Genomic DNA, 56522 nt, shown 5'->3' on the forward strand with positions numbered 1-56522 from the left:
CCCGCACGGGCGGTCGGGACGCGGGGCAGGGTCGTGGTCGCGGCGGTCATCGTTCGTCTCCCTCGTGCGGGGCCGCGGAGTCAGCGGCGTGGTCGTAGGTCCGGCCGGTCACGGCGACGAACACGTCCTCGAGCGTCCGCGTGACGGTCCGGACGTCGTCGGGCACGATCTCCTGCTCGGCGAGCGCGAGCACGACGGCGAGCAGCACCCGGCGCGTCCCGGTCACCTCGATCTCACGGCCGTCCACCTCCACGTGCTCGACGTCGGCCAGCCCGGCGAGCGTGTGGAGCGCGAGGTCGTGGTCGGCCGGGGGCACCCGCAGGCGGACGGTGCGCGCCGTGTCGACGGAGTCGATGAGCTCCGCGGGCGTGCCCTGCGCGACGACCCGGCCGCCGTCGATGATGACGAGCCGGTCGCACAGGCGCTCCGCCTCCTCCATGAAGTGCGTGACGAGCAGGATCGTCACGCCGCGGTCGCGCACGCGCTCGACGAGCTCCCAGGTCGCCCGGCGGGCGGCCGGGTCGAGGCCGGTCGTCAGCTCGTCGAGGACCGCGACGCGCGGGTCGCCGACGAGCGCCAGCGCGATCGACAGGCGCTGCTTCTGCCCGCCTGAGAGCTTGCCGAACGCGACGCGCCGGTGCTCGGCGAGGTCGAGGAGGTCGAGCAGCTCCTCGACGTCCGACGGGGCCTCGTAGAAGGACGCGAAGAGGCGCAGCGCCTCCTCGACCGTGATCTTCTCGTGGAGCGCGGCCTCCTGGAGCTGGACGCCGACGGCGTCGCGCACCGCGGCCGGGTCGGCCTGCGGGTCGACCCCGAGGACGCGGATCGCACCACCGTCCGCCTCGCGCAGCCCGGCGAGGCACTCGACCGTCGTGGTCTTGCCGGCACCGTTCGGGCCGAGGATGCCGAAGATCTCGCCCGGCGCCACGGTGAAGCTCACGTCCTCGACGGCGACCTTGCGGGCGTCGGAGCCACGGGGCCCCGGGTAGGTCTTGCGCAGGTTCCGGACCTCGACGACCGGCGGCGTCCCGGCCTGCGCGTCGGCGGTCGGGGCGGGCGACGCGACGGTCGCGCCGCCGGTGGGCGGTGGAGCGGTGCTCATGCTGGCCTCCTGGAGGGTGTGCGCCACCCACGGACGGCGCGGCGCGCCGCCCGGGAGGGCTTCGGTGTGTGGTGCTGCGGGCCGGTCAGGCGCTCGCGCTGGCGGCGAACTCGACCGGTTGGATCGCGACGCCCCGCAGGACGAGGCGGAGGAGCAGGGCGGCGAGCACGACCCCGAGGGTCCCGCCGAGGACGGCGAGCGCGACGGGGGTGCCGTCGAGACCGACGACGCGCGCGAGCGCGTGGCCGAAGAACCCGGAGCGCAGGAAGATCTCGCTGACCACCACGGGCACGAGCGACGCGAGCACGAGGAGCACCCCGCGCAGGAACCCGAACCCGTAGAAGCCGGCGGCGATGACCATCCCGGCCAGGTAGTACACGACGCAGAAGAGCCCCTCGACGAGGATCGCCAGGCCCACCTGCGAGCCGTCGACGTAGAGCTGCGCGAGCTCCGGCTCGGTCGGCCAGCCCGAGCGGCGGAACAGCGCCCACTCGCCCCACTTCACGAGCGCCGCCGCGACGCCGAACGTCATGCCCGACACGGCCGCGCCGATCCACAGCCCGTGCGTGTACGAGCGGCGCGTGCCGCCCGACGCGACGTGCACGGCGATCGTCATGAGGGGCAGGATGATGCCCATCACGAAGAGGAAGAACTTCGCCGAGCCGGCGACTCCTCCGACCGCCTCGATGCTCACGTCGTCGTTGCGCTCCATGATCCAGAGCACGAGCGCACCGACGGCGAGCGCGATGGCCCAGAACCAGACCCCGACGTACCAGGTGCCGACGATGAAGTACCAGGCGACCGCGTTGACGCCGCGCCGGTGGGCGGCGGACTCGAGGGCGCGGCGCTCGGCGCCGCGGTGGGTCGTGGCGGTCATCGCTCGGTCTCCGTCCCAGCCTCGGAACCCGAGCGCCCGTTGCGCGTCAGGTGGACGAACAGGTCCTGCACGGGCACGGCGCCGACCTCGAGCCCAGCCTCCACCGCGGCGGCGCGCTCGTCGTGGGCGAACGTGCCGAAGAGTGTCACCTGCGCCGTGCCGCCGAGCCGTTGCCGGGCGAGCACCTCGCGACCGGCCGCGTGCCGCTCGACCACCTCGGTCGGGCCGGTGAGGCTCACGCCCCGGGCCCGGACGTCGTCGGCGTTCTCGGCGAGCAGGACACGCCCCCGGTCGATGATCACGACGTCCTCGAAGAGCCGCTCCACCTCGGTGATGAGGTGGCTCGACAGCAGGACCGTGCGTGGGTGCTCGGCGTAGTCGGCGACGAGCGCGTCGTAGAACGCGTAGCGGCTCGGGGCGTCCATGCCGAGATAGACCTCGTCGAAGATCGTCAGGGGCGCGCGCGAGGCGAGGCCGACGACCGCGCCGAGCGCGGACCGCTTGCCGCGCGACATCTCGGTCGGCTTCTTGCGGACGTCGACCTCGAGCTCGTCGAGCAGGCGAGCGGCGAGGTCGGCGTCCCAGTGCGGGCGCAGGTCCGCGTAGTACTCGAGCGTGTCGCGGGCCTTGTCGGTCTCCCACACGTCGCCGCTCTCACGGACGAGCTGCGTGTGCATGGTCGCCCACACGTTCTCGAACGGGTCCTCGAGCTCGTCCGGCCGGCCCACGCGCACCGTCCCGGCCGTGGGCCGGCGGAAGGCCGCGAGCAGGGCGGCGAGCGTCGTCTTCCCGGCGCCGTTCCGCCCGAGGAGGCCGGTGATGACGCCGGGGCGGACCGTGAGCGTCGCGCCGTCCAGCGCGGGGACGTCGTCGCTGCTGCGCGGGTAGCGCACGACGACGTCGCGCACCTCGGCGGCGAAGGGTTCCGGGGCCGTGGACGCGGTCCGGGCGGACGGGCTCTGGTCGGCGGTGGTGCGGCGGGCGGGCCGGGCGGTCACGGGTCTCACCTCGGGGTGGGGTCGGTGGTCGGGCCGGTGCGAGGGTCACCGGACGCGCCGGCGGGCCGCGGCCGGCCGAGGACGTAGTCCACGATCTCGGCCGTCGGGATGTCGAGGAGGTCCGCCTGCGCGAGCGCGGGCGCGAGGACCTCGTCGAAGAAGCGGGCGCGGTGGTCGGCGAGGAGCTGCTCGCGCGCCCCCGGGGCGACGAACATGCCGAGCCCGCGCCGCTTGTAGAGGACGCCCTCGTCGACCAGGCCGGCGAACGCCTTGGCGGCCGTCGCCGGGTTGATGCGGAACGTCGTCGCGAACTGCGTCGTCGACATGACCTGCTCCTCCTCCGCGAGCTCGCCCGCGAGCACCTGCGCCCGGATCATCTGCGCGATCTGGAGGTAGATGGGCTCCGGTCCGTCGAACATGGGCCCCATCCTCTCCCGCCTCGCGTGTTCTGTGGTTCATTACTCCACTAATGAACCACAGATGCCGTGGAAGGCGCAAGCCCTTGCTCGCGGCCGTGCCCGGCGCGGCACCGTAGATCTCGGGCAGGGACCGGGGCCCCGACGCACAATCCTGGAGAGGAGGCCGACCGGGAGGGATGCCGTGGACGACTGCGAGTACGCCGGAACCGCCCCGTTCGCCGAGCCGCTCAGCACCGTGACGAGCCTGGCCTTCGTCGTCGCGGGCGTGGCGATCCTCGTCGGGGCGCGGCAGGCAGCCCGGCGGCCCGACGGCACCAGCCCCGTCGCGCCCCGCGTGACGATGGGCGTCCTGGCAGTCCTCGTCGGGTTCGGGTCGGTCGTCCAGCACGGCCCCGCACCGTCGTGGAACCCGGTCGCCCACGACCCGCCGCTCTTCGGCGCTCTGGCGCTGGTCACGGCCGACGCGGTCTCCGACCTGACCGGCCGCCGCCTGCGCACCTGGTGGTGGCTCGCGCCGACCCTGGTCGACGTCGCGATCGCCGCGACAACGCCCCAGGCGTCGACCTACTACCAGTGGGCCGTCTCCGTCACCGCCGTGGGGACGAGCGCCCTGCGCGCGTGGTACCGCCCCGCCGTCCGTCGGCGCCTCGTCGTCACCATCGCGCTCCTCGCCGCAGGCGGCGCCGTCAGCACCTTCACCCGGACGGGCTGGCCGTGCGACACGGCCGGGTGGTTCGGCGTCGAGCCGCAGGGTCACGCGATCTGGCACGTGCTCGCCGCCACGGCGATGTGGGCCATCGCACCGACGCTCGGACGACGCCCGGCGACCTGACGGCGCTTTGGATCCTGCCGGACGCCGGACGCCGGACGCCCGACGACGCGCACCGTCGTGCGCAGGTGGTGGTCGATCGCCCTCGGACCCTGTCGGTCACGACGCAGTGGTGGGACCCTGGAGAGATCTGGCGTCCGCGGCGGGTCACGCCCTCCGGCCGCCGGCGGTCACGAAGGAGTGAGACGACGATGGTCACCATTCGGCGCGGGTTCTCCAGCTTCTCGGCGGACGACCTGGACGCGGCGCGCGATTTCTACGGGGGAACCCTCGGGCTCCCCGTCACGGCACTCGACGACGGGGGCGGTCTGGTGCTGCACCTCGGCGGCGGTTCGGACGTGTTCGTGTACCCGAAGGAGGACCATCGGCCGGCCGCCTTCACGGTCATGCACCTCACCGTCGACGACGTGGACCAGGTCGTCGACGAGCTCACCGCGAAGGGCGTGACGTTCGAGCGCTACGAGGGGTTCGACCAGGACGAGAAGGGCATCGTGCGCGGCTTCATGGAGGGTGGCGACGGCGCCTGGTTCACCGACCCGGCCGGCAACATCGTCGGCCTCGCCGACGGCGAGAACATGGCACGCCTGGTCGAGGGTTGAGCACGGCCGGTCCACGCGCGGCCCCGCCGCCGCGACCGGTTCCTGGAACGACGGAGAGCCCTGGTCCAGGACCAGGGCTCTCGTCACGACGCCAGAGCTCTCCCTCGGCGGGCCGCCGTACTACTGCGCGAGGGCCGGGGCGAACGCGGCGCGGACGGCGTCGAGGTCCTGCGCGACGAGCTCGGCGAGCTGCACCGCGTTGAGCGCTGCGCCCTTGCGGAGGTTGTCGTTCGACACGAACAGCACGAGCCCGCGTCCGCCGGGGACGGACTGGTCGGTGCGGACGCGGCCGACGAACGACGGGTCCTTGCCGGCCGCCTCGAGCGGGTTCGGGACGTCCGCGAGCACGACGCCCGGCGCGGCGGCGAGGATCTCGCGCGCGCGGTCCGGCGTGATCGCCGTGCCGAACTCCGCGTGGATCGCGAGCGAGTGGCCGGTGAACACCGGGACGCGCACGCACGTGCCCGCGACGGCGAGCTCCGGCAGGCCGAGGATCTTGCGCGACTCGTTGCGCAGCTTCTTCTCCTCGTCCGTCTCCTCCTGCCCGTCGTCGACGATCGACCCGGCGAGCGGGACGACGTTGAACGCGACGTTGCGCGGGAAGACCGCGGGCTCCGGGAGGGCGACCGCGCCGCCGTCGTGCACGAGCCCGACGAGCCCGGCACCCGTGCCCTCGGCCGCCGCGCCCGCGACGGCCTGGGCGCGCAGCTCCTCCGCGCCGGCGAGACCGGCGCCGGACACGGCCTGGTACGTCGCGACGATCAGGCGTTCCAGCCCTGCCTCGTCCGCGAGCGGCTTGAGCACCGGCATCGCGGCCATGGTCGTGCAGTTCGGGTTGGCGATGATGCCCTTGCGCGCCTCGCGCAGCGCGGCGGGGTTGACCTCGGACACGACGAGCGGGACGTCGGGGTCCATGCGCCACGCGGACGAGTTGTCGATCACGACGGCGCCCGCCTCGGCGAAGCGCTCGGCCTGCGCCTTGGAGGTCGCGCCGCCCGCGGAGAACAGGGCGACGTCGATCCCGCGCAGGTCGTCGGTCGAGGTCGCGGCGACGTCCTCCACGACGACGTCGGTCCCGCGCCACGGGAGCGTCGACCCGGCGGAGCGCGCCGACGCGAAGTAGCGGATGCTCGCGACGGGGAGGTCGCGCTCGTCGAGGAGGCGGCGCATGACGGCGCCCACCTGGCCGGTCGCGCCGACGACGGCGACGTTGAGGCCCTGACGGTTCTCGGTGCTCATGGTTCCTCGTCCTCTCAGCGGCCGGTGCCGGCGTAGACGACGGCCTCGCCGTCGGCAGCGTCGAGCTCGAACGCGGTGTGCACGGCGCGCACCGCGTCGTCGAGCGAGTCCTCGCGGGTCACGACGGAGATGCGGATCTCCGAGGTGGAGATCATCTCGATGTTGATGCCCGCGTCGCGCAGGGCACCGAAGAGCTTCGCGGAGACGCCCGGGTGCGACTTCATGCCCGCCCCGACGAGCGAGAGCTTGCCGATCTGGTCGTCGAACTGCAGCGAGTCGAACCCGATCTCGCCCTGGAGCGCGGACAGCGCCGACATCGCGGCCGGGCCGTCGCCCTCGGGCAGCGAGAACGAGATGTCGGTCAGGCCCGTCCGGGCGGCGGACACGTTCTGCACGATCATGTCGATGTTCACGCCCGATCCCGCGACGACCTCGAAGATGCGTGCGGCCGTCCCGGGCACGTCGGGCACCCCGACGACGGTGATCTTGGCCTCGCTGCGGTCGTGCGCGACGCCGGAGATGATCGGGTCTTCCATGACGGTCTCCTCGGGAAGGTCTGCAGAGCTGGGGGCGGCGTCGGCGGGGCGAGGCGCGGAGTGGGCGTCCGCGCTGACGAACGTGCCCTCCTTGCCGCTGAACGACGAGCGGACGTGGATCGGCACGCTGTACCGGCGGCCGTACTCGACGCAGCGCAGCGCGAGGACCTTGGCCCCGCTCGCCGCCATCTCGAGCATCTCCTCGTACGTGATGCGGTCGATCTTGCGCGCGCTCGGCACGATGCGCGGGTCGGCCGTGAAGATGCCGTCCACGTCCGTGTAGATCTCGCACACGTCGGCGTCGAGGCCCGCCGCGAGCGCGACGGCCGTCGTGTCCGACCCGCCGCGGCCCAGCGTCGTCACGTCGTTCGTCGACTGCGTGACGCCCTGGAAGCCCGCGACGATCGCGACCTGGCCCCGCTCGATCGTCTCCCGGATGCGGTGCGGGACGACGTCGACGATGCGCGCCTTGCCGTGCACGGCGTCGGTGATGACGCCGGCCTGCTGGCCCGTGAACGACTTCGCCTTGACGCCCAGGCTGTTGATCGCCATCGCGAGCAGCGACATGGAGATGCGCTCGCCCGCGGTGAGGAGGATGTCCATCTCGCGCTGCGGCGGGAGGGGGGTGACCTGCTGCGCGAGGTCGATGAGCTCGTCCGTCGTGTCGCCCATCGCCGAGACCACGACGACGACGTCGTGACCGGCCCGCTTGGTCTGCGCGATGCGCTTGGCCACGCGCTTGATGCTCTCGGCGTCCGAGACCGACGAACCGCCGTACTTCTGCACGACAAGTGCCACGTGCTGCTCCATCTGTCGCCGGCCTCCGTCTCTCTCAACGGCCCGCCGGGTGCTTGTGGGTCGATCGATGATACGCACGCGTCCCGCGGTCCGGCCAAGCCCGTCCCGCCATGCGGGCCCGGGTGGCGCGGCGTCAGCCCGCGCGGTGGCTCCGGTCGAGGGGCGCGGTCGCGCGCCGGATCGCCGGCACGGGGAGCACGACCGGCCTGGGGGTCGCGTCCGTCGAGGGCGCACCGCGCCCGGCGTCTCGCGTCGGGCCCGCGACGACGACGTAGGCGAGGCCGACGACGAGGGCGCCGCCGACGAGGTTGCCGAGGCCGACCCAGGTGAGGTTGCGGGCGAAGTCGGCCCACGTCGTCGGGCCGAGGTCGCCGAGGAGGCCGAGCGAGAAGGTCGTCATGTTGGCGACCACGTGCTCGAACCCGGAGGCGATGAACGCGAGGATCGCCCAGAACAGGACGATCGCCTTGCCCGCCTCGGAGCGCAGCCGGCCGCACGCCCAGATCGCGGCGCACACGAGAAGGTTGCACAGGACGCCGCGGAAGAAGAGCTCGCCGCCGGTCTCGTGGGCCTTCGCGCGCAGCATGGACGCGACCATCTCCCCCGCGGCCGCGTTGGAGTGCAGGACTCCGGCCTTCGTCACCGCGAACGCGAAGAGCATCGAGCCGGCGAGGTTGCCGACGAGGCACAGGCCGAGGGTGAGGACGGCGTCGCGCACCCGGACGGCGCGCGTCGCGACGCCCTGGGCGAGGATCATCATGGCGGACGTCGCGAGCTCGGCACCGGCGAACACGACGAGGGTCAGCGCCGCGGCGAACACGCCCCCGGCGACCAGCCGCTCCCCCGGCGACCCCGCCGCGAGGAAGGGCCCGGCCGTCGCGACCATGAGCACGACGCCGACGCCGATGTACGCGCCCGCGAGCATCGCGGCGACGAGGTAGCGCGCCGGGCGTCTCGCCGAGCCGACCTTCTTCCGGGCCGCCTCCGACTGGGTGGTCAACGCCTGGGCGAGGGTCTGCACGACCTCGATCCTCGCCGCCGCCCGGGACGTGGGGCCAGGGCCCGTGGTCGCAACCCGCCGGGACCGAAGGACCGAGGCGACAGGACCTGGCGCCGAAGGAGCGCCGAGCCCCGGGCGTCAGGCGGTCGCCGCCTCCACGGGCCGTGCGTCCGCGGCCCTGACGTCAGCGTCGGCGTCGACCGAACCCGTGCCGCCGCCCTCCTCGGAGACCACCGGGAGCGCCCCGAGCGGGGACGGGCGAGGGTCGAGCACCGCGGCGACGATCGCCTCGATCGCGAACTGGCTCGCCTCGCCGAGGTCCACCTGCGTGGGGTCGAGGAGCCACTGGACCTGGAGCCCGTCCATGACGGCGAGGATCGACGCCGACGCGTGCCGGACGCTCGCGGGGACGGCGACGCCCCGCTCCGCGCACAACGCCTCGAACGCCTCGACGGCCTCGCTCCGCAGCGTGCGGTACCGGCCCTCGAAGAAGGCGCGCGCGGGGTGGTCGTCGGTCACGGACTCCGCGGAGAGCACGGCGTACGTCTGCACGATCCCGGCACGCTGCGCGTTGAGGAACGCCGTGCGGACCAGGTGGCGGAACATGTCGATGCCGCCCGGGATGTGCTGCCCGTCGAGGCCGGCGACGTCGCTCTCGTCGCGGTAGCGCAGCACCTCGAGGAGGAGGTGGTCCTTGGACCCGAAGTGGTGCAGGATCCCGGCGTGGGTCATGTCGACCTGTTCCGCGATCTCCGCCAGGGGGCCGTTGTGGTAGCCCTTGCTCCCGAAGGTCGCCATGGCGGCCTTGAGGATCTCCTCGCGGCGCCGGAGGGTCTCCTCCCGCACGCGGGGGCGCCGCCTGCTCGTGGTCATCGCCTCGTCACTTCCTCGTCGTGGTGCCCGGTGCGCCACCGTCGGCGCCGACGTCGGCGTTCCGTGCACCGAGCACGTCCTCGGTCCGTCGCCGTCCGGGGGTGATCCTACGCACGCGACGACACCTCCGAGCCACACTCCCGCCGAAGGTCACGGTGAGATATCGATCTGACCTGCGGAAACGCAGATTCTTGCCAACTTACTGACTGCACGGTAAGTTCTCCGCTCGACAGACGACTCGACGACGAGGAGCACGTTCGTGACATCGCAGTCCCTCGCGGGAGAGCGCGACCCCGCGGAGCTCGACACCCTGCGCACCCGTGCGCAGGGGCTGACCCTCCGCGAGAAGGTCCGCCTCCTCACCGGCCAGTCCATGTGGCGCCTGCACGCCCAGGACGAGCTCGGGCTGCGCCCCGTCGTCATGTCCGACGGCCCCGTCGGGGTCCGCGGCACGAGCGAGGTCGAGGGCGAGACCTCGATCCTCTTCCCGTCCCCCAGCGCGATCGGCGCGACGTGGGACCGGGCCGCCGCGCACGAGACCGGTCAGGCGTTCGCCCGCGAGGCGCGCACGCACGGCGTCGACGTCGTCCTCGCCCCCCAGGTCAACATCCAGCGCACGCCCGTCGGTGGCCGGCACTTCGAGTGCTACTCCGAGGACCCGTACCTCACGGCCCAGATCGGCACGGGCGTCGTGCGCGGCCTGCAGGACCAGGGCGTCGCGGCGTGCGTCAAGCACTACGTCGCCAACGACTCCGAGACCCAGCGCACGTCGTACGTGTCGCACGTCGACCCCCGCGTGCTGCGCGAGGTCTACCTGGCCCCGTTCGAGGACGCGGTCGCGGCGGGCGCGTGGTCCGTCATGGCGGCGTACAACCAGGTGGACGACGGCGTGGAGTCCGGCCCCATGACCGGGCACCGGCACCTGCTCACCGACGTCCTCAAGGACGAGCTCGGGTTCGACGGCGCCGTGGTCTCGGACTGGGTCGCGACGCACACGACCGAGCTCTCCGCGAACGGCGGGCTCGACGTCGTCATGCCCGGACCCGGCGGCCCGTGGGAGGACGCCCTCGTCCGCGCGGTCGAGGACGGCCGCGTCCCCGAGAGCGAGATCGACGACAAGGTCGCACGCATCCTCCTGCTCGCGCGCCGCGTCGGCGCGCTCGACGAGCCCGCCCGACCGGTCACGCACGACGGCGACCTGCGCGCCCTGGTGCGCCGCACCGCCGCCGCGGGCACCGTCGTCCTCCGCTCCGACGCCGAGAACCCCGTCTGGGACCGGCCCGCGCCGCGGTCGATCGCGCTCGTCGGCCCCAACGCGGTGCGCCCGCACGTGCTCGGCGGCGGCAGCTCGACCGTCAACCCCGCGCACGTCGTCACCCCCGCCGAGGGCCTGGCCGCGCGCTGGCCCGACGCCTCGCTCACGGTGGCCCGCGGCGGCGACGCGCGCCGGTTCGCCCCCCGCCTGGACGTGGAGGGACGCAGCGCCGACGGCGCCGCCGTCGCGGTGACCTGGCTCGACACCGAGGGCGCGACGCTCCGCAAGTCCGTCCTGCCCCGCTGGGACGGGTTCCTGCGCGACCTTCCCGCCGAGGTCGACACCGTCGTGCTCGACGTCGACGTCCTCCTCGACGAGCCCGGCGACCACGTGCTCGAGGTCGGCACGGTCCCGGGCCACACGATCGAGATCGACGGCGTCGTCGTCGCGAAGGACGACCGCCGCTCCGGCGTCGAGGTCATCCTCGACTCGTCGATCAACAACCCGGCGGGCGTCCCCGCGACCGTGCACGTCGACGCGCCGCGGCGCGTGCGGGTCAGTGCCGCGCTCCTCGTCACGCGCGCCCAGGGCTACGGCAACCTCGTCCGCGCGGAGCTGCGCCACCGCGTCCCCGCGCCGAGCGCCGAGCAGGAGATCGCCGACGCGGTCGAGGCCGCCCGCGCGGCCGACCTGACCATCGTCGTCGTCGGGACGAACGAGGAGGTCGAGTCCGAGGGCTGGGACCGGACGTCGCTCGCGCTGCCCGGCCGCCAGGACGAGCTCGTCGAGCGCGTCCTCGACGCCGACCCGGACGCGGTCGTCGTCGTGAACGCGGGCGCGCCCGTGCTGCTCCCCTGGCTCGACCGCGCGCGCACGGTGCTGTGGGTCTGGTTCCCCGGCCAGGAGGCCGGGCACTCGATCGCGGACGTGCTCGCGGGCGACGTCGAGGCGGCCGGCCGCCTCCCCTGGACCCTCCCGGCCACCGAGGCCGACGTCCCCGTCCCGCACGCGGTCCCCGACCAGGGGGTCGTCGAGTACGCCGACGGCGTCCACGTCGGCTACCGCGCGTGGGAGCGCTCGGGCGCCGTCCCCGCCGCACCCTTCGGGCACGGGCTGGGCTGGACGACGTGGTCGTACGACGCGTCGTCCGACCCGGTCCGCACGCCCGACGGCGACGCGACCCTCACGGTCCGCGTCACCAACACCGGGTCCCGCGACGGCCGCGAGGTCGTCCAGGTCTACGTCGAACCCCCGGTCGCGCCCGCGTCGGCCCCGGTCGCCGAGCGCGACCGCCCGGTCCGCTGGCTCGGCGGGTTCGCCGTCGTCGACGTCGCCGTGGGGGCCACCGCCGACGTCACCGTGACCGTCCCCCGCCGTCAGCTCGAGGTGTGGGACACCGACAGCGGACGCTGGCACCTCCCGGCCGGGACCTACCGGCTCCGGGTGGGGCGTTCCGTCCACGACCTCCGCCTGGACACCGCGGTCCGGGTGCAGGGCAGCACCACCGAACAGGAGTAGCCCGGACCGCGGTCCACGCGGGGCGACCCAGCGCCCCACGCCACCTTCCGTTTCACCCGTACGCTCCACCGCCCCGGCACCGCGCCGGGGACGATGTTCCCTCGAAGGAGAGAGATTCATGAGGTTGAAGGCCTCCGCGATCGCCCTCGGCATCGCGACAGCACTCGTGCTGACCGGCTGCTCGTCGACGGGCGGCAACAACGACGACGAGACGACCGGCTCCGGCGCGGGCGCCGCCCTCACCATCGCCAAGCCGGACGGCGCGATCGCGACCGAGTCGAACAACCCGTGGATCGGCGACTCGTCCGCGCTCAAGCTCGGCTACGTGAACGCCATCTACGAGCCCGTCGGCATCGTCAACGTCGTCAACCCGTCGGACGAGGTGCGTCCGTGGCTCGCGTCCGAGATCGTGTGGTCCGAGGACTACACGTCGGTGACGCTCACGACCCGCGAGGGCGTGAAGTGGAGCGACGGCACGGACCTCACGGCCGACGACATCGCGTACTCGTACCAGATCCTCGTCGACACGCCCGAGCTCAACACCGCGGCGCTCGACATCAAGGACGTCGCCGTGGACGGCGACACGGTCACCGTCACCTTCGGCACGCCGATGTTCGCCAAGCAGGACAAGGTGCTGCACCGGTTCGTCGTCCCGAAGCACGTGTGGGAGGGCGTCGCCGACCCGACGACGGAGACGAACCCGGACCCCGTCGGCACCGGCCCGTACACGCTGACGAGCTTCAGCACGGAGAGCGTCCAGCTCGACGCGCGCGACGACTACTGGGGCGGCGAGCTCGCGGTCCCGACGCTGTACTACGTCTCCTACAACGACAACAGCGCCCTGACGACCGCGCTCGCCAACGGCGACGCGGACTGGGCCCAGGCGTTCCTCCCGAACGTGCAGTCGGCGTTCGTCGACAAGGACCCGGAGCACAACGTGTACTGGGCCCCCGCCGGCCTCGGCATCGACGCGATGTTCGTCAACACGACCAAGAAGCCGTTCGACGACGTCGCGTTCCGCCAGGCCGTCAACATGGTCATCGACCGTGAGCAGCACCAGCAGATCGCCCGCGAGGGCGGCGTCCCGCTGCTCACCTCCGTCACGGGTCTGCCGACCCCGGCCGGCGACCCGTTCATCTCGGACGAGTTCGCGGGCGAGGAGTACGCGGTCGACGTCGACGGCGCCAAGAAGGTCCTTACCGACGCCGGGTACACGTTCGAGGGCGACGCCCTGGTCGACCCCGACGGCGAGCCCGTCACCTTCCAGCTCAGCGTCCCGCAGGGCTGGAACGACTACGTCACCGGCATCAGCCTCATCGCGGAGTCGGTCAAGGCGATCGGCGTCGAGGCCACGGTCGACACGCCGGACTCGGACTCGTGGTGGGCCGCCAAGGGCACGGGCGACTTCGACGCGATCCTGCACTGGACCGAGACCGGCGCGACGCCGTACGACATCTACAGCGACACGATGGACGCCCGCTGGCTCAAGCCGGTCGGTGAGGCAGCGGACTACAACTTCGGCCGCTTCGACAGCCCGGAGGCCACGGCCGCCCTCGACGCGTACCTCGCGGCGACGACGGACGAGGACCGTGCGACGGCCATCGCCGAGGCGCAGAAGATCTTCGTGGACCAGGTCCCGGTCATGCCGATCGGCACGCGTCCGTTCATCACGGAGTTCAACACGCGCAACTACGTCGGCTGGCCGAGCGACGAGGACCCGTACATCAACGCGGACCCGACGCAGCCGACCGCGGTGCTCATCCTCACCCAGCTCAAGCCCGCCGAGTGAGGCAGCCGGCTCGCGCGTCGGAACGGCGCGCGAGCCGGGTGCGGACGGGTGCGTCGGGAAGGTCCCCACACCTTCCCGGCGCACCCACCGCGGTGCGACGGTATGACCCGCACCCGAGAGCACGACGCACCGCGAACCCCCCAGCACAGAAACAGGTAGGACGAGTGAACACCGAACCCCTGCTGACCGTCTCGCGCTTCAGCGTGGTCTACGACGTCGACCCGCCCGTCGAGGCCGTCAGCGACGTCTCCCTCACGCTGCACCGCGGGGAGATCCTCGGCCTCGCCGGAGAGTCCGGCTGCGGCAAGACGTCGCTCGCGTACGGCATCCAGCGGCTGCTCAAGCCGCCGGCCGTGATCCCCTCGGGCTCGGCGATCTTCCACGACGAGTCGGGCGAGGACGTCGACCTCAACGCGCTCGACGACGACGCGATGCGCCGGTTCCGGTGGGACAAGGCGTCGATGGTGTTCCAGGGGGCGATGAACGCGCTCAACCCGGTCGCCAACGTCGGCAAGCAGCTCGGCGACGTGTTCGAGACGCACCGCCCTCGCATGAGCAAGGCCGAGCGGACCGAGGAGAGCGCCCAGCTCCTCGACCTCGTCGGCGTCGGACGCGACCGGCTGCGCTCCTACCCGCACGAGCTCTCCGGCGGCATGCGCCAGCGCGTCATGATCGCCATGGCCCTGGCGCTCAAGCCCCAGCTCATGATCATGGACGAGCCGACGACGGCGCTCGACGTCCTCGTGCAGCGCGAGATCCTCCAGCAGATCTCCGACCTGCGGAAGCAGTTCGGCTTCTCGGTCATCTTCATCACGCACGACCTCCCGCTGCTCCTCGAGATCTCCGACCGGATCGCGGTCATGCGCCAGGGCCGGATCGTCGAGCTCGACACCGCGTCGAACATCTACCACCACGCCCAGCACGAGTACACGCGCAAGCTCCTCGGCTCGTTCCCGAGCCTCACCGGGGAGCGGGGCGGGTTCGTGCGCGGCCGTTCGGAGCCCGCGGCCACGGCCGCGAGCACGGCCGCGAACAGCGCAGGAGGCCAGGCCTGATGACCACCCTCGAGTTCTCGCACGTCAGCAAGAAGTACAAGGTCCGCGGGTCCGGAGACCTGCTCGCGCTCGACGACGTCAGCTTCACCCTCACCTCCGGGCGCACCATCGCGCTCGTCGGCCAGAGCGGCAGCGGCAAGTCGACGATCGCGAAGATCCTCACGCAGCTCGAGCGCGCCACGTCCGGCGAGATCCTGCTCGACGGCGCCCCCATCCCCCGGCGGGGACGGGCGCTGCGCCGCTACCGGCAGCAGATCCGCATGGTCTTCCAGGACCCGTTCGCGTCGCTCAACCCGTACCACACGATCCGCCACCACCTCGAGCGCCCGCTGCGCCTCGACCACGTGGTCCCGAAGGACGAGGTCGACGCCGAGGTCCACCGCCTCCTCGACCGCGTCCACCTGGACGGCGGGGTCGTGGAGCGCCGCCCGCACGAGCTGTCCGGCGGCCAGCGCCAGCGCGTCGCGATCGCGCGCGCCCTCGCGTCGCGCCCGTCGCTGCTCATCGCCGACGAGCCGGTCTCGATGCTCGACGTGTCGATCCGCCTCGGCGTCCTCAACCTCCTCGCCGAGCTCCAGCGCGAGGCGAACCTCGGGGTCCTCTACATCACGCACGACCTGGCGACCGCGCGCCACTTCAGCGACGAGATCATGGTCCTGCACCACGGCGAGGTCGTGGAGCACGGGCCGGCCGACGACGTGATCCTCGAGCCCCAGCACCCCTACACCCGCGCGCTACGCGATGCCTCGCCCAACCCGGAGGTCCACTTCTCCGGCACCGGCCCCGCATCGTCGAGGAGCTGATCCCGTTGCGATTCTTCGCCCGACGCACCGCCTTCTACCTGTTCACCGCCTGGGCGGCGATCACGATCAACTTCTTCCTGCCCCGCATGATGAAGGGCGACCCGGTCTCCGCGTACCTCGCGAAGAACCAGGGGAAGATCAGCCCCGAGGCCGCCGAGTCGCTGCGCACCCTCTTCGGGCTCGACGACGGCCGGTCGCTCTTCCAGCAGTACATCGACTACTGGGGCCTCATGCTCAGCGGCGACCTCGGTCGCTCGTTCTCCAAGGGGCTCGCCCCCGTGGGCGACGTGATCGCCGCCGCCCTGCCGTGGACGCTCGGGCTCGTCGGCATCGCGACGATCCTCAGCTTCTTCCTCGGCAGCGGCCTCGGCGCGATCATCGGCTGGCGCCGCGGGAGCAAGGCCGACGCGATCGTGCCCATCTCGACGTTCTTCTCGACCGTCCCGTACTTCTGGATGGGCCTCATCGCCATCGCGGTCTTCTCGAGCATGCTCGGCTGGTTCCCGGCGTCCCACGCGTACAGCAAGGGCGCGTCGCCGGAGTGGTCGTGGGAGTTCGTCTGGGACGTGATCCAGCACGGCACGCTGCCCGCCCTGACCATCGTCGTCGCGTCGCTGGGCGGCTGGGTGCTCGGCATGCGGAACATGATGATCACCGTCCTCGACGAGGACTACGTGACGGTGGCCCAGGCCAAGGGCCTCCCGCCCCGCAAGGTGCTCACGCGCTACGCGTCGCGCAACGCGGTGCTGCCGCAGCTGTCGAGCTTCGCCCTGTCCCTCGGCTTCATCGTGGGGGGCACGCTCGTCATGGAGCTCGTCTTCTCCTACCCCGGGGTGGGCAAGCTGCTGCTCGACGCCACCAACGCGAAGGACTACCCGCTGATGCAGGGACTCTTCCTCGTCATCACGCTCTCGGTCCTCGTCGCGAACATCCTGGCGGACGTCGCCTACGCCGCCCTCGACCCGCGCACGCGTCAGACGGAGGCCTGAGCCATGACGTCCACCACCACGACCGCGACGAGCGAGGCCACCGCGCCCGCGACCCCGCCGGCCGCCCCGGGCGGCTCCTCCGGACGCGGCCTCGCGAGCCGTGCCGGGGCGTCTTTCGCGATGTTCCGCAACGGCAAGTCGCTCACCGGCCTGATCATCCTCGGCGTGTTCACGCTCGTCGCGATCTTCGGCGACCTCCTCGCGCCGTACGGCCCGCTCGAGAAGGACTTCACCGCGCTCAAGCAGCCGCCGTCCGCGCAGCACCTGCTCGGCACGACGCACATGGGCGAGGACGTCCTCAGCCAGATCATCTACGGCACGCGGGGCGTGCTGGTCGTCGGCTTCGTCTCCGGCATCATCGCGACGCTCGTCGCGGTGATCATCGGGGTGACCGCCGGGTACATCGCGGGCTGGCGCAGCGAGTCGCTCTCGGCGCTCACGAACGTGTTCCTCGTGCTCCCGGGCCTGCCGCTCATGATCATCGTGGCGTCCCAGCAGGAGAACCCGAGCCTCCTGCTCGTCTCCACGGTCCTCGCGATCACGGGCTGGGCCTGGGGTGCGCGCGTCCTGCGGGCGCAGACCCTGTCGCTCCGGAACCGGGACTTCATCCAGGCGGCGCGGGCGAACGGCGAGCCGATCCACCGGATCATCGCCGTCGAGATGCTGCCGAACCTCACCGCGATCATCGCGTCGAGCTTCGTCGGCACCGTGACCGCCGCGGTCCTCGGCCTGACCACGCTCGCCTTCATCGGGGTCATCCCCATCACGAACCTCAACTGGGGCACGATCCTCTTCTGGGCCCAGCAGAACGGCGCCTTCCCCGACTACTGGTGGTGGTACGTCCCCGCCGGCCTGTGCATCGCGCTGCTCGGCATGGCCCTGTCGCTCATCAACTTCGGCATCGACGAGTACGTGAACCCGCGCCTCCGGTCGGCCGGCGAACGGGCGCGCGCCATGCGCAAGAAGGGCTACAAGGTCTCGAGCGGCATCACGACCGTCGCCGACCGCCCCGACCTGCTCGAGGGCAGCGTCACCCCGCCCCCGCCCGACTCCCCGCACGTCGCCCTGCCGGGCGCACCGGTGCACGGCGACGACATCGGTGCGGTGACGGAGGCCGACCAGGCGACCGGCGGACCGGACGTGATCCCGGTCGGCCGGCCGGAGCGCTCCGCCTAGCGGTCGCCGCACGGACAGGTGAGGGGCCGCACCACGGCCCCTCACCGGCAGACGGTCCCGGCACGGGACGCCGTCCGCGCCACGCCCCTGGCTCGGACGGCGCGCCTCCACCGTGCCGGGACCGTTCGCGTTCCCCGGGTCAGCGCATCTTGCGCCGGTAGATCGCGACGGCCCACGCGTACGCGACCACGAGGATCCCGACGAGCCACGCGAGCGCGACCCAGATGTCGGAGCCGACGGGCTGCCCGCCGAACAGCGCGCGCAGCGTGTCGACGATCGCCGTGACCGGCTGGTTCTCCGCGAACCACGCGACCGGGGCCGGCATGGTGTCCGTGGGGACGAACGCGGAGCTGATGAACGGCAGGAAGATCAGCGGGTAGCTGAACGCCGACGCGCCGTCGACCGTCTTGGCCGAGAGACCGGCGACCACCGCGAGCCACGTCAGGGCGAGCGTGAACAGGACGAGGATGCCCAGCACGGCGAGCCACGCGCCCACCGACGCCCCGGTGCGGAACCCCATGAGGAGCGCGACACCGACGACGATCGTCACCGAGACGAGGTTCGCGACGAGCGAGGTGAGCACGTGCGCCCACAGGACGCTGGACCGTGCGACGGGCATCGACTGGAAGCGCTCGAAGATGCCGCCCTGGAGGTCGAGGAACAGCCGGTACGACGTGTACGCGACGCCCGAGGCGACGGTGATGAGCAGGATGCCGGGCAGCATGTAGTCGATGTACGACCCGGCGCCGGTGTCGATCGCGCCACCGAGGACGTAGACGAACAGCAGCATGAGCGCGATCGGGGTGACGGCGGTCGTGATGATCGTGTCCGGGCTGCGCAGGATGTGGCGCAGCGAGCGGCCGGTCAGGACACGGGTGTCGGCCAGGACGTGCGTGGTCATCGGAGCTCCTCTCCCGCGGGCTGGGTGCCCTCGGCGGTCGTCGGGGTCGTGGGGTCCTCGCCGGTCTCGCCGGTCTCGCCGGTCTCGCCGACGAGGGTGAGGAACACGTCCTCCAGGGACGGCTGCTTCTCGACGTACTCGACCTGCGCGGGCGGCAGGAGCGCCTTGAGCTCGGCCAGGGTGCCGTTCTGGATGATGGTGCCGCGGTGCAGGACCGCGATCCGGTCGGCGAGCTGCTCGGCCTCGTCGAGGTACTGGGTGGTGAGCAGGACGGTCGTGCCGCCCTGCGCGAGCTGGCGCACAGTGGCCCAGACCTCGATGCGGGCCTGGGGGTCCAGGCCGGTCGTGGGCTCGTCGAGGAAGATGACCGGCGGGTCGCCGATCAGGCTCATCGCGATGTCGAGGCGACGGCGCATGCCGCCGGAGTAGGTCCCCGCCCGACGCGAGCCCGCGTCGGTCAGGGAGAAGCGGGCGAGCAGGTCGTCCGCGACCTGGCCGGGGTCCTTCAGGTGGCGCAGGCGGGCGACGAGCACGAGGTTCTCCCGGCCCGTCAGGACCTCGTCGACCGCGGCGAACTGCCCGGTCAGGGAGATCGACTCCCGGACCTGCCCCGGCTGGTCGACGACGTCGTGCCCGTGGACGCTCGCGGTCCCCGCGTCGGGCGCGAGCAGCGTCGACAGGATCCGCACGAGCGTGGTCTTGCCCGCCCCGTTGGACCCCAGCAGCGCGAAGATGCTCCCGGGGGTCACCTCCAGGTCGACCCCGCGCAGCACGCGCAGGTCGCCGAACGACTTCTCGATGCCTCGGACCCGCACCGCGGGCTCGAGGGACTGGTCAACAGACATCTGAGGATCTCCGATTCCTGAGCGTTTCTCGGGTCGTGCGGTTCACGGCCGACGGACGACGACGTCGCCGTAGCCGGTGCTGGCGTGGATCTCCGCCGTGGACTCGTCCTCGACGGGTCCCTCGGTCGGGGTCAGGTGGTTGCGGACGCTCCCGTGCTCCGAGCTCGCGTCGAGGAAGACCGCCGTCCCCTCGGGCACGCCCACCTCGATCGAGCCGTAGGAGGTGGTGAGGTCGACGCTGCCGGACTCCAGGGTGTTGACCCGGATCCCGGCGTGGGCGGACCGGGCGGTGAGCGTCCCGGTGACGAGTCCCACGGCGATGTCGGCGTGCGCGCCGTGCACCTGGAGGGTGCCCGTGACGACGCCGACCGTCGTGGTGCCGTTGGTCGCCTTGACCGTGCCGTCGCCGGCGACCTCGTCGATGCGGACCGACCCGGCGCTGACCCTGACGTTCACGGAGCCGCTCACGCGCCGTGCCGCGACCGAGCCTGCGGAGGCCTTGACGTCGAGGCGGTCGACGTCCTCCAGGCGCGCGTCGCCGGCGGAGAGCGTCATGTCCACGGTGCCGAGCGAGCCCTCGGTGTACAACGAGCCGGTCTTGCCGCTCAGGTCGGAGCCGGTGGGCAGCTCGACCGTGATGTCGGCGGTGCCCGAGGCGAACGGGAGCACGAACTGCTTCCACGAGCCGGGGTAGGTGATGGTCACCGTGCTGCCGTCGCTGTCGACGCGGATCTCCTCCGCGGCGCGCACGCTGCCGGACTTCGCGGGGTCCGTCGGCAGGACCGTCACGACGACGTCGTCGCGGTCGCCGGCGACCACGTGCAGGTTGGCGAAGGGGACGTCCACGACGACCGGGACGGGCTGGGGTGCGGGGAAAGTGGGCATGACGGAGCTCCAACGGTGGTGTCGGTGTGGTGTCAGCGGGTGGTCGGAGGGGCGGGCGAGCGGACCGGAGAGGTCAGCGCACCCAGCCGGTGACGCGGGCGGAGCCGCGCTGCTGCGGACGGGCCTGCGCGGCCGGGCGCCCGGTGGACTGCTCGAGCGCCGCGGCGACCGCGCGCACGAGCCAGGTGTTGACGGAGACGCCGTCGCGGGCGGCGGCGGTCTCGGCCTGCGTCTTGAGGTGGTCGGGCAGGCGCAGGGTCGTGCGGGTCGTGGCGCCGGACTCGACGTCGGCAAGCACGGCGGCGGGCGGCGCGGCGGGCGTCGCCGCGGACGCCGGAGCGACGCCGTACGCCGGCTCACCGGGAGCCGCGGGCGGAGCCGCGAGGGCCGGGGCGGCGACGACGAACTCCGGGGCGCCTCCCCGCAGTCGCACGTCGACCGACCCGGGCGCGAGCTCGGCGGAGATCTCGCCCGCCGCGTCCGAGAGCGCGTCGAGGAGGACGAGCCGCACGGCCGCGTCGAGCGGCGCGGTCAGCCGCTCGGCGAGGCGACGACCGTCGTCCCCGGCGGCGTCCGCGGCGGCGGCGAGGCGGTTCTGGAGGTCGTCGACATACGGGGTGAGGTCCATGACGCCATCATGGCACCACACATGGTGTCACTGCAACCCTTAACGACAACATTTTGACACCACCTGACACCAGGCCGTGATCGACGGCCCCGGAGGGCGCGGTCAGGCGGTCAGGTCGGCGACGACGTCGTACCCGAGCTTGAGGATGAGCGCCCCGACCACGACGACGAACACGACCCGGACGAACGCGCTGCCCTTCGCGACCGCCATGCGCGCCCCGACGTAGGCACCGAGCAGGTTCGCCGCACCCATGAGCAGGCCGAGGCCCCACAGCACCGCGCCGTACGGGACGAAGAAGATCAGCGCCCCCGCGTTCGTCGCGAAGTTCGCGATCTTCGCGAGCGCCGACGCGGGCAGGAACGCGTACCCGAGGATGCTCACGAGCGCGATGACGAAGAACGTGCCCGTGCCCGGGCCCAGCAGGCCGTCGTACGTGCCGATGACGAGACCGATCCCGGCCGCGGCCCAGCGGTGCCCGTTGCCCTCCCAGCGCAGGTTCGTCGTGTGCCCCAGCTTCGGCTTCGCGATGGTGTACGCGGCGACCCCGACGAGCACCACGAGGATGATCGGCTTGAACAGCTCCGCCGGGATGCGCGACGCGAGGGCAGCACCGCCGATGGCGCCGACCAGCGCGGCGAGCGCCATCGGGCCCGCCGTCCGCAGGTCGGGTCCGACCCGCCGGTAGTACGTCGCGGCGCTCACCGAGGTGCCCATGATGCTCGCGAGCTTGTTCGTCGCGAGCGCCTGGACCGGGCTGATGCCGGGCACGAGGAGCAGCGCGGGGAGCTGGACCAGGCCGCCGCCGCCGACGACGGCGTCGATCCACCCCGCCGTCAGGGCGGCGAGGACGAGCAGGAGGACGGTCAGGCCGTCGATCTCGAGCCCGCCGGAGACCGGGAGGGAGAAGGCGGGCAGCACCCCCTAGTGGTACCACGCCGCACCCTTCCCAGGGGTCCCGGGCCTGCCTACGCTGCTGTGATGACCGAGAACCCTGAGGTCGAGCCGACCGGTTCCGTCGTGCGCGAGGACGACGGCCGGTGGATCGTGCTCCGCCGGACCTTCGCCGCACCCGTCGCCGACGTCTGGGCGAGCCTCACCGAGCCGGCGGGGCTCGCGCCCTGGATCGGCACGTGGGACGGGGACCCGACCACGGGGAGCGTCCGCTTCGTCATGACCGCCGAGGGCGCGACGGAGGGCGACGAGTGCCGGGTCCTGCGCTGCGACCCACCGCACCAGCTCGTGGTCGAGACCGCCGTCGGCGAGACGTCGTGGCACCTGGAGATCGACCTGGCCGACGACGGCGGCACCACCGCCCTCGTGTTCCGCCAGGCGCTGGGCCCGGACGAGGACGCCGGGTCGATCGGACCGGGCTGGGAGTACTACCTCGACCGCTTGGCCGCCGCGCGGGCCGGGCGCGACCCGGCGACGGTGGTGTGGGACAGCTACTACCCTGCCCTCGCGGCGCACTACGGGTCGACCGACGCACCGGCCTGATCACGGCGCACGGCCGCGGCGCGCCTCAGGACTGGAGGGCGTCGTACTCCGCCTCGGCCGCGACGTCGTCCTCGACGTCGAGACGCAGGTGCGCGAGCGCGAGCTGGAGCACGCGCAGCGCGCTCGCGGCGCGCTCCCCCCAGAGCGAGACGTAGGAGAACTGCCACCACCACAGGCCCTCGAGCTCGCGGCCGCCGTCGTAGTGCTGGAGGCCCTTCGCGAGGCACTCGGCGACGCACGCGAGGTCGCCCGACAGGGACGCGGCCCCGACCTCGGCGCCCACGAGCGGGTCCGTGATCTCGGCGTAGTCGTCGAACCCGTCGAAGAGCTGGGAGAGCGCGGTCCGCAGCGGGTCCACGTCGGTGTCGCGGCCGGCGTCGGGCTCGAAGCGCTCGACCGGGACGACGTCGCCCATCGCCCCGAGCCGTGCGCCCGCGGCGAGCGCGTCGGACAGCGCGAGCAGCAGGAGGGGCAGCACGGCCCCGGGTGCGGCCCCCGACGCGACCTGCGTCGCCGTCGTGAGGAACGCGCGCGCCTGCGCGGCCATGCCCTCGGCGATCTCCCGCAGGTCGGGGTCGTTCTCGATCTCCCCCATGCTCGTCACCTCTCGTCAGCCGCCGACGAGACGTCGGCCCTCGAACGCCCGGCCGAGCGTCACCTCGTCCGCGTACTCCAAGTCTCCCCCGACCGGCAGCCCGGACGCGAGGCGGGTCACGCGCAGGCCCATCGGGCCCAGCATGCGCGCGAGGTACGTGGCCGTGGCCTCGCCCTCGACGTTGGGGTCGGTCGCGAGGATCACCTCGGTGACCTGCCCGTCGGCGAGCCGGGCCATGAGCTCGGCGATCCGCAGGTCGCCCGGACCGACGTTCTCGATCGGGTTGATGGCGCCGCCGAGCACGTGGTACCGCCCGCGGAACTCGCGCGTGCGCTCGATCGCGACGACGTCCTTGGGCTCCTCCACGACGCAGATCACCTCGGGCGACCGGCGCGGGTCCGCGCAGATGCGGCACTGCTCGGACTCCGCGACGTTGCCGCACGTCTCGCAGAAGCGCACGCGCGCCTTCACCTCGGTGAGCGCGTCGGCGAGCCGGCGCACGTCCGCGGCGTCGGCGGCGAGCAAGTGGAACGCGATGCGCTGCGCACTCTTGGGCCCGACGCCGGGGAGTCGGCCGAGCTCGTCGATCAGGTCCTGGACAGCGCCTTCGTACACGCCCCCCAGCCTACGGGGCGCGGCCCACACGCCGGGCCCGGCCCGCCGCCGTCGTGGCCGGGCCGGGCCCGTGCTCAGGCCGGGGTCACTCCGGGAACTCGGGCGCCACGGTCTGCACGGTCCCGTCCGTGTACGTCACCTCGTACGTGATCGCAGGCTCCGGGCCGCCCCGTCCGCTGGGGCCGCCGACCGTCGCCGGGTCGAAGATCTCGCCCGGCCACCAGGCGACGAAGACGCCGTCCGCGAGAGTGCTCTCGACCGCCGTGCCGTCGGCGAGCCGGAGCGTCACCGCCACGACGTCGGCCCCGGCCCGCCCGTTCGTCATCGACAGCACGGGCCGCTCACGGCTCCAGGGATACGGCCTGCCGCCCGACTGTGACATGGACCCCTCCGTGACGCCGCGGGAAGACGGGACGAGGTCGCCCGCGCTCGCGGTCCCGCCGGACACGTCCTCTGCCTCGTCCGCGCCCGGCGGCAGGTACGCGACGCACGACGACTCCAGGGTCTGCGCGCGTGCGTCGTCGTCGTAGAGGTACATCACCGCCGCCCAGGAGCCGCGGCGTTCCGCGAGCACCACGTCGTCGACCGTCACGCTCCGCTCGGGGCTGATGCGCGCACGGCACGCCTCGTCCAGGACTGTCAGGTCCTGCGCGGAGAGCGGGACGGGCTCGGGGGTCCACGACGCGAGGGCGTGCGGCGCCGGGCCGGCGAACGGGAGCGCGAACGCCGCCGCGGCCACCGCGGCGACGCCCGCCGGGACGCCGACGCGGCGCACGGTGCGGCGCCGTGCCTGCGCGGCCAGGTGCCCGACGGCGCGGTCGCCCGTCGCGCCCGGCTCCTCACCGGCGAGGATGCGGTCGAGGCCCTGCGCCGCGCGCGCGGCCTCGGCGGCGGAGAGGTCGGACGCGGGGGCGCGGTCGAGCCCCCGGAGGGTGGTCAGGTCGTCGTGGGTCATCGGAGCACCTCCTGGGCGGGGACGTCGAGGGATCGAGCGAGCGGGACGGCAGGTCGGCATCCAGGACCGTCCGCGTCCGGCCCCTCGTCCGGGGACAGCAGACGCCGGAGCGCCGCACGTGCGCGGTGCAGGCGCAGCCGGTACGCGACCGCGGAGATGCCGAGGACGCGCCCCGCGTCCGCGGACGTCAGGTCGTCCCAGAGCAGCAGCGACAGCACCTCCTGGTGGTCGGGCGCGAGCCGGTGCCACGCCGTGGCGAGCTCGGACCGCGCCGCCGTCCGCTCGTCCGGGGACGGGAGCAACGGCTCGGGCTGCGCGGCGAGCCGGACACCGAGCGCACCGCGTCGCGTGCTCGCGCGCCGGTCGTTGAGGAGGCAGCCGCGCGCGACCCCGAACAGCCAGGCCCGCTGCGCGTCACGGGCCGGGGGCAGGTCGCGCATCCGCCGCCACGCGACGACGAACGCCTCGTGCACGACGTCCTCGGCGCGGTCCTCGTCGGTGCGCCGGCGCACGAACCGCAGCACGTCGGCGTACGTGTCCTGGTAGAGGTCGCGGAACCGCTCGGCCCGGTCTGCCACGGGAGGTGGGCTCATGCCCTCTTCGTGTCCGGCACCCGGCACCCTGTTTCGGGTGGCGTCAGACCTGGTCCTGGATCTCCTCGATGATCTTGCCGTCGAGCAGGCTCACGACGAGCGCCGTCCCGACGAGGCCCGTCGAGACGATGTCGGGATCGTCCGCGGAGGGGAGGTCGTCCATCGGGTCGATCGTCGACGACGCGTCCCGTCGGGCAGGCGCCTCGGCCGGCCGGGAGACGCGGGCCGTCGTGGCCGCCGCGATCGCCGCGCGCGCCGCGGAGACCCCGCGCAACGGGGTTCCCGACGCGTCCACCGTCGCGACGGGAGCCCCCCCACGGGCAGAAGGCTCCTGACGTGACGGGGTCGCGGGCGTCGCCGGGGCGGGGCGGGTGGACGCGGCCGGTGCCGGGGAGACCGGTGCCGGCGCTGCGGACGTCGTGCGCGCGGGCGTGCTCTCGAGGACGGGCTCCGGCTCGGGGCCGTCGTCGAGGTCGGCCGGCGGCTCGGCGGGCGCCCCCGCGAGCCACGCCTCGTCCGCCGCGTCGATGCGAGGCGCGGGTGCGGGCGCGGCTGCCGAGGCTCCGGCGAGCCAGGCCTCGTCCGCGTCGTCGACGACCGGCACGTCGCCGCCGTCGCCCGCGGGGGCCTCGGTCGCGACGGGTCGCTCCTGCAACGCGACGGCGCCGCGCGGTGCGACCGCTCCCGCCGCGAGCGCGGTCGGGGCCGTGCCCGCGCCCGACGCCACGACACGGCCGGGTGCGCTGACCGACGCCAGGGGAACGTCCTGGCCGCTCTCCCCCGGGCCCGGCTCGGGACGCGACCCGCCCGGGCCAGGAGCCACGGGAGCCGGGGCGGAGGACCCCGGTGCCGGGTCCGCGGGCCCCTGGGCCGGGGCCCGACCGCCACCGCCCGGACCGCCCTCGTCGAGGCGCGGCTCGACCCGCACCTGGAGCCCGAGCGTCTGATAGACGACGTCCTGGACCGCGCTCGTGTGCCGCGCGGAGGAGAAGGTCCGTGCGAGTCCCGGCGACGGGAACGCGAGATAGAGGACGTCCGGGCCCAGCTCCGCCACCTGCGCGTTCGCGCTGACGAGGGACCACGTCACGGGGTTGGCGCGCAAGTTCTCGAGGACCTCCGGCCAGCGCCGCCGCAGCTCCTCGGTCGTGAGCGCCGGGCTCGCGTCGCCGGACGGAGCGCTCGCCGCAGCCTGTGCCGGGCGGTCTGCCGCGGGCTGGGCGGCAGGCGGCGCCTCCTCGCGCGTCGGCGACACCGCGTCGTCCTCCGCCACCGGGCCTGCCTGCGCGACGGTCTGCTCGTCCTGGCCGACCTCCTGGGCCGGGCCGTCCTGCCGGGCCGGGCCGTCCTGCGCGGCGGGTTCGGCCTGCGCGGCGGGTTCGGCCTGCTGGACCGTGGCTGTCGCGGGTGCGGTCGGCACGGGCGCGACAGGCACCGCGGAGTCCTCGCGCGCGGGCTCGGTGACGCTCGACGGGACAGCGCCCTCGCCCGGTGCGGGCGGGGTGGACCGGTTGGGCCGCAGCGCGGCACGGACGGCGGCTGCGCCGGTGAGGCCGGACGCCGGTGCGTCCGCTGCAGGAGCCTGCCCCGCGCCGTCGGGCACGGGCACACCCGGGGCGGGCGCCGTCCCCGACGCCGGTGCGACGGCGGCCGGCGCGACGGCGACCGTGCCCAACCCGCCACGCTCGAGCCGGTCGAGGCGCGCCGCGAACCCGGCCGCTCCGTCGTCGGCGCCGGGCAGGAGCAGGCGTGCCATGAGGAGCTCGAGGTGCAACCGCGGCGAGGTCGCACCCGTCATCTCCGTCAGGGCCGCGTTGACGAGGTCGGCCGCGCGCGAGAGCTCGGCCACGCCGAGGTTCTGCGCCTGGGCGCGCATGCGCGCGAGCTGGTCGGCGGGCTGGTCGCGCAGCACGGCCTGCGCCTCGTCGCCGGAGACGGCGATGACGATGAGGTCGCGCAGGCGCTCGAGCACGTCCTCGACGAAGCGCCGCGGCTCGTGCCCCGTCGCGATGACGTGGTCCACGACCCGGAAGATGCTCGCGCCGTCGCGCGCGGCGAGCGCGTCCACGACGTCGTCGAGCAGCGTCGCGTGCGTGAAGCCCAGGAGCGCGACGGCGCGCTCGTACTCCACGGCGCCGTCCTCCGCGCCCGCGATGAGCTGGTCCATGACCGAGAGCGAGTCGCGTACCGAGCCGCCCCCGGCGCGCGTGACGAGCGGCACGACCCCGCTGCCGATGGTGACGCGCTCGGCGGCGCACAGCTCCTCGAGGTACGGGCCGAGGACGTCCGGCGGCACGAGGCGGAACGGGTAGTGGTGCGTGCGCGAGCGGATGGTGCCGATGACCTTGTCCGGCTCCGTCGTCGCGAAGACGAACTTCACGTGCTCCGGCGGCTCCTCGACGAGCTTGAGCAGGGCGTTGAAGCCCTGCGGCGTCACCATGTGCGCCTCGTCGAGGATGAAGATCTTGTACCGGTCGCGCGCCGGGGCGAACGCGGCGCGCTCGCGCAGCTCGCGCGCGTCGTCGACGCCGTTGTGCGACGCCGCGTCGATCTCGACGACGTCGAGGCTGCCCGGACCCCCGCGCGCGAGCTCGACGCACGACGGGCACTGCCCGCACGGGGTGTCGAGCGGCGTCTCCGGGGTGTTGCGCTCGCAGTTGAGCGTGCGCGCGAGGATGCGCGCGCTCGTCGTCTTGCCGCACCCGCGCGGGCCGGAGAACAGGTAGGCGTGGTTCACCCGGCCGCTGCGCAGCGCCTGCATGAGCGGCGCGGTCACGTGGTCCTGACCGATCACCTCGGCGAAGGTCTCGGGCCGGTAGCGGCGGTACAGGGCGGTGCTCACCCCCGTCACTCTAGACGCCGGGACCCACAGGCACGAGGCCGCTCCGCCGTCGTCCACGCCGAGCGCCACGAGATCGACCCGTACGTCCGAGATCGACCCTCAGGAGGTCGATCTGGGGACGCACGGGCCGATCTCGGGGGTGGGTCAGCGGTGCAGCGCCTTGCGGGCCAGCCAGTTGCCCAGGAGCTGCGCGACCTGCACGATCCCGATGATGACGAGCACCGTCACGACCACGACGCCCCAGTTGTAGCGCTGGTAGCCGTAGACGATCGCGAAGTTCCCGAGACCGCCGCCGCCGATGATCCCCGCGATCGCCGACATGTCCAGCACGGCGATGAAGAGGAACGTGTACCCGAGGATGAGCGGCGCGAGCGCCTCCGGGACGAGCACCGTCGTGATGATGCGCCACGACGACGCGCCCATGGCCCGCGCCGCCTCGATGACGCCCGGGTCGATGCCCACGAGGTTCTGCTCGACGATGCGGCTCGTGCCGAACGCCGTCATGACCGACAGCGGGAAGATGAACGCCTCGGTGCCCAGCGTCGTCCCGACCACCTGGAGCGTCACCGGCCCCAGCAGCGTGACGAAGATGATGAACGGGATGGGCCGGACGATGTTGACGAGCACGTTGAGCACGCCGAACACCCAGCGGTTGTCGAGCAGGTTGCCGCGCCGCGTCACGTAGAGCGCGATGCCGAGCGCGAGGCCCGCGAGCCCGCCCGTGAGCAGCGCGACCGACACCATCTGGAGGGTCTGGCCGAAGGACTCGACGAGGATCGGCCACAGCCGCGACCAGTCGCTGTTCATCACTGGCCTCCGAGGTTGCCGTGGCGGAAGAGGGTCTCGCGCGCGGTCCCGTACGGGTCGCCCGGGTCGCCGCCGGCGTCGTCGGGCGCGTCCGCGCCGCCCGGGTCGGCGTCGAGCCGCGCGACGCGCGGGTCGTCGAGCGGCTGGGCCGCGGTCCCCAGGTCCACGACGTCGGCGCGCTCGGCGAGCGCGACGAGGAACGGCGCGATGCGGTCCTCGGGAGCGTCGAGCTCGACGGTGAGCGACCCGAACGGTCGCTCCCCCACCTCGGAGATGCCGCCGTAGACGACGGACCCGTCGACGTCGTGCTCCCGCAGCAGGCGGAACAGGTCGGAGCCGGTGTGCGCGCCCTCCCGCACGCCCACCGTGACGAGCCGACCGGGGTGCCGCTCGCGCAGCCGGGCGAGGGTGTCGCGCGACGGGCGGTCGTGCAGCGCCGTCCCGACGAACCGCTGGGCGGCGTCCGCGCCGGGCGCGGAGAAGACGTCGTACACGTCGCCCGTCTCGACGACCTTGCCGTGCTCCATCACCGCGACGCGGTGGCACGTCGAGCGCACGACCTCCATCTCGTGCGTGATGACGACGATCGTGATGCCGAGCTCGGCGTTGACGCGCCGCAGGAGCGCGAGCACCTCGCGCGTCGTCTCCGGGTCGAGCGCGGAGGTCGCCTCGTCGGCGAGGAGGATCGTGGGCTGCGCGGCGAGCGCGCGGGCGATGCCCACGCGCTGCTTCTGCCCGCCCGAGAGCTGGCGCGGGTACGCCTTCGCCTTGTCCGCGAGGCCGACGAACGCGAGCAGCTCCGCGACGCGCGCGGCGCGCTTCTCGCGCGGCCAGCCCGCCACCTTGAGCGGGTAGGCGACGTTCCCCGCGACGGTGCGCGACGACAGCAGGTTGAACTGCTGGAAGACCATGCCGATGCGCGAGCGCACCTCGCGCACGCGGCGCTCGGGCAGCCCGGTGATCACCTGGCCGTCCACGACGACCTCGCCGCTCGTCACGGTCTCGAGCGCGTTGACGAGCCGCACGAGCGTCGACTTGCCGGCGCCCGAGTAGCCGATGACGCCGAAGATCTCGCCGCGGCGGATGCTCAGCGAGACGTCGTCGACGGCGTGCACGGCGCCGTCGCCCTCGCCGAACGTCTTGCTCACGTGGCGCAGCTCGATCGCGGGCTGCTCGTCACCGCCCTCGTCGCGGGGGACGTCGGTCACGTCGGGTTCCTCTCGTCGGAGGCCGGGCCTCCGGGCCGGGGCCGCCTGGGATCACCAGGCATGTCGTCAGGGCCGCCTGTCGGGGTGTGCCGCTCGCCTGCCATCGTCCTCCCCCGGGCACGACGGCGCGCGAGGGCGGGCGCGACGTGCGCCCGCCCTCGCGCGTGCGGGGTCAGGAGTTGCGGATGTCGTCCTCGATGCCGGCAAGGATCTCCTGGAGCTCGGCGGGCGAGTTCTCCTTGATGACGGCGGTGCCGCCCGAGGCCTTCTTCTCGGCCTCGACGACCTCCGGCGAGTGGGAGATCTCGGCGAGCTTGAGCAGCGTCTCGTCGTCCTTGTCCTCGGCCCGCGCGACCCACACGTTGATGTAGGGCTTGGCGGCGTCGGAGTCGGGGTCGTCCTGGAAGAGCGCGTCCTCGGGCTTGAGACCCGCGTCCTCGACGAAGTCGTTGTTGATGATCGACGCGTCGACCGACTGGAGCTGGATCGGGGTCTGCGCGGCGTCGACCGGCGTGACCGTCACCTTGGAGCTGGGCAGCACGTCGGCCTCGGTGGAGATGGAGCTCCCGCCGTCCTCGAGCTCGACCAGGCCGGCCTCCTGGAGCACGAGGAGCGCACGGGCGAGGTTGGTCGGGTCGTTCGGCACGGCGACCTGACCGCCGGCCGGGATCTCCTCGAGCGACGCGTGCTTCGACGAGTACAGGCCGAGCGGGTAGACGGCGGTCGCGCCGATCGGCTGGAGGTCGTCGCCCGCGTCGACGTTGTAGCCCGCGAGGAACTGGAGGTGCTGGAACTGGTTGACGTCGAGCTCGCCCTGGGAAAGCGCCGGGTTCGCCTGCGTGTAGTCCTGGAGGTCGACGAGCTCGATCTCGATGCCCTCGGCCTCGGCCTGCTCCTGGAACACCGCCCACTTGTCGTCGGACGCGCCGACGACGCCGACGCGGATCGGGTCCGCCGCGTCACCGCTCGCGGCGCCGCCCGCGGTGTCGTCGCCGCCGCCGCAGGCGGTGAGGGTGAGGGCGGCCGTCGCGGCGATCGCGGTCCAGGTCAGACGCTTGCGGGTGGTCGAGAACGACATGGGGGTTCCTTCCGGTGGTGGCGGCGACGGTCACGGGTGGCGACCGGCGGGCCGGGTGCAGGGACGGCCCTGCGAGGGGTGGGGTTCGGGGTGCTTCCGGCGGGCCATCAGCCACGCGGCGAGCGGGGGGCGGCGTCGTCAGGACGACGCGGCGGGTGCGGCGCAGGTCTCCCTGCGGGTCACGACGGCGTCAGCCGCACATTCGCCCGGTGCGCACGCCACGACAGCACGACGCGCCGACGCAGGACGCTGCGCGCGGGGTCGTGGTGACGACGTGGTTCCGGGTCATGCCGACATCATGTGCACGGCGGCCCCCCGCGCGCCAATCACCCGGCCGATTCGTCCACGATGCGGACGGTGAAATGATCGCATGCCGGGAATCACGTGCCTCGAATCATGACAGAACGGTCGTCGAGCGCCATCGTCGAGGCCGCCGGGCGCTTGTGCGGAGAGATCTACGCCACACCGCGCTCGCGGCGGGCGACGGCGGCGAACTCGGGCGCGCCGCCGGCGGGTGGCTCGACCCGCAACGGCGGCATGCTGCGCACGACCAGCCAGAGCGGCACGATCGCGATGCACAGCGCGGGGATCAGCCGCGCGTCGTTGACCACCACGGCGGCCATGAACAGTGCGAGCCAGCCACTACGACCCACGACGATCACCGTCCCGAGCACCGCCGCCGAGACGGCGACCGCGGCGGGGACGCGCGGGACGAGCGACGACGCCGCGAACCCGACCGCGACGCCGACGAACACCGCCGGGAAGATGCGCCCGCCACGGAACCCCGCTCCCGCCGCGACGAGCAGCGCCGCGAGCTTGACCAGGGCCAGGACGAGGATCGCCGTCCAGGTCATGTCCGCAGCGTCGGCGGACAGCTCCTTCATCTGGTCCAGGCCCTTGAAGAGCGTGAGGGGGCCGCCCAGGACGCCCAGCAGCCCGAGGACGAGCCCGCCCAGGCCGAGCGCGAGCACGGGGTGCCGCAGCCCGTGGAAGAACCGGTGGACGAACGGGAACGCGAGGACGACGAGCAGCGTGAGGACGGCCGCGACGACGGCCACGACCGCCGCGCTCAGCACGTCGCCGACGTGGACGCCCGGGTACGCGGGCAGGTCGACGGCGAAGGTCGGCGCCTCGAGCGCGACCATCGTCACGGCCCCCGCACCCGCGGCGACCAGGGGCCCGAAGAGCCGGTCGAACAGCGGGCCGGTGCGGTCGCCGCCCTCGGCGAACGTCTCGGTGAGGACGAGCGCCGCGGCGAGCGGCGTCGCGAACATCGCCCCGATCGTGGCGGACATGGCCAGCCCGACGGCGCCCTGCACGGGCACGCCCAGCCGGGGGCGGCACAGGATCCATGCCGTGAGGGCGACGTTGATCGCGATGATCGGGTTCTCCGGCCCGAGGCTCACGCCGCCCGCGAGGCCGAGGACGAGTGCGACGGCGAGCCCGGGCAGCGCCCGCAGCGGGAGCGGGGCGGTCACGAGGTCCGTCGTGGCCGGGTCGACGCCCGCGTGCCCCGGCGCCCACCGGATCGTCGCGCCGACCAGCAGGCCGGTGACCGTGAGCACGAGGACCGTCCACCACGTCTCGGTCGTGGCGAGCCCCCACGCCGTCGGCAGACGCTCCCACACGAGGTCCTGGATCCAGTTCGCGAGCGCCGAGAGCGCGACGAGGGTCAGGGCGCACAGCACGCCGACCAGGAGCGCCGGGACGACCAGGCGCACCAGGTGCATCGTCGACAGCGGGCGCTGCGGCTCCCCGGTCACACGGGCAGGGAACCACGCCCGGACCGGCACTGCACCTCGACCCGTCGGGGCGCTCGCCTCCCGGAGACGCGAAGGACCCCCCGCACACCCACCAGAGCTCACCTACCCTTGCTGCCTTCCGGCCCTGGGGGAGTTCGGCGAGATGATGCCGCACGAGGGGTCTGGACCCACCCTAGCCCAGGTCGGCGCCCCACCTGAAACCCGCTTCCGCCGGAGGCGATTCGGCCCGGGGGCCGCGGTCCGGTATCCTCGTTGCGCTGCCGTCGACACGCTCCGAGCGTGGTCGGCGTCGCACCAGGAGGATTCGCCTAGTGGCCTATGGCGCACGCTTGGAAAGCGTGTTGGGTTAACAGCCCTCGGGGGTTCGAATCCCCCATCCTCCGCAGACCGAAGGGCCCGCCGCACTCGCGGCGGGCCCTTCGTCGTCGTCCGACGCACCGCCTCCGGGCGCCCGGACCGAAAAGGCCCGTCGCACGAGTGCGACGGGCCTCTCGACGTCCCGACGGTCCGACGCGCCGGGACGTGGCGCCGGCGGTGCCGCCGACGGCTACCCCCAGCCTACGGGTGTCTGGCCCGGAACGGCAGGGGTCTCTCGTCCCCAGTGCCCGTGAACTCCGCGACGCGGGTCGCGCGGGCGCCGGCGGCGAGGAGTCAGACGACGCGGCACGGGCGCCCTCCGAGCGTCACGAGCTCCGGGTCCGCGCCCGGCACGCCGTCGGCGACGAAGCCGAACGTCGCGGTCGTGCCCGGTCGCACGGTCGCGTTCCACGACAGGCTGCGCGCGGTGACCGCGTCACCGTCACGCCCGGCCCGCGCGCCCCACACGTCGGTGAGCCGCTGGTCGCCGTCGGGGGTCCAGCGGAGCTCCCACCCGTCGAGCGGCGCCGCGCCGGTGTTGCGGAGCTCGACCTGGGCGATGAAGCCGTTGCCCTTCTTGCCCTGCCACGTCCCGTGGACGGTGTACGCGACCTCGCAGGTCGGGCGCTCGACGGGCGGGACGGCGAGCGCGAGGAGCTCGGCGGCCTGCTCGACGAACCACTGCCCCGCGGCGGGGTCCTCGATGCCGCGGGCAGGATCGAGCGGGCCACCGGTGCCGCGGTAGCACTTGCCGTCAGACTCCCCCGGCACCTTGATCCACAGGTACGCGTCGACGAACGGGTCGCCGGTGTCCGTCGTCGGCCGCTCGCCGAGGCCGCGGTCGGGCGGGTTGCACCACACCTCCGGGTCGGGGAACGCGCCGGGCGGCGCGGTCCACGGGCCCTGGCCGTTGCGGCTCGTGTCGATGACCACGTGCTTCTGCGCCGCCGGGTCGCGCACGACGCCCGTGTCCGCGTACGCCTGGGCGTACGCGGCGTCGGTGAGCCCCCACGTCGCGAAGTCGTCGGGGTCGGCCGGGTAGTACTGGCTCGCGCACCACGCGGGCTCCCACCAGCTGTTCACCGACAGGTTGACGCAGTCGCTGACCCACGTCCCGTACTTCACGAGGCGCTCGGTCTCGACGTAGTTCGACGCGTTGACGAACACGCCGTCGGCACGCTCGACACCCGCCTTGATCAGTCGGTCGGTGATGTCGCCGACCCCGAGCCACCCGCTGTGCGTCCCGTCGAGGTACACGGACGTGGCCGGCAGCGCCGTGAGCGCGTCGACGGCGTGGTTGAGCTGGGCGAACCGGTCCGCCGCGGCGGTCTCCGGGTCGAGCTCGGCGGGACGGCACCACTCGGGGTTCCCGTTGATGTCGGTGTACCAGGGGATGATCCCGAGCCCGTCCGGCTCGAGGATCACGATCGCGGGGTCGTCGCCGATCCCCTCGGCGACGGCGTCCACCCACGCCGTGTAGGCGGCCGTGTCGGCGGCGCCGCCGGCGGAGTACTGCGCGCAGTCGCGGAACGGCAGGTTGTAGACGACGACGGTGGGCACCGCGCCGTCCGTCGCGGCCGCCTGCACGACGGACGCGACGTCGTCGCGCACCTCGTCGGGCGTGCCGCCGGTGAACCACGAGGCCGACGGGAACGACCCGAGGAGCTGGGCGTCCGCGCGGGCCTGTCCCGTGAGCGAGGCGGCGGCCTGGAGGGTCGTGGAGAAGGGGTCCACGTAGAGGCGGGTCTCCGGCCCGACGACGTCGTCCGCCGCGGGGGCGGCCGTCGCCCAGGGCGAGGAGGTGGGGACGGGGGCGGCGCCGGCGCTCCCGCCGGCGACGAGCAGCGGGGTCGCGAGCGCGAGCCCGGCGGCGGCGGACAGGACGGCACGACGTCTCATGCGGATCTCCTTCGATCGACACGGGGTGCGGACGACGCTGGATGGAAGCGCTCCCATCGCGTCGTGACCTCCACTCAAGCGGCAGCAGCCACGGACGTCAAGGGGCGGCGCGCGGAGGAGCGCTCCCCCGTGGATGGACACGGGTTGAACAAGCGTTTAGTCTGTTGAACGTGCGTTCAGACCAGCCCTCACCGACGGGCCGCGCCCGCTCCGCGCCCTCGGCCACCGACGACCTGACGACCCGCGCCCGCATCCGCGACGCCGCCATCTCGCGCTTCGCGCGCGACGGGTTCGGCGCCCCGCTGCGCACCATCGCCGCCGACGCCGGGGTGAGCGCGGCGCTCGTCGTGCACCACTTCGGGTCCAAGGACGGATTGCGCCGCGCGTGCGACGACTACGTGTTCGAGGCCGTGCGAGCCGCCAAGACCGACGCCATCTCGCCCCAGGACCCGGCCGCCGGCCCGATGGCGCTGTTCACCCAGCTCGCCGGGATCGAGGACTACGCGCCCGTGTTCGAGTACACGCTGCGCAGCCTCCAGGCGGGCGGGGACCTCGCGCGGTCGTTCGTCGAGCACCTCACGCAGGTCACGCTCGAGTACATGGAGTCCGGCGTCGCCGCCGGAGTGATCCGCCCCAGCCGCGACGAGGCCGCCCGCGCGCGCTACCTCGTCTCCCTCTCGCTCGGCTCGCTCCTGGTCGACGGCGCGCTGCGCGAGCGGAGCGAGCCCCGCGACCCCGAGGCGGACCTCCGCGCGTACGTCGAGCGCGTGATGCTCCCCGCGCTCGAGGTCTTCACCGAAGGACTCTTCGTCGAGCCCACGCTGCTCGACGCCTACGTGCAGCACACCACCCACCAGGAGGAGACGCGATGACGAGCACGACCCCCGCCGTCGAGGTGCACGACCTGCGCAAGGCCTTCGGCCACGTGCAGGCGCTCGACGGGCTCGACCTCACCGTCCGCGCGGGCGAGGTCGCCGGGTTCCTCGGACCGAACGGCGCGGGCAAGTCGACCACCATCCGCGTGCTGCTCGGGCTGCTGCGGCCCGACTCCGGCAGCGCCCGGCTGCTCGGCGGCGACCCCTGGCACGACGCCGTCGACCTCCACCGGCGCCTCGCGTACGTGCCCGGCGACGTCAACCTGTGGCCGAACCTCACCGGCGGCGAGGCGATCGACCTGCTCACCCGCCTGCGCGGGAGCGTCGACCCGCAGCGCAAGAAGCTGCTGCTCGACCGCTTCGAGCTCGACCCGTCGAAGAAGGCGCGCACCTACTCCAAGGGGAACCGGCAGAAGGTGGCGCTCGTCGCGGCGTTCGCGTCCGACGTCGAGCTGCTCGTCCTCGACGAGCCGACGTCGGGCCTCGACCCCCTCATGGAGTCGGTGTTCACGCAGTGCGTGCGCGAGGTGACGGCCGAGGGCCGGTCCGTCCTGCTGTCGAGCCACATCCTGGCCGAGGTCGAGAAGCTGTGCGACACCGTGACGATCATCCGCGCGGGCCGCACGGTCCAGTCGGGGACGCTCGCCGAGCTGCGGCACCTCACGCGCTCGTCGGTCGCCGCCGTGACCGAGCGCGACCCCTCGGCGCTCGACGCGCTCGACGGCGTGCACGACCTCGTCGTCGAGCCCGGCCCGGACGGCGCGCGGGCACGGTTCGACGTCGACAACGACCACGTCGAGGCCGTCCTGCGCGCGCTCACCGACCTCGGTCTGCGCTCCGTGGCGGTCAACCCGCCCTCGCTCGAGGAGCTGTTCCTGCGCCACTACGGCGACGAGCTCGCCGTGCTCGACGGGGCGGGCGCGCTGTGAGCGCCCCCGGGACGGCCCGCACGGCGGCACCACCGCACGGACGGCGCGCCACCGCCGTCTCCCCCGAGCCGCACCGGGGCGGGCGTGCGGCCACGGGCTGGACCACGCTGCTCCGCTTCGTGCTGCGGCGCGACCGCGTCCGCATCCCCGTGTGGACGGCGTCGATCGCGCTCCTCTTCGGGTACGCGGCCGTCGCGCTCGACACGCTCTACCCCACCGCGGCCGACCGCCAGGCGCGCGCGACGCTCGTCTCGAGCCCCGCGGGCATCATGCTGTCCGGGCCCCAGTACGGGATCGAGGACTACACGCTCGGCGCCATGATCGCGAACGAGATGGCGCTCACCGTGATGGTCGCCGTCGCGATCATGAGCATCTCCCTCGTCGTGCGGCACACGCGCGCCGAGGAGGAGACGGGCCGGGCCGAGCTCGTCCGCGCCGGGGTCGTCGGGCGCCACGCCCCTGCCACGGCGGCGTTCGTCGCGGCGCTCGTCGCCAACGCGGCGATCGCGCTCGCGACCGGGGCGGTCCTCGTCGCGACCGGGCTCGACGCCGTCGACTCGTTCGCGCTCGGCGCGGCGGTGGGCGTGACGGGGCTCGTGTTCGCCGCCGTCGCGGTCGTTACGAGCCAGGTCACCGAGCACGCGCGCGCCGCGAGCGGCCTCGCGCTCGCCGTGCTCGGCGTCGCGTTCCTGCTGCGCGCGGTCGGCGACGTCCAGGAGGAGCACGGGAGCTGGGTCTCGTGGCTCTCCCCCATCGGCTGGGCGCAGCAGATCCGCGCGTTCGTCGACCTGCGCTGGTGGCCGCTCGGACTGTCGCTCGTGCTCGTCGTGCTGCTCCTCGCCCTGGGCGCGGCGCTCGCCGCGCGGCGTGACCTCGGCGCCGGGCTCGTGCCGCCGCGCGCGGGGCGGCCCGACGCCGCACGGTGGCTCGCGAGCCCGCTCGCCCTCGCGTGGCGCCAGCAGCGCGCGTCCGTGCTCGCGTGGGGCGTCGGTGTCGGCGTCACCGCGCTCGCGTGCGGGACGTTCGTCGACTCCGTGGGCGACATGGTCGCCGACAACCCCGAGATCGCGCAGATGCTGGGCGACGCCTCCGACCTCGTGGGCGGGTTCGTCGCGGTCATGGCGCTGTTCCTCGGGCTCGGCGCGGGCGGCTTCGCGGTCGCGTCGGCGCAGCGCGCCCGCGGCGAGGAGACGGCGGGGCGGCTGGAGCCCGTGCTCGCGACCGGGGTCGGCCGCGTCCGCTGGCTCGGGGCCCAGCTCGTCGTGACGCTGGTCGGGACGTCGGTGCTGCTCGTCGTGAGCGCGGTCGGCCTGTGGCTCGGCGCGCTGAGCGTCGGCGAGGACGCCTTCGGGTTCGGGGACTACCTCGCCGCGTCGTTCGCCTACCTCCCGGCGATCGCGGTCGTCACAGCCGTCGCCGTCGCCGCGTTCGGCTGGCGGCCGGGCCTCGCGTCGCTCGCCTGGGCGCTCCTCGCCTACTCGTTCGTCGTGACGATGTTCGGCGCCCTGCTCGACCTCCCGTCCTGGGCCAGCGGCGTCTCGCCGTTCTGGCACGTCCCCCAGCTCCCGGGGGCGGACGTCGAGCCGTGGCCGTTCGTCTGGCTCACGCTCCTCGCCGTCGCGCTCGTCGCGCTGGGCCTGGTCGGCTTCCGCCGCCGCGACGTCCCTCGCCCCTGACGCGAGACCGTCGCGGCCTCCGGCTAGGCTCGATCCACCTTTTCCGACCACGGAGGTGACGGACATGTCCACGCCCGACCGGAGCGACGCGACGCGCTCGGCCAGGGCCACCCTGCACGAGTGGGTCGCCGCGATCCCCACGCAGGAGCCGAGCCGGGGGCCGGACGGCAGCCCGGGCGTCCCCGACCCGCGCACGTGGGTCGCGGCGCTCGCGCTCGAGGGGACGTGGCTCGGTCTCTACCAGGACGCGTACGACCTCACCGAGGCCGAGTGGGAGGACCTGCTCGGCGACCTCTCGCGGTACGCGGACGTGCGGCCGCCCGCGAGCGCCGTCGTCTTCCGCGACGTGGACCTCGACGAGGACCCGTTCCGCGACGACGAGCGCCCGCTCGTGGACGCCGTCCTGCGGGTCGCGCTCGAGGAGGGGGTCGAGAACGTCACGCTCGCCGCGGTCGCCCGCCGCTGCGAGCGCAGCGAGTCGACGCTGCGCTCGATGTTCGGCGACGCGGAGACGCTCGTCGACGACGTCGCGCTCGAGGTCCTGCAGTCCGGGTTCGACGACCTCTCGCCGCTACGTCTCGACCCGTCGCGCGCGGCGGTCGGGGCGTCGGTCGCGGCGCTCGACGACTCGCGCAAGGCCGCCGCTCTCCTGCGCCTGTACGCGCTGGGCGGGGTCGCGCGCGACGACGTCCCGGAGGGGCAGCACGCGGTGCACGCGCTCGTGCTGCGCGCGTGGCGTGACGAGGGCGCGCCGTCGTCGCTCGTGCTCGCCGCGCTCGCGTGCGACGGCTGGCGTGCGGGCGAGCTCCAGCGCGCGCTGCTGTTCCCGCCCGCGCTGCCGGGCGCCGTCGTGCGCGAGCTCGCGCGCCTCGTGGACGACGCGGCGGGTCACTCCTCGAACCGGTAGCCGATGCCGGGGCTCGTGATGAGGTGGCGCGGCGCCGCGGGGTCGTCCTCAAGCTTGCGGCGCAGCTGCGCGAGGTAGACCCGCAGGTAGTGGGTGTCGCGCGTCGCGGTCGGCCCCCACACCTCGCGCAGCAGGTGCTCGCGCTCGACGACTCGCCCCCGCTGCGCGACGAGGATCTCGAGGAGCGCCCACTCCGTGGGGCTCAGCCGCACCTCGGCGCCGCGCCGCAGGAGCCGGCGTCGCGCGAGGTCGATGTGCAGGTCGCCCGCCTCGACGACGGCGGACCCGTCGCGAGCGGTGCCCGCCGACCGCCGCACGGCTGCGCGCAGCCGCGCCATGAGCTCAGGCATCGCGAACGGCTTGGTGACGTAGTCGTCGGCGCCGGCGTCGAGCGCGTCGACCTTGTCGTCGCCGAGGTGACGCGCGGAGAGCACGACGATCGGCACGGTGCTCCACGCGCGGACGGCGCGGATGACGTCGAAGCCGCTGAGGTCGGGCAGGCCGAGGTCGAGCAGGATGACGTCGGGCGCGTCGGTCGCGACGAGGTCGATGCCGGCCCCGCCCGACGTGGCGGTGCTGACCCTCCAGCCGTGGGTGCGCAGCGTGATGGCGATCGCGCGCAGCAGGCCGGGGTCGTCGTCGACGACGAGCACGTGGTGGGTCGCCGGGTCGTCGCTCACGCGCGCTCCTCCCGCTCGGGGCGTGCCGGGTCGCGCGGGGGCGCGACCGGGACGGTCAGGACCATGGTGAGGCCTCCCCCCGGGGTGTCCTCGGGGACGAGGGTCGCACCGACGGCGCGCGAGAAGCCGCGCGCGACGGCGAGCCCGAGCCCGACGCCGTGGCCCGCGGCGTCCCCGAGCCGCTGGAACGACTCGAACATCCGCTCCTTGGCCTCGTCGGGCACGCCCGGACCGAGGTCGACGACCCGCACCTCGACGATGCCGCCCGACGCGGACGCCCGGACGCGGACGGGCTCGTCCGGGGGCGCGAACCGCACGGCGTTGGCGACGACGTTCGCGACGACGCGTTCGAGGAGCCCGGGGTCCGTGCGCACGAGGGGCAGGTCCTCGGGCACGTCGAGCGCGACGCGCCCGCCGTGGGGCTCGACGGCGACGGGCACGATCTCCTCGAGCGACACGTCCCGCAGGACGGGGACCACGGAACCGGTCTGCAGGCGCGAGAGGTCGAGCAGGTTGTCGATGAGCTGCTCCAGCCGCTCGGTCTCGGAGGCCGCGGTCTCGACGAGCGCGGTCCGGTCCTGCGGCTCCAGGACGGCCTCCGACGAGCGCAGCCCGTCGACGGCGGCCCGGATCGCCGCGAGCGGCGTGCGCAGGTCGTGCGACACCGCGGCGAGCAGGGCCGTGCGGGTCGCGTCCGCCTCGGCCAGGACCGCGGCGCGGGCCGCCTCCTCGCGCAGCCGGCGGTACTCCAGCACGATGCCCGCCTGCGCCCCGAACGCCTCGAGCACCTGGCGGTCGCCCGCGGGCAGGGGGCGGCCGTCGAGCACGAGCCGGAGGTCGTCGTCGACGCCCACCACGGTCCGGGTCTCGTCACTGGCCCCGTCGCCGCGCCGGGCGCGGCCGGCCGGGCTCGTGGTGTCAGCGGCGCGGTCCGCGACCGCGATGGTCGACCACGCCTGGGCCCGCCCGTCCGTGCGCGCCCGCTCCTCGAGCGCGACGCGGCGGAGCTGGAAGGTCTGGGCGAGGCGCGCGACGACGGCCTCGGCCGTGTCCTCCCCGGACAGCACCGAGCGGGACAGGGCGGCGAGCGTCGACGCCTCGGCGCGCGCCCGGTAGGCCTGCACGGTGCGCCGCGCGGAGAGGTCGACGACCGACGCGACGGCGGCCGCGACGAGGACGAACACGAGGAGCGCGAGCAGGTTCTCCGGGTCGGCGACGGTGAGCAGGCCGGTGGGCGGCGTGAAGAACCAGTTGAGGCACAGGAAGGACACGACGGCGCACGCCAGCGCGGGCCACATGCCCCCGACGAGCGCGACGCCGACCGACAGGGCGAGGAAGAGCATGACCTGCGTCGACAGCCCGACCGCCTCCCGGCCGGCGTCGAGCAGGGCGGTGAGGCCCGCGGGGCCGGCGACGGCCAGCACGAACCCCGCGACGCGCCGCCGCGTCGACAGCGGGCTCCACCCGCGCCGTGCGACGCGCCCCGACCGCGCGCGCTCGTGGGTGACGAGGTGCACGTCGAGCGAGCCCGAGAGCCGGGCGATCTCCGCGCTCGTCGAGCCGAGGAACGCCTCGCGCCACCGCGAGCGCCGCGAGACGCCGACGACGACCATCGTCGCGTTGGCGCCGTGCGCGAAGTCGACGACGGCCGACGCGACGTCCTCCCCGACGACGGTGTGGAAGGTGCCGCCGAGGGACTCGACGAGCGCGCGGTCGGCCGCGATCGCCGCGGGCGAGGCCGTGGGCAGGCCGTCGGTCGCGAGCACGTGCACGGCGAGCAGCTCCGACCCCGCGGCCCGCTCGGCGATGCGGGCACCGCGGCGCAGCAGCGTCGCGCTCTCGGGCCCGCCGGTGACCGCGACGACGACGCGCTCGCGCGCCGGCCACGTCCCGGAGATCGCGTGGTCCGCGCGGTACCGGGTGAGAGCGTCGTCCACGCGGTCCGCGAGCCACAGGAGCGCGAGCTCGCGCAGCGCCGTGAGGTTGCCCTCGCGGAAGTACGAGGACAGCGACGCGTCGATCTGCTCGGCCCGGTACACGTTCCCGTGCGCGAGCCGCCGCCGCAGGGCCTGGGGCGAGAGGTCGACGAGCTGGATCTGGTCGGCCTCGCGCACCACGTGGTCCGGGACGGTCTCGCGCTGGCGCACGCCCGTGATCGCCTCGACGTCCTCCGTGAGCGACTCGAGGTGCTGCACGTTCACCGTGGTGACGACGTCGATCCCGGCGTCGAGGAGGTCGTGCACGTCCTGCCACCGCTTGGCGTGGCGCGAGCCGGGTGCGTTCGTGTGCGCGAGCTCGTCGACGAGCGCGACGTCCGGGTCGCGCGCGACCACGGCGTCGACGTCGAGCTCCGTGAGCTCGACGCCCCGGTGCCCGACCGCCCTGCGCGGCACCACCTCGAGGTCGCCGATCTTCGCGGCCGTGGCCGGGCGCCCGTGCGTCTCGACGAGGCCGACCACGACGTCGGTCCCGCGGGACCGGCGGCGCAGCGCCTCGTCGAGCATGGCGAACGTCTTGCCGACGCCCGGCGCGGCGCCGAGGTAGACCGTCAGCCTCCCCCGGCGCCGCCCGTCAGGCGTGTCGGCACTCATGTGCGCAGTCCATCACGCCGCACGTCAGGACGCGTCCGAGCCGGCGGGAGCGAGGCTCTCGAGCGCGAGGTTGAGCGCGAGCACGTTCACCCGCGGGTCGCCCAGCACGCCGGCCGCGCGTCCGGCCGCGGCGTCGTCGACCAGCGCGCGCACCGCCGCCGGGTCGAGCCCGCGCGCCGCGGCGACACGCTCGACCTGCTGGTCGGCGTACGCGGGCGAGACGTGCGGGTCGAGGCCCGAGGCCGACGCCGTCAGGGCGTCCGGCGGGACGGTCGCCGGGTCGACGCCGTCCTCCGCGGCGACGGCCGCCCGGCGTGCCTCGATCGCGGCGACGAGGTCAGGGTTGTTCGGCCCCAGGTTCGACCCCGCGGACGCGAGGGTGTCGTAGCCGTCCCCGGCCGCGGACGGGCGACCGTGGAACCACTCGGGCGCCGTCCCCGGCTCGCCGAACGCCTGGCCGACGAGGACGGACCCGACGACCGGGGCGCCGTCGGCCCCCGTGTCGTCGACCGACGCGGCCCGGGTGCCGTCCGCGCGGACGAGCGAGCCGTTCGCCTGCCACCCGAAGGCGGCCTGGCCGACCCCCGTCACGGCCAGCGGGTACAGCCCGCCGAGCAGGACGGTCATGAGGAGCAGGACGCGCAGCCCCGCCCACGACTGGCGGACGAAGGAGACGGCGCCGCCGGCGGTCGACGGACGGGCGCCGGACGGGACCTGCGAGGAGCTGGGCACGGGAGTTCCTTTCGGCACCGGGATCAGAAGCCCGGGAGGAGGGACACGAGGAGGTCGACGAGCTTGATCCCGACGAACGGCGCCACGAGGCCGCCGAGCCCGTAGACCAGGAGGTTGCGCCGGAGCAGCGCCGACGCGGACGCCGGGCGGTACCGCACCCCGCGCAGCGCCAGCGGGACGAGCACCACGATGATCAGCGCGTTGAAGATCACCGCGGAGAGGATCGCGGACTGGGGGCTCGACAGGCGCATGACGTTGAGCACCTCCAGCGCGGGGAACGCGCCCAGGAACATCGCGGGCAGGATCGCGAAGTACTTCGCGACGTCGTTCGCGACGGAGAACGTGGTCAGCGCGCCGCGCGTGATGAGGAGCTGCTTGCCGATCTCGACGATCTCCAGAAGCTTCGTGGGGTTCGAGTCGAGGTCGACCATGTTGCCCGCCTCCTTCGCGGCGGTCGTCCCCGTGTTCATCGCGACGCCGACGTCGGACTGCGCGAGCGCGGGCGCGTCGTTCGTGCCGTCGCCGGCCATCGCGACGAGGCGCCCGCCCTCCTGCTCGCGCCGGATGAGCGCGAGCTTGTCCTCGGGCGTGGCCTCGGCGAGCACGTCGTCCACGCCCGCCTCGGCCGCGATGGCCCGCGCGGTGATCGCGTTGTCGCCCGTCACCATGACGCTCCGGATGCCCATCGCGCGGAGCTGGTCGAACCGCTCACGCAGACCGTCCTTGACGACGTCCTTGAGCCGGACGACGCCGAGCACGCGCGCCGGGCCGTCGCCCACCTGCTCGGCGACCACCAGGGGTGTGCCGCCCTGCCCGCTGACCGTCTCCACGTGCGCCGCGAGCTCGTCCGTCTCCGGCCCCGTCACGCTCCCGCCCGTGGAGTGCACCCAGCGCTGGACCGCGGAGCCCGCGCCCTTGCGCACGCGCCGCACGCCGCCGTCGGGCGACGGCAGGTCCACGCCCGACATCCGGGTCTGGGCGGTGAACGGGATGAACTCCGCGCCCGCGGTCTCGCGCACCAGGTCCGCCGCCGGGCGCCCGTCCATCGACGTCACGAGGTCGACGATGCTGCGCCCCTCCGGCGTCTCGTCGGACAGGGAGGCCAGGCGCGCCGCGTCGGCGAGCTCGGCCGCGCTCACGTGACCCACCGGCAGCACCTCGGTCGCGAACCGGTTGCCGTGCGTGATCGTGCCGGTCTTGTCGAGGAGCAGCACGTCCACGTCGCCCGCGGCCTCGACCGCCCGGCCCGACATCGCGAGCACGTTGCGCCGGACCAGGCGGTCCATGCCCGCGATGCCGATCGCGGACAGCAGCGCCCCGATCGTCGTCGGGATGAGGCACACGAGGAGCGCGACGAGCACCACGAGGGACTGCCGCGCCCCTGAGTACACGGCGAACGGCTGGAGCGTCGCGACCGCGAGGACGAACACGATCGTCAGCGACGTGAGCAGCACGTTGAGCGCGATCTCGTTCGGGGTGCGCTGGCGCTCGCTGCCCTCGACGAGCGCGATCATCCGGTCGACGAACGTCTGGCCGGCCGGCGCCGTGATCCGCACGACGATGCGGTCGGACAGGACGACCGTCCCGCCCGTGACCGCCGAGCGGTCGCCGCCCGACTCGCGGATCACCGGCGCGGACTCGCCCGTGATCGCCGACTCGTCGACCGACGCGACGCCCTCGATCACGTCGCCGTCGCCCGGGATCGTCTCGCCCGCGACGACCACGACGACGTCGCCCACCCGCAGGCTGGACGACGGCACGTCGACCGTCGGCAGCAGGTGCAGGCTCGACCCCGCCGTGAGCGCGTCGGTCGGCGCGTCCACGCGGCGCGCCGTCGTGCTGCGCTGCGTCGCGCGCAGGCTCGACGCCTGCGCCTTGCCGCGCGACTCCGCGACCGACTCGGCGAGCGTCGCGAACAGGACCGTCGCCCACAGCCACGCCGCGACGAGGATCGAGAACAAGTCCGGCTCCAGGGCGGCGAGCACCGTCGTCGCCGCCGCGCCGATCTCCACGACGAACAGCACCGGCGACCGGTACAGCACGCGCGGGTCGAGCTTGCGCACCGCGGCCGGCAGCGCCGCGCCCACCTGCGCAGGGGTCAGCGCCCGCGGGGCACGACGCCCGCCGCCGGGGCCGTCGTCGTGGTGCGGGCCGCCGTCGGGCGCACCCGCGGGGGACGCCGGGTTACCGGGCAGCTGAGGGACGGATGCGAGCGGCGTGCTCATGACAGGGACTCCACGACAGGACCGAGGGACAGGACGGGGACGAAGGTGAGGCCGACGACGACGAGCGCGACCGTGCCGAGCAGGCCGACGAACAGCGGCTGGTGGGTCGGCAGCGTGCCGGCAGACGGCGGGACGGACCTCTGAGAGGCGAGTCGCCCCGCGAGGGCGAGGACCAGCGCGATGGGGACGAAGCGGCCGACGAGCATCGCGAGCCCGAGCAGCGTGTTGTAGTACGGCGTCCCGGCCGACAGCCCCGCGAACGCGGAGCCGTTGTTGTTCCCGGCCGACGCGAACGCGTACAGCACCTCGGTGAGCCCGTGCGGGCCGCCCTCCTGCTGGCCCGCGAGGCCGTCCGGCAGGACCACCGACAGCGCCGTGCCGACGAGCACGACGGCTGGCGTCGTCAGGACGTACAGCGCGACGAGCGTGATCTCCTGGCGCCCGATCTTCTTGCCCAGGTACTCGGGCGTGCGGCCCACCATGAGGCCCGCGACGAACACCGCGACGACGGCGAGCACGAGCATCCCGTACAGCCCCGCGCCCACGCCGCCGGGGGCGATCTCGCCGAGGAGCATGGTGAAGAGCACGACGCCGCCCCCCGGTGCGGTGAGCGAGTCGTGCATGGCGTTGACCGCACCGGTCGACGTGCCGGTCGTCGCGGTCGCGAACAGGGCGCTCGCGGCGAGGCCGAACCGGGTCTCCTTGCCCTCGAGCGCGGCGCCCGCGGCCTGCGGGGCGGCACCCGGCCCGGCGAGCTCCGCCCAGGTGGTCAGCGCGAGCGCGACGGCGAACAGCCCGGCCATCGCGCCGAGGACCGCCCAGCCCTGGCGGCGGTCGCCGACCAGGAGGCCGAACGTGCGCGGGAGGGTGAACGGGATCAGCAGGATGAGGAAGATCTCGAACACGTTGGTGAACGGGTTCGGGTTCTCCAGCGGGTGCGCCGAGTTCGCGTTGAAGAACCCGCCGCCGTTGGTCCCGAGCTCCTTGATGGCCTCCTGGGAGGCGACGGGACCCCCGAGGACGTGCTGCGTGCCCCCGGCGAGGGTCTCGACCGCGGTGTGCGGGCTGAGGTTCTGGATGACCCCGTTCGCCACGAGCACGACCGCCGCGACGAACGCGATCGGCAGGAGGATCCGGACCACGGACCGGGTGAGGTCGGTCCAGAAGTTGCCGATCCGCGCGTCGGTCCCGGAGCGGGCGAACCCGCGCACGAGCGCGATCGCGACCGACATCCCGACCGCGGCCGAGACGAAGTTCTGCACGGCCAGACCCGTCATCTGGAGGAGGTGGCCCGCAGCCGCCTCGCCCGAGTACCACTGCCAGTTCGTGTTCGTCACGAACGAGACCGCCGTGTTCCAGGCCCCCGCCGGGTCCAGCCCCGTGAACCCGAGGTTCATCGGGAGGTGGTCCTGGAGCCGGCCGAGGGCGTAGAGGAGCAGGACCGAGGCGAGCGAGAAGCCCAGCAGGGAGAAGAGGTAGGTGCTCCACCGCTGCTCCGCGTCGGGGTCCACGCGCGCCAGCCGGTAGCCCGCGCGCTCCACCCGCAGGTGGCGCGACGAGGTGTACACGCGCGCCATGTACGCGCCGAGCGGCGCGTGCACCGCAGCGAGCGCCGCGACGAGCAGCGCGACCTGACCGACCGCCGCCCACACGACCGCGGTGTCGACCGTCGTCGGCACGGCGCTCACCGGGCCCGGTCGCTGCGGAGCAGCGCGACGAAGAGGTAGCCCAGCACGGCGACGACGGCGCCGAGCGCGATCCAGTCGAGGACCATCACCGGGCACCTCCGGAGGAGCCGTGACGGCGCGCGACGAGCGCGACCGTCGCGAAGAACGCGACGGTGAGGAGGAGGAAGGCCAGGTCGGCCATGGTGGGAACGCCTTCTCGACGAGGGTCGGCGAGCGCCCGCAGGGGGCGTGCCGGCGTCCGGAACCCGGGCGCACTGCCGTTCTACGCCCGGCGGGAGGGCCTTGGACGAGGCTCTGACGGAACCTTGACGCCCTCTGCCGGAACCTTGACGGGACACGTCCCCGACGGGCCCGCGCCCGGCTGGCACGATGGCGCCATGCTGAGTGTGCGGGTCACCGCGGGGCACGACCTCGCCGAACGTCTGCGTCCCGTCCTCGACGCCGACCCGACCGTGTGCGACCTGGCGGTCCTGCCCGGCGCGGCGCTCGACGGCCGGGGCGACGTGCTCTGGTTCGAGATGGCGCGCGAGAACGCGAACAACGTCATGCGGACCCTCCGGCACGCGGGCGTCCCGGCCGACGGGAGCATCGTCGTCACGGAGCCGGTGACGGTCGTGTCGGACGCCGCGGTCGCGGCCGAGGAGGCGGCCCCGGGCCACCCCGCCGACGGGGTCCTGTGGGCGCAGCTCGCGGACACGTCGCGCGAGGACTCCCGCCCCTCCGCCACGTTCTTCGTGTTCCTGCTGCTCGCGACGCTCATCGCAGGGATCGGGCGGCTGCTGGACCAGCCCATCCTCATCATCGGGGCCATGGTGGTCGGGCCGGAGTTCGCCCCCATCGCGGCCATCTGCTACGCGGTGGTCCGGCGACGACGCGGGATCGCCGGGTCGGCGCTGGCGACGCTCCTCGGCGGGTTCGCGGGCTGCGCCGCGGTCGCGTGGGCCGTGTGGAGCCTCGCGTACGCGGCGGGTCTCATCACCTACGAGCAGGCGACGACCGGTCCGCAGACCGAGTTCATCGTGTCGCCCGACGCGTGGTCGTTCGTCATCGCGCTCCTCGCGGGCGTCGCGGGTGTGCTCTCTCTCACCACCGCCAAGTCGGCGGCCCTCGTCGGCGTCTTCATCTCCATCACGACCGTGCCCGCCGTCGGGGCCATCGGCCTGACGCTCGCCGTCGGGGCGTGGGACGAGGCGCTCGGCGCGGGCGTCCAGCTCCTCGTGAACGTCGCCGGGCTGCTCGTCGCCGGGGTCGTCACCCTGTTCGTCCAGCTCCACCTGGGACGTCGGCTGGGACGCCGGCCGGGCCGTCAGCGACCGGGCCGGGCCGGGCAGGACCCCCGCTGACGCGGAGGACGCGGGTGCTCCTCGTGGGGAGATCGTGACGACTGCGTGACCGGCACCGCGCCGACCCGGGCGAGGGGCGGGGTACGGCCTCTAGGATGTGCCGCATGATCTTCAAGGCCGTCGGCGACGGGCGCCCCTACCCGGACCACGGCCGGGTGACCGCCCGGGACTGGGCCGAGGTGCCCCCGCGTCAGGTGCGCCTCGACGAGCTCGTCACCACCAAGCGCACGCTCGACCTCGACGCGCTCCTCGCCGAGGACTCGACGTTCTTCGGCGACCTCTTCGCGCACGTCGTCGAGTACGAGGGCGTCCTCTACCTCGAGGACGGACTGCACCGCGCGGTCCGCGCCGCGCTCCAGCAGCGCGCCATCCTGCACGCCCGCGTCCTGACCGTGCGATGAGCGCGGGGTCCGGTAGGTTTCTGGCGTGACCACCCGCCCCGACACCGCACGCGCCGAGCGTCGCCGACGCATGCACGAGCGCCAGGCCGTCGTGTTCGGGCTCCTCATCGCCGCGCTCGCCGTCGTCGGGCTCGGTGCGCTGGCCGTCTACACGGGGGCGATCGACGCCCCGTTCGACCGGCCGCTGTCGTCACCCGAGGCCGTCGACGACCTCGCGGACGTCAAGGCCCCCTGCCTGCCCGAGGGCACGCTCCCGGCGGCGGCGGCCGACGTCCAGGTCAACGTCTACAACGCGTCCGGCAAGGACGCCCCCCTCGGGCGGCTGAACCAGGACCTGCTCACGTCCCGGGGCTTCACGGTGCTCACCACCGGCAACGCGCCAGACCTGGACGGCGACGGGAAGTCGGACGTCGTGTCGCAGACGCAGATCCACTTCGGCGTCACAGGGCTCGCGCAGGCGTACACGCTCGCGGCCCACTACGACAACCCGGGCCTCGTGCTCGACACGCGCGAGGCCTCCACCGTCGACCTCTACGTGGGCGCCGACTTCGAGGACGTCGTGGACCCCGAGCTCGTCGGCCTGTCCAGCGACGTGCCGCTCGAGAGCCGCGCCGGGTGCGTCGCGATCGAGGAGATCACCCCCCAGCCGCTGCCCGTGCCGCCCGCGGAGGGCTGAGCACGTCCCTCGCCCGGCGCCCGCCGAGCCTCACGACCGCCGAACGGTACCCATGAGCACCCTGCCCCTCCGGCCCGCCCGGACCACCGACCCCGACGAGGTCGACCGCCTCTACGAGATCTGCCTGCGGACCGGCGCGTCCGGCGCGGACGCGACCCCGCTGTACACCGACCCGCGGCTGCTCGGCGAGGTCTACCTCGGGGCGTACCTCGCCCTCGAGCCGTCGCTCGCGTTCGTCGTCGAGGTCGACGGCGTGGCCGCGGGCTACGTGCTGGGGGCGCGCGACACCGCCGCGTTCGAGGCGCGGTCCGAGCAGGAGTGGTGGCCGCCGCTGCGCGAGCGGTACCCGCTGGGCAGCTTCCCGGAGGGCTCCCGCGACGAGGCGCTCGTCCGCCAGATCCACCGCCCGCACCTCACCGACCCGTCGGTGCTCCCCGACTACCCCGCGCACCTCCACGTCGACCTGCTGCCCGCCGCGCAGGGCGGCGGCAACGGCCGCCGGCTGATGGCCGCGCTGTTCGACGCCCTGCGTGCGGCGGGGTCCCCGGGGGTCCACCTCGGCGTCGCGGAGGACAACGTCTCCGCGATCGGCTTCTACGAACACCTCGGCTTCACCCGCCTCGACGTCGACGAGGGCCTGGTCCTGGGCCTTCGCCTCTGACCCGCCCCTCCGTCGCCGAACCCGGGATCGCTCCTCACACGCAGCTCGTCCTGGGGAGAGATCCCGGATTGGTGCCGACCCCTGGATTTCTCCCTACCGCCGCGCGCACCTGAGGAGCGATCAAGGGTTCGGCACTCCTCTCGCGATGCGAGCCCCGCCTCGTCGGAGTTCACAGTCCCTCCGCCAGAGGGTCCCTTCCACAGGGCCGTCCGGCGAGCTCCTCCGACGACGACAGGTGCGCTGGGATGCGACCCATGCCGCCCCGTTCTCTAGTACCGGAAGCCCTCCGCGCAGTCGCCGCCCAGCAGGAGTCGCTCGTCGGCACGAGGCAGTGCCTCGACGCCGGAGTCAGTCCGAACGTCCTGACCCGCCTCGTCCGCTCGGGTTCCTGGTCACGGATCACCGCCGGCGTGTACGACCTCGACCTGACACCCCTACACGCTCGGCCGCCCGATGCCCGGCGCCGACGTGCCGCCTGGGCGGCGCTGCTCGCCTTCGGCCCCGACGCGATCGCGGTCGGTCCGTGCGCGCTCGCGCTGCTGGGCGTCGCCGGCCTGCCCTCACGCGTCATCCCGCAGGCGACCTTGCCCGGGGCTCGCGGGCTCGAGTCGCGCGACGGCATACGGTTGCGCATGTTCGACGACGGGATGACGGTCGTGCGGGTGGGCGACCGGTACGTCGCGGCCCCCGAGTGGGCGCTGGCCCAGGCCGTGCCCGAGCTCGACCGGCCCTGGGCCGTGGCGGTCATGGACTCGGCTCTCCACCTCCGCCTGGTGTCGACCGACGGTCTGGACCGCGCGCACCACCACGCCCGGGGGCGGCGGGGTGTCGCGCGGACGCACTCGTGGTGGGGCCTCGCGGACGGTCGCGCGGAGTCGCCGCTCGAGACCTGGGTGCGGCTCGACTGCGTCGACGGTGGCGTACCGCCGAACATGCTCCAGGTCCCGTTGATCGGGTCGAGCGGACGGGAACGACGCGGCGACCTGGGCTGGCTGCTCGACGACGGTCGCTGGGTCGTCGCCGAGGCGGACGGCGCGGAGTTCCACGACACCCCGAGCGCCGCGTTCGCCGACCGGGAACGCCACAACGACCTCGTGACAGCCGACGTCGCAGCGATGCTTCGATTCACCTCCGCCGACACACGCGTGCCGGGCCGCACCGCGACCACGGTGCGGCGCGCGCTCGAGGTCGCGGGACGCCGTCGGGCAGCATGACGTCGGGACGCCCGAACCCGGGATCACTCCTCAGCGAAGTCTTCGGCTGGGGAGTGATCCCGGGTTCGGCTTCAGGCGGGGGCGTAGGTCAGCGGGCGTCCTCGACGGTGTCGTGGACGATCGGCTCGTCGCCGCCAGGGGCCGACGCCGGGCTGGCGGGCTCCTGGGTGGTGCCGCGCCACCGCGCGATGTTGCGCATGAGGTGGTAGATCACGAGCGCCGCGGCGGTGCCGAGCGCGATGCCCTCGAACGTCAGGTCGCCGACGGCCCAGGTGAAGTTGGCGATGCCGACGACGAGCGGCACGGCGGCGGTCGTGAGGTTGACGGGGTTGGAGAAGTCGACCTTGTTCTGCACCCAGATGCGCGCGCCGAGGATGCCGATCATGCCGTAGAGCATCGTCGCCGCGCCGCCCAGGACGCCGTCGGGGATGGTCGCGATGAGCGCGCCGAACTTCGGCGAGAGCGAGAGCACCAGCGCGGTCGCGGCCGCGACCCAGTACGCCGCGGTCGAGTACACGCGCGTCGCGGCCATGACGCCGATGTTCTCGGCGTACGTCGTCGTGCCCGACCCGCCGCCGATGCCCGCGAACGTCGTCGCGAGGCCGTCCGCGAAGAGCGCGCGGCCGGTGAGGTCGTCGAGGTTCTTGCCGGTCATCGCCGCGACCGACTTCACGTGCCCCACGTTCTCCGCGATGAGCACGAGCACGACCGGCACGAACAGGCCGACCACGGCGACGTCGAACGTGGGCGTGACGAACTCGGGGAACCCGATCCAGTCGGCCTTGCGCACCGCGTCGAACGTCACCTCGCCCTGGAGCACCGCGACGACGTAGCCGACGATCACGCCCACGAGGATCGAGAGGCGCCCGATGATGCCCTTGAACAGGACGCTCACGAGGATGATCGCGGTCAGCGTGACGACGGCCGTGACCGGCGCCTTCTTGAAGTTCCCCCAGGCCGCCGGCGCGAGGTTGAGGCCGATGAGCGCGACGATCGTGCCCGTGACGATCGGCGGCATGACGACGTCGATCCACCGCGCGCCCGCGACGTGCACGAGCAGGCCGACCGCGGCGAGCACGAGACCGGTGACGAGGATGCCGCCGACGGCGACGGACTGGCCCTGCGACGCCGTCGCGGCGCCGATCGGGGCGATGAACGCGAAGCTCGACCCGAGGTAGCTCGGCAGCCGGTTGCGCGTGATGAGCAGGAACCCGACGGTGCCGATCGCGGAGAAGAACAGCGTCGTCGCGGGCGAGAACCCGGTGAGCAGCGGCACGAGGAACGTCGCGCCGAACATGGCGACGACGTGCTGCATGCCGATCCCGATGGTCCGCGGCCAGGTCAGTCGCTCGTCCGGGTCGACGACGTCCCCCGGCGCCACCGTCTTCCCGTTCCCGTGCAACCGCCACCCGATGGCGCTCATGTCTCTCCCGTCCGTGAAGTTCGTGTGAAGACCCCCGGAGCAGGGTAGTGCCCCGCCGAACCCGGGGTTGTCGCACCCCAGGTCGACGAGCCCGGCGACAACCCCGGGTTCGGCGGGAGGCGGTGCTACGCCGTCGCGTGCACCAGGAGCCACGCGAGCAGGTAGCTGCGGGTGCTGCCGTCGTCGACGCGTTCGTCCGGGAGGGTGCGGGCGACGTCCAGGGCTGCCGCGGCGTCGTCCGGGCCGGCGAGCGCCGCGTACATGAGGAGCTGGTCGCCGAACATCACGTCCCACGACGCCGGGTCGTCGCGCGGGCCGGCGAGCGCCTCGTCGAGGTTGGCCCGGATGCGCTCCGGATCGCCCGCGAGGTACCCGGCGACGGGCTGCATCGGCAGCACGAGGATGCCGAGCATCGCGCTCGGCTCGGCGCTGAACCACGTGGCCCAGTCGCGCTTGCCGCCCCACACGAGCGACGTCACGGTGTGCCCGAACCCGTCGATCGCCGGGTCGTCGCGGTCGAAGTCCGTCCAGTACGCGCGCGCCGACGCCGCCTCGGCGGACAGCAGCCAGCGCGCCTGCGCCTCGAGCGTCGCGTCCCCCGACGCCTGCGCCCACAGCGCCAGCCCGTTCCACGCCGACACCGCCTCGGACGCGGACTCCTGGTTGTTCCCGTCCGCGAAGGGGGCGTACCCCGACGCCCACGAGTGCCCGGCGTACGCGTCGAACACGCGCAGCGCCGGGAAGTCCTCGTCACCCGCACCGGACGCGACGTCCGCCGCGAGCAGGTCGAGCACGGGCGCGAGGTCGGCCGCGAGCGCCGGGTCGTCGGCCGTCACCACGCCCGCGGCGTAGAGGAAGTACCCGTAGTGGAAGTGGTGGTCGTTGAGCTCGTCCGAGCCGAACGACGGCGTCCTGCCGACGACGCTGCGCACCTCGGGGTCGTAGGCGAAGCAGCGCGCGTCGCGCTCCGCGCACCCCGCGGGGTCGGCCCACTCCCGGAGCGCGGCAGCGAGGTCGGTGCGCAGCGGCGCCGCGACGTCGTCGAGACCGAGCTGCTCGGCGAGCGCGAGCAGGTTCGCGTCGCGCGCGAGCGCCTTGCCCCCGAAGTACGTGTCCGACGGCCGCGGCTCGAGCGCCGAGGCGTCGGCGCGCACCTGCTCGGCGAGCTCGGTCCGCGCGTCCTCGCCCAGCACGGAGAGGTCGAGCGCCCCGGCGGGTTCGACGGCCGGGCTCGCCCAGGCGAGCGTGCTCGCCGTGCAGACGTCGACCGACCCGCGCACGGTCGCGTAGGTGCCGAGGTCGCACGTCGCGCCGTCGCTCTCGCGTTGGTGCGGCAGCCGCACGACGACGGTCCCTGACCCGGGCGCGTCGCCACCGGTCTCGTAGGTGATCGCCGTGGTGACGGAGTCGTCCGCCACGCCGTAGGCGAGCGTCGTGCCCGTCACGGGGTGCGCCGCCGCCTCGGCGAGCGTCGCGACCGCGCCGTCCGGGGCGTCGTCGGGCACCGGGAACCAGGCGACGGAGCCTCCCTCCGCGAGGTCGAGCGACCGGCCGCCTCCCGAGAGCGCGTCGTCCGCCCCGACGAGCACGTACTCACGCCCGCCGGCCTCGGCGCTGACCGCCCCGTTCGCCTCCGCGAACGCGACCGTGAGCGTCGCCGTCTGGTCCGTCGCCGCGGTGTACCGCAGCACCGGCGACCCCTCGACGAGGGTCACCGTCCCGAGGACGGAGCCTGCGCCGTCGAGCAGGTCGAGCGTGACGGACGCGGTGTCGTAGGCGGTGACGACGACCGACGACGCCCCGACGTCCACGCCGACCTGCGGCACGAACGGGCCGAGGATCGACTGCTCGGTGACCTGGACGTCGGGCAGCCCGAACGCGAAGCCGCCGCCGGTCACGCCGAACGCGAGCGGCACGGGGAACACGGGCAGCGGCTCGTCGCCGAGGACGAGCCCGGAGAACCACCGGTTCGTCGGCGGGACGAGCCCGTCGGCGAGCCGCGCGGGGGGCATCGGGGCGAGCGATTCCTGCGGCAGGATCGACGGGTCGACGTCGGGCACGGTGCCAGTCAGGTCCGCGGCGTCGTGCCCGACGGCGGAGCCCGTCCCGGGCGGCCCCGTCGCCCCGGGCGACGCGTCCGTCTCGAACAGCCCGCACCCGGCGACGAGGAGCGCCGACGTCAGGAGCGCGGCGGGCACGGTAGCGACCACCCGGCCCCGAGATCGACCCGAGCGTCCGAGATCGACCCTCCGGAGGTCGACCTCGCGACGCACGGGTCGACCTCGGCGGGGCGTCACAAGCCCACCTTGCGGAGGAACTCGCCGAACGACTCGTCGACCCCGGCGAGCGGGCCGTCGTCGTGCAGCTCGATGCTCGCCGTGACCGGGGTGCCCGACGCGACGAGGCCGTGCTCGGCCCCGCGCACGAGCGCGTCGCTCGTGACCTCGACCGTGGCCTCGGCCTGGTTCGCCGTGTTCTGCACGGCGATCGACGCGACCTCGCCCACGACCTCTGCCTGGTTCGGCAGGACGACCGTGACCTCCGCGCCCTGGCGGACACGCGCGAAGTCGTTCGGGTCGAGCGTCAGGCGGGCGTCGACGAACAGCGACCCCTCCCGCTCGAGCGACGCGACGACCTCGCCCGCCTGGACGAACCCGCCCTCGCGCGCCGCGACGTGGGTGACGACGGCGTCGTAGGGCGCGACGAGCGTGATGGTGCCGTCGGGCGCGACCTGGTACGCGGACGTGTCCGCGCTGACGAGCCCGAGCGCGATGTCGTGCTGGAGCGTCAGGCTGCTCACCGTGAACAGCGGGTCGCCCGCGGCGACCTCGTCCCCCTCGGCCACCTCGGCCGCGGTGACGGTGCCCGCGTAGTCGCTGCCGACGTCGAGCACCTCCGCCCGGATGGTGGCCGTCGTGCTCGTCGCCTGCCCGAGGCGCCGGTTCATGACGAGCGTGAGCGCCGCGCACACGAGCACCACCACGAGCAGCCCGCCCACGAGGCGGAACCGGTTCGACCAGGTCATGCGACACCTCCGGTAGGTCCAGACGTCGACGAGCTCATGTCACGGCGCGCCCGCCGCCGCTCGGCCCGCGTCGAGGCGCCGACCGTCACCTCCATGCCGAGCTGCTCCGACAAGGCCTCGTCGACCACGGCCGCGGCCGGCCCTCCCTGCCGCCGGACG

Annotated in this window: 52 protein-coding genes, 1 tRNA gene and 1 other RNA gene (2 of these 54 running past the window's edge); 19 read left to right on the top strand and 35 right to left on the bottom strand. The window is 73.8% G+C overall.

Features of this window, described 5'->3' with window-relative positions:
* The 5 genes from ACN9MS_RS17300 to ACN9MS_RS17320 all read right to left on the bottom strand — a co-directional run.
* Window positions 1-50, bottom strand: the 5' end (the start) of a protein-coding gene (locus ACN9MS_RS17300; protein WP_426309653.1) for an ABC transporter permease. 757 nt of this gene lie to the left of the window's left edge; only the first 50 of its 807 coding nucleotides appear in the window; it begins with the start codon at window positions 48-50; its stop codon lies beyond the left edge, outside the window.
* A complete protein-coding gene (locus ACN9MS_RS17305; RefSeq protein WP_426309654.1) occupies window positions 47-1102 on the bottom strand; it encodes an ABC transporter ATP-binding protein in 1056 nt (351 codons plus the stop codon). The genes ACN9MS_RS17300 and ACN9MS_RS17305 overlap by 4 nt, the downstream gene beginning before the upstream one ends.
* 85 nt (window positions 1103-1187) lie before the next feature.
* Window positions 1188-1979: a hypothetical protein gene (locus tag ACN9MS_RS17310; RefSeq protein ID WP_426309655.1), complete on the bottom strand. Its 792-nt coding sequence runs from the start codon at window positions 1977-1979 to the stop codon at window positions 1188-1190.
* A complete protein-coding gene (locus ACN9MS_RS17315) occupies window positions 1976-2977 on the bottom strand; it encodes an ATP-binding cassette domain-containing protein (protein WP_426309656.1) in 1002 nt (333 codons plus the stop codon). The genes ACN9MS_RS17310 and ACN9MS_RS17315 overlap by 4 nt, the downstream gene beginning before the upstream one ends.
* Before the next feature lie 5 nt (window positions 2978-2982).
* Window positions 2983-3396, bottom strand: coding sequence for a GntR family transcriptional regulator (locus ACN9MS_RS17320; protein ID WP_375808258.1), 414 nt, complete (start codon window positions 3394-3396; stop codon window positions 2983-2985).
* 181 nt (window positions 3397-3577) lie between these two features.
* Between ACN9MS_RS17320 and ACN9MS_RS17325 the strand changes: the two genes are divergently transcribed.
* Both ACN9MS_RS17325 and ACN9MS_RS17330 read left to right on the top strand, forming a co-directional pair.
* Complete coding sequence (locus ACN9MS_RS17325; RefSeq protein ID WP_426309657.1) at window positions 3578-4228, top strand: hypothetical protein; 651 nt, start codon at window positions 3578-3580, stop codon at window positions 4226-4228.
* A gap of 188 nt (window positions 4229-4416) precedes the next feature.
* The gene (locus ACN9MS_RS17330; RefSeq protein ID WP_426309658.1) at window positions 4417-4824 is read left to right on the top strand and encodes a VOC family protein; all 408 of its coding nucleotides are present in this window, start codon (window positions 4417-4419) and stop codon (window positions 4822-4824) included.
* A 120-nt stretch (window positions 4825-4944) separates the two neighbouring features.
* Here ACN9MS_RS17330 and ACN9MS_RS17335 read toward each other — a convergent pair whose 3' ends face one another.
* From ACN9MS_RS17335 to ACN9MS_RS17350, 4 genes are all read right to left on the bottom strand, one after another.
* Window positions 4945-6063, bottom strand: coding sequence for an aspartate-semialdehyde dehydrogenase (locus tag ACN9MS_RS17335; RefSeq protein WP_426309659.1), 1119 nt, complete (start codon window positions 6061-6063; stop codon window positions 4945-4947).
* A 14-nt stretch (window positions 6064-6077) separates the two neighbouring features.
* A complete protein-coding gene (locus tag ACN9MS_RS17340) occupies window positions 6078-7397 on the bottom strand; it encodes an aspartate kinase (RefSeq protein WP_426311923.1) in 1320 nt (439 codons plus the stop codon).
* Window positions 7398-7530: 133 nt separating this feature from the next.
* Window positions 7531-8418: a formate/nitrite transporter family protein gene (locus ACN9MS_RS17345; protein WP_426309660.1), complete on the bottom strand. Its 888-nt coding sequence runs from the start codon at window positions 8416-8418 to the stop codon at window positions 7531-7533.
* 117 nt (window positions 8419-8535) lie between these two features.
* A complete protein-coding gene (locus tag ACN9MS_RS17350) occupies window positions 8536-9270 on the bottom strand; it encodes a TetR/AcrR family transcriptional regulator (RefSeq protein WP_426309661.1) in 735 nt (244 codons plus the stop codon).
* Window positions 9271-9529: 259 nt separating this feature from the next.
* On the opposite strand from ACN9MS_RS17350, the gene ACN9MS_RS17355 reads away from it, so the two are divergent.
* The 6 genes from ACN9MS_RS17355 (at window position 9530) to ACN9MS_RS17380 (ending at window position 17855) form a co-directional block, all read left to right on the top strand.
* Window positions 9530-12043, top strand: coding sequence for a beta-glucosidase (locus tag ACN9MS_RS17355; RefSeq protein WP_426309662.1), 2514 nt, complete (start codon window positions 9530-9532; stop codon window positions 12041-12043).
* A 118-nt stretch (window positions 12044-12161) separates the two neighbouring features.
* A complete protein-coding gene (locus ACN9MS_RS17360) occupies window positions 12162-13832 on the top strand; it encodes an ABC transporter substrate-binding protein (RefSeq protein WP_426309663.1) in 1671 nt (556 codons plus the stop codon).
* A gap of 164 nt (window positions 13833-13996) precedes the next feature.
* Window positions 13997-14887: an ABC transporter ATP-binding protein gene (locus ACN9MS_RS17365; protein ID WP_426309664.1), complete on the top strand. Its 891-nt coding sequence runs from the start codon at window positions 13997-13999 to the stop codon at window positions 14885-14887.
* Window positions 14887-15690, top strand: a complete 804-nt coding sequence (locus ACN9MS_RS17370; RefSeq protein WP_426309665.1) for an ABC transporter ATP-binding protein — start codon at window positions 14887-14889, stop codon at window positions 15688-15690. The genes ACN9MS_RS17365 and ACN9MS_RS17370 overlap by 1 nt, the downstream gene beginning before the upstream one ends.
* A gap of 5 nt (window positions 15691-15695) precedes the next feature.
* A complete protein-coding gene (locus ACN9MS_RS17375) occupies window positions 15696-16679 on the top strand; it encodes an ABC transporter permease (protein ID WP_378233424.1) in 984 nt (327 codons plus the stop codon).
* Between the two features lie 3 nt (window positions 16680-16682).
* The gene (locus tag ACN9MS_RS17380) at window positions 16683-17855 is read left to right on the top strand and encodes an ABC transporter permease (RefSeq protein WP_426309666.1); all 1173 of its coding nucleotides are present in this window, start codon (window positions 16683-16685) and stop codon (window positions 17853-17855) included.
* Between the two features lie 139 nt (window positions 17856-17994).
* Here ACN9MS_RS17380 and ACN9MS_RS17385 read toward each other — a convergent pair whose 3' ends face one another.
* The 5 genes from ACN9MS_RS17385 to ACN9MS_RS17405 all read right to left on the bottom strand — a co-directional run bounded on the left by ACN9MS_RS17385 (window position 17995) and on the right by ACN9MS_RS17405 (window position 22032).
* On the bottom strand, window positions 17995-18756 hold the full coding sequence (locus ACN9MS_RS17385; RefSeq protein WP_378233421.1) for an ABC transporter permease: 762 nt from the start codon (window positions 18754-18756) through the stop codon (window positions 17995-17997).
* Window positions 18753-19601 carry an ABC transporter ATP-binding protein gene (locus ACN9MS_RS17390; RefSeq protein WP_426309667.1) on the bottom strand — a complete coding sequence of 283 codons (849 nt, stop codon included), beginning with the start codon at window positions 19599-19601 and terminating at the stop codon, window positions 18753-18755. The genes ACN9MS_RS17385 and ACN9MS_RS17390 overlap by 4 nt, the downstream gene beginning before the upstream one ends.
* 42 nt (window positions 19602-19643) lie before the next feature.
* Entirely contained in the window at window positions 19644-20486 is an 843-nt protein-coding gene (locus ACN9MS_RS17395; protein WP_426309668.1) for a DUF4097 family beta strand repeat-containing protein, read from the bottom strand.
* Window positions 20487-20559: 73 nt separating this feature from the next.
* Window positions 20560-21114 (bottom strand): histidine kinase, encoded by a 555-nt coding sequence (locus tag ACN9MS_RS17400; RefSeq protein WP_426309669.1) that lies wholly within the window; start codon window positions 21112-21114, stop codon window positions 20560-20562.
* A gap of 102 nt (window positions 21115-21216) precedes the next feature.
* Window positions 21217-22032, bottom strand: coding sequence for a TSUP family transporter (locus ACN9MS_RS17405; RefSeq protein ID WP_231581763.1), 816 nt, complete (start codon window positions 22030-22032; stop codon window positions 21217-21219).
* Between the two features lie 60 nt (window positions 22033-22092).
* On the opposite strand from ACN9MS_RS17405, the gene ACN9MS_RS17410 reads away from it, so the two are divergent.
* Window positions 22093-22608, top strand: a complete 516-nt coding sequence (locus ACN9MS_RS17410; protein WP_426309670.1) for an SRPBCC family protein — start codon at window positions 22093-22095, stop codon at window positions 22606-22608.
* A 25-nt stretch (window positions 22609-22633) separates the two neighbouring features.
* Here the strand turns inward: ACN9MS_RS17410 and ACN9MS_RS17415 are convergent, their stop codons facing one another.
* The 10 genes from ACN9MS_RS17415 to ffs all read right to left on the bottom strand — a co-directional run bounded on the left by ACN9MS_RS17415 (window position 22634) and on the right by ffs (window position 33226).
* On the bottom strand, window positions 22634-23203 hold the full coding sequence (locus ACN9MS_RS17415) for a DUF5063 domain-containing protein (protein ID WP_053371787.1): 570 nt from the start codon (window positions 23201-23203) through the stop codon (window positions 22634-22636).
* Window positions 23204-23218: 15 nt separating this feature from the next.
* Entirely contained in the window at window positions 23219-23818 is a 600-nt protein-coding gene (gene recR / locus ACN9MS_RS17420) for a recombination mediator RecR (protein WP_024841680.1), read from the bottom strand.
* 85 nt (window positions 23819-23903) lie between these two features.
* Window positions 23904-24773 carry a hypothetical protein gene (locus ACN9MS_RS17425; RefSeq protein WP_426309671.1) on the bottom strand — a complete coding sequence of 290 codons (870 nt, stop codon included), beginning with the start codon at window positions 24771-24773 and terminating at the stop codon, window positions 23904-23906.
* A complete protein-coding gene (locus ACN9MS_RS17430; RefSeq protein ID WP_426309672.1) occupies window positions 24770-25366 on the bottom strand; it encodes an RNA polymerase sigma factor in 597 nt (198 codons plus the stop codon). The genes ACN9MS_RS17425 and ACN9MS_RS17430 overlap by 4 nt, the downstream gene beginning before the upstream one ends.
* 43 nt (window positions 25367-25409) lie before the next feature.
* The gene (locus ACN9MS_RS17435; RefSeq protein WP_426309673.1) at window positions 25410-28205 is read right to left on the bottom strand and encodes a DNA polymerase III subunit gamma and tau; all 2796 of its coding nucleotides are present in this window, start codon (window positions 28203-28205) and stop codon (window positions 25410-25412) included.
* A gap of 144 nt (window positions 28206-28349) precedes the next feature.
* A complete protein-coding gene (locus ACN9MS_RS17440) occupies window positions 28350-29012 on the bottom strand; it encodes a methionine ABC transporter permease (RefSeq protein WP_154797826.1) in 663 nt (220 codons plus the stop codon).
* The gene (locus ACN9MS_RS17445; RefSeq protein WP_426309674.1) at window positions 29012-30220 is read right to left on the bottom strand and encodes a methionine ABC transporter ATP-binding protein; all 1209 of its coding nucleotides are present in this window, start codon (window positions 30218-30220) and stop codon (window positions 29012-29014) included. The genes ACN9MS_RS17440 and ACN9MS_RS17445 overlap by 1 nt, the downstream gene beginning before the upstream one ends.
* Window positions 30221-30392: 172 nt before the next feature.
* A complete protein-coding gene (locus ACN9MS_RS17450; protein ID WP_426309675.1) occupies window positions 30393-31298 on the bottom strand; it encodes a MetQ/NlpA family ABC transporter substrate-binding protein in 906 nt (301 codons plus the stop codon).
* A 455-nt stretch (window positions 31299-31753) separates the two neighbouring features.
* Entirely contained in the window at window positions 31754-33061 is a 1308-nt protein-coding gene (locus tag ACN9MS_RS17455) for an ion channel protein (RefSeq protein ID WP_426309676.1), read from the bottom strand.
* Window positions 33062-33129: 68 nt separating this feature from the next.
* An RNA gene (gene ffs / locus ACN9MS_RS17460) (signal recognition particle sRNA small type) lies at window positions 33130-33226 on the bottom strand.
* A 132-nt stretch (window positions 33227-33358) separates the two neighbouring features.
* On the opposite strand from ffs, the gene ACN9MS_RS17465 reads away from it, so the two are divergent.
* Window positions 33359-33444 (top strand) — tRNA-Ser (locus tag ACN9MS_RS17465).
* Window positions 33445-33712: 268 nt separating this feature from the next.
* On the opposite strand, the gene ACN9MS_RS17470 is transcribed toward ACN9MS_RS17465, so the two are convergent.
* Window positions 33713-35317, bottom strand: coding sequence for a glycoside hydrolase family 6 protein (locus ACN9MS_RS17470; protein ID WP_426309677.1), 1605 nt, complete (start codon window positions 35315-35317; stop codon window positions 33713-33715).
* Window positions 35318-35487: 170 nt separating this feature from the next.
* Here ACN9MS_RS17470 and ACN9MS_RS17475 point away from each other — a divergent pair, with 170 nt between their 5' ends.
* The 4 genes from ACN9MS_RS17475 to ACN9MS_RS17490 all read left to right on the top strand — a co-directional run bounded on the left by ACN9MS_RS17475 (window position 35488) and on the right by ACN9MS_RS17490 (window position 39704).
* A complete protein-coding gene (locus ACN9MS_RS17475) occupies window positions 35488-36189 on the top strand; it encodes a TetR family transcriptional regulator (protein ID WP_426309678.1) in 702 nt (233 codons plus the stop codon).
* Window positions 36186-37121 carry an ATP-binding cassette domain-containing protein gene (locus ACN9MS_RS17480; RefSeq protein ID WP_426309679.1) on the top strand — a complete coding sequence of 312 codons (936 nt, stop codon included), beginning with the start codon at window positions 36186-36188 and terminating at the stop codon, window positions 37119-37121. The genes ACN9MS_RS17475 and ACN9MS_RS17480 overlap by 4 nt, the downstream gene beginning before the upstream one ends.
* The gene (locus ACN9MS_RS17485; protein ID WP_426309680.1) at window positions 37118-38797 is read left to right on the top strand and encodes an ABC transporter permease; all 1680 of its coding nucleotides are present in this window, start codon (window positions 37118-37120) and stop codon (window positions 38795-38797) included. The genes ACN9MS_RS17480 and ACN9MS_RS17485 overlap by 4 nt, the downstream gene beginning before the upstream one ends.
* A 64-nt stretch (window positions 38798-38861) precedes the next feature.
* The gene (locus tag ACN9MS_RS17490; RefSeq protein ID WP_426309681.1) at window positions 38862-39704 is read left to right on the top strand and encodes a hypothetical protein; all 843 of its coding nucleotides are present in this window, start codon (window positions 38862-38864) and stop codon (window positions 39702-39704) included.
* Here ACN9MS_RS17490 and ACN9MS_RS17495 read toward each other — a convergent pair.
* The 6 genes from ACN9MS_RS17495 to ACN9MS_RS17520 all read right to left on the bottom strand — a co-directional run bounded on the left by ACN9MS_RS17495 (window position 39686) and on the right by ACN9MS_RS17520 (window position 47706).
* Window positions 39686-40384: a response regulator gene (locus ACN9MS_RS17495; RefSeq protein WP_426309682.1), complete on the bottom strand. Its 699-nt coding sequence runs from the start codon at window positions 40382-40384 to the stop codon at window positions 39686-39688. The two genes, ACN9MS_RS17490 and ACN9MS_RS17495, sit on opposite strands and share 19 nt — an antisense overlap.
* The gene (locus ACN9MS_RS17500) at window positions 40381-42975 is read right to left on the bottom strand and encodes a DUF4118 domain-containing protein (RefSeq protein WP_426309683.1); all 2595 of its coding nucleotides are present in this window, start codon (window positions 42973-42975) and stop codon (window positions 40381-40383) included. Before ACN9MS_RS17500 ends, ACN9MS_RS17495 begins: the two co-directional genes overlap by 4 nt.
* Window positions 42976-42999: 24 nt before the next feature.
* Window positions 43000-43602: a potassium-transporting ATPase subunit KdpC gene (kdpC, locus tag ACN9MS_RS17505; protein WP_426311924.1), complete on the bottom strand. Its 603-nt coding sequence runs from the start codon at window positions 43600-43602 to the stop codon at window positions 43000-43002.
* 128 nt (window positions 43603-43730) lie between these two features.
* On the bottom strand, window positions 43731-45932 hold the full coding sequence (gene kdpB / locus ACN9MS_RS17510; protein WP_426309684.1) for a potassium-transporting ATPase subunit KdpB: 2202 nt from the start codon (window positions 45930-45932) through the stop codon (window positions 43731-43733).
* Entirely contained in the window at window positions 45929-47611 is a 1683-nt protein-coding gene (gene kdpA, locus ACN9MS_RS17515; protein ID WP_426311925.1) for a potassium-transporting ATPase subunit KdpA, read from the bottom strand. The genes kdpB and kdpA overlap by 4 nt, the downstream gene beginning before the upstream one ends.
* A 5-nt stretch (window positions 47612-47616) precedes the next feature.
* Complete coding sequence (locus ACN9MS_RS17520; RefSeq protein ID WP_141389068.1) at window positions 47617-47706, bottom strand: potassium-transporting ATPase subunit F; 90 nt, start codon at window positions 47704-47706, stop codon at window positions 47617-47619.
* A 291-nt stretch (window positions 47707-47997) separates the two neighbouring features.
* On the opposite strand from ACN9MS_RS17520, the gene ACN9MS_RS17525 reads away from it, so the two are divergent.
* The 5 genes from ACN9MS_RS17525 (at window position 47998) to ACN9MS_RS17545 (ending at window position 51915) form a co-directional block, all read left to right on the top strand.
* Complete coding sequence (locus tag ACN9MS_RS17525) at window positions 47998-48963, top strand: DUF389 domain-containing protein (RefSeq protein WP_426309685.1); 966 nt, start codon at window positions 47998-48000, stop codon at window positions 48961-48963.
* Between the two features lie 104 nt (window positions 48964-49067).
* On the top strand, window positions 49068-49364 hold the full coding sequence (locus ACN9MS_RS17530) for a type II toxin-antitoxin system VapB family antitoxin (RefSeq protein WP_024841670.1): 297 nt from the start codon (window positions 49068-49070) through the stop codon (window positions 49362-49364).
* A gap of 25 nt (window positions 49365-49389) precedes the next feature.
* Window positions 49390-50040 (top strand): LytR C-terminal domain-containing protein, encoded by a 651-nt coding sequence (locus tag ACN9MS_RS17535; RefSeq protein WP_426309686.1) that lies wholly within the window; start codon window positions 49390-49392, stop codon window positions 50038-50040.
* 52 nt (window positions 50041-50092) lie between these two features.
* Window positions 50093-50701, top strand: coding sequence for a GNAT family N-acetyltransferase (locus tag ACN9MS_RS17540; protein WP_426309687.1), 609 nt, complete (start codon window positions 50093-50095; stop codon window positions 50699-50701).
* Window positions 50702-50946: 245 nt separating this feature from the next.
* Window positions 50947-51915, top strand: a complete 969-nt coding sequence (locus ACN9MS_RS17545; RefSeq protein WP_426309688.1) for a type IV toxin-antitoxin system AbiEi family antitoxin domain-containing protein — start codon at window positions 50947-50949, stop codon at window positions 51913-51915.
* An 88-nt stretch (window positions 51916-52003) separates the two neighbouring features.
* Here ACN9MS_RS17545 and ACN9MS_RS17550 read toward each other — a convergent pair whose 3' ends face one another.
* The 4 genes from ACN9MS_RS17550 to ACN9MS_RS17565 all read right to left on the bottom strand — a co-directional run.
* A complete protein-coding gene (locus ACN9MS_RS17550) occupies window positions 52004-53338 on the bottom strand; it encodes a uracil-xanthine permease family protein (RefSeq protein WP_426309689.1) in 1335 nt (444 codons plus the stop codon).
* A 125-nt stretch (window positions 53339-53463) separates the two neighbouring features.
* A complete protein-coding gene (locus ACN9MS_RS17555; RefSeq protein ID WP_426309690.1) occupies window positions 53464-55536 on the bottom strand; it encodes a glycosyl hydrolase in 2073 nt (690 codons plus the stop codon).
* A 95-nt stretch (window positions 55537-55631) separates the two neighbouring features.
* Complete coding sequence (locus tag ACN9MS_RS17560) at window positions 55632-56363, bottom strand: HlyD family efflux transporter periplasmic adaptor subunit (RefSeq protein WP_426309691.1); 732 nt, start codon at window positions 56361-56363, stop codon at window positions 55632-55634.
* Window positions 56360-56522: the final stretch of a glycosyltransferase family 2 protein gene (locus tag ACN9MS_RS17565; protein WP_426309692.1), read on the bottom strand. The gene runs 1673 nt beyond the window's last position; only the last 163 of its 1836 coding nucleotides appear in the window; its start codon lies beyond the right edge, outside the window; the stop codon is at window positions 56360-56362. Before ACN9MS_RS17565 ends, ACN9MS_RS17560 begins: the two co-directional genes overlap by 4 nt.

This window comes from Cellulosimicrobium sp. E-16 (assembly GCF_049913115.1).
Lineage (GTDB): Bacteria > Actinomycetota > Actinomycetes > Actinomycetales > Cellulomonadaceae > Cellulosimicrobium.

What these genes read in the sequence shown, in the direction of transcription:
- ACN9MS_RS17450 (WP_426309675.1), bottom strand. Translation starts at nt 31,298, where the DNA reads ATGTCGTTCTCGACCACCCGCAAGCGTCTGACCTGGACCGCGATCGCC.
- ACN9MS_RS17350 (WP_426309661.1), bottom strand. Translation starts at nt 9,270, where the DNA reads ATGACCACGAGCAGGCGGCGCCCCCGCGTGCGGGAGGAGACCCTCCGG.
- ACN9MS_RS17330 (WP_426309658.1), top strand. Translation starts at nt 4,417, where the DNA reads ATGGTCACCATTCGGCGCGGGTTCTCCAGCTTCTCGGCGGACGACCTG.
- ACN9MS_RS17425 (WP_426309671.1), bottom strand. Translation starts at nt 24,773, where the DNA reads ATGACCCACGACGACCTGACCACCCTCCGGGGGCTCGACCGCGCCCCC.
- ACN9MS_RS17390 (WP_426309667.1), bottom strand. Translation starts at nt 19,601, where the DNA reads ATGTCTGTTGACCAGTCCCTCGAGCCCGCGGTGCGGGTCCGAGGCATC.
- ACN9MS_RS17320 (WP_375808258.1), bottom strand. Translation starts at nt 3,396, where the DNA reads ATGTTCGACGGACCGGAGCCCATCTACCTCCAGATCGCGCAGATGATC.
- kdpB (WP_426309684.1), bottom strand. Translation starts at nt 45,932, where the DNA reads ATGAGCACGCCGCTCGCATCCGTCCCTCAGCTGCCCGGTAACCCGGCG.
- ACN9MS_RS17370 (WP_426309665.1), top strand. Translation starts at nt 14,887, where the DNA reads ATGACCACCCTCGAGTTCTCGCACGTCAGCAAGAAGTACAAGGTCCGC.
- ACN9MS_RS17550 (WP_426309689.1), bottom strand. Translation starts at nt 53,338, where the DNA reads ATGAGCGCCATCGGGTGGCGGTTGCACGGGAACGGGAAGACGGTGGCG.
- ACN9MS_RS17415 (WP_053371787.1), bottom strand. Translation starts at nt 23,203, where the DNA reads ATGGGGGAGATCGAGAACGACCCCGACCTGCGGGAGATCGCCGAGGGC.
- ACN9MS_RS17430 (WP_426309672.1), bottom strand. Translation starts at nt 25,366, where the DNA reads ATGAGCCCACCTCCCGTGGCAGACCGGGCCGAGCGGTTCCGCGACCTC.
- ACN9MS_RS17520 (WP_141389068.1), bottom strand. Translation starts at nt 47,706, where the DNA reads ATGGTCCTCGACTGGATCGCGCTCGGCGCCGTCGTCGCCGTGCTGGGC.
- ACN9MS_RS17440 (WP_154797826.1), bottom strand. Translation starts at nt 29,012, where the DNA reads ATGAACAGCGACTGGTCGCGGCTGTGGCCGATCCTCGTCGAGTCCTTC.
- ACN9MS_RS17380 (WP_426309666.1), top strand. Translation starts at nt 16,683, where the DNA reads ATGACGTCCACCACCACGACCGCGACGAGCGAGGCCACCGCGCCCGCG.
- ACN9MS_RS17525 (WP_426309685.1), top strand. Translation starts at nt 47,998, where the DNA reads ATGCTGAGTGTGCGGGTCACCGCGGGGCACGACCTCGCCGAACGTCTG.
- ACN9MS_RS17540 (WP_426309687.1), top strand. Translation starts at nt 50,093, where the DNA reads ATGAGCACCCTGCCCCTCCGGCCCGCCCGGACCACCGACCCCGACGAG.
- ACN9MS_RS17305 (WP_426309654.1), bottom strand. Translation starts at nt 1,102, where the DNA reads ATGAGCACCGCTCCACCGCCCACCGGCGGCGCGACCGTCGCGTCGCCC.
- ACN9MS_RS17480 (WP_426309679.1), top strand. Translation starts at nt 36,186, where the DNA reads ATGACGAGCACGACCCCCGCCGTCGAGGTGCACGACCTGCGCAAGGCC.
- ACN9MS_RS17500 (WP_426309683.1), bottom strand. Translation starts at nt 42,975, where the DNA reads ATGAGTGCCGACACGCCTGACGGGCGGCGCCGGGGGAGGCTGACGGTC.
- ACN9MS_RS17335 (WP_426309659.1), bottom strand. Translation starts at nt 6,063, where the DNA reads ATGAGCACCGAGAACCGTCAGGGCCTCAACGTCGCCGTCGTCGGCGCG.
- ACN9MS_RS17385 (WP_378233421.1), bottom strand. Translation starts at nt 18,756, where the DNA reads ATGACCACGCACGTCCTGGCCGACACCCGTGTCCTGACCGGCCGCTCG.
- ACN9MS_RS17400 (WP_426309669.1), bottom strand. Translation starts at nt 21,114, where the DNA reads ATGGACCTCACCCCGTATGTCGACGACCTCCAGAACCGCCTCGCCGCC.
- kdpC (WP_426311924.1), bottom strand. Translation starts at nt 43,602, where the DNA reads ATGACCGTCCTGCTCGGCGGGCTGTACCCGCTGGCCGTGACGGGGGTC.
- ACN9MS_RS17410 (WP_426309670.1), top strand. Translation starts at nt 22,093, where the DNA reads ATGACCGAGAACCCTGAGGTCGAGCCGACCGGTTCCGTCGTGCGCGAG.
- ACN9MS_RS17470 (WP_426309677.1), bottom strand. Translation starts at nt 35,317, where the DNA reads ATGAGACGTCGTGCCGTCCTGTCCGCCGCCGCCGGGCTCGCGCTCGCG.
- ACN9MS_RS17530 (WP_024841670.1), top strand. Translation starts at nt 49,068, where the DNA reads ATGATCTTCAAGGCCGTCGGCGACGGGCGCCCCTACCCGGACCACGGC.
- ACN9MS_RS17395 (WP_426309668.1), bottom strand. Translation starts at nt 20,486, where the DNA reads ATGCCCACTTTCCCCGCACCCCAGCCCGTCCCGGTCGTCGTGGACGTC.
- ACN9MS_RS17310 (WP_426309655.1), bottom strand. Translation starts at nt 1,979, where the DNA reads ATGACCGCCACGACCCACCGCGGCGCCGAGCGCCGCGCCCTCGAGTCC.
- ACN9MS_RS17560 (WP_426309691.1), bottom strand. Translation starts at nt 56,363, where the DNA reads ATGACCTGGTCGAACCGGTTCCGCCTCGTGGGCGGGCTGCTCGTGGTG.
- ACN9MS_RS17490 (WP_426309681.1), top strand. Translation starts at nt 38,862, where the DNA reads ATGTCCACGCCCGACCGGAGCGACGCGACGCGCTCGGCCAGGGCCACC.
- ACN9MS_RS17545 (WP_426309688.1), top strand. Translation starts at nt 50,947, where the DNA reads ATGCGACCCATGCCGCCCCGTTCTCTAGTACCGGAAGCCCTCCGCGCA.
- ACN9MS_RS17360 (WP_426309663.1), top strand. Translation starts at nt 12,162, where the DNA reads ATGAGGTTGAAGGCCTCCGCGATCGCCCTCGGCATCGCGACAGCACTC.